At 40.5% G+C, this 57671-nt stretch carries 44 protein-coding genes (2 of these 44 running past the window's edge); 22 read left to right on the top strand and 22 right to left on the bottom strand.

Annotated features, from left to right (window positions below; translation table 11 throughout):
• On the bottom strand, positions 1–1275 hold the 5' portion of the coding sequence (gene hrpB, locus ADHAQ_RS26290) for an ATP-dependent helicase HrpB (RefSeq protein WP_034256923.1). Its footprint begins 1164 nt before the window's first position; only the first 1275 of its 2439 coding nucleotides appear in the window; the start codon lies at positions 1273–1275; its stop codon lies off the left edge, out of view.
• A 20-nt stretch (positions 1276–1295) separates the two neighbouring features.
• On the bottom strand, positions 1296–3635 hold the full coding sequence (locus tag ADHAQ_RS0118985) for a leucine-rich repeat domain-containing protein (RefSeq protein WP_026464292.1): 2340 nt from the start codon (positions 3633–3635) through the stop codon (positions 1296–1298).
• Positions 3636–4593: 958 nt separating this feature from the next.
• Between ADHAQ_RS0118985 and ADHAQ_RS0118970 the strand changes: the two genes are divergently transcribed.
• The 3 genes from ADHAQ_RS0118970 to ADHAQ_RS26285 all read left to right on the top strand — a co-directional run bounded on the left by ADHAQ_RS0118970 (position 4594) and on the right by ADHAQ_RS26285 (position 6203).
• Positions 4594–5073, top strand: coding sequence for a hypothetical protein (locus tag ADHAQ_RS0118970; protein ID WP_026464290.1), 480 nt, complete (start codon positions 4594–4596; stop codon positions 5071–5073).
• A gap of 279 nt (positions 5074–5352) precedes the next feature.
• Positions 5353–5514 carry a hypothetical protein gene (locus ADHAQ_RS28205; RefSeq protein ID WP_157433462.1) on the top strand — a complete coding sequence of 54 codons (162 nt, stop codon included), beginning with the start codon at positions 5353–5355 and terminating at the stop codon, positions 5512–5514.
• A gap of 302 nt (positions 5515–5816) precedes the next feature.
• Positions 5817–6203 carry a hypothetical protein gene (locus ADHAQ_RS26285; RefSeq protein ID WP_051360031.1) on the top strand — a complete coding sequence of 129 codons (387 nt, stop codon included), beginning with the start codon at positions 5817–5819 and terminating at the stop codon, positions 6201–6203.
• Positions 6204–6522: 319 nt separating this feature from the next.
• On the opposite strand, the gene ADHAQ_RS0118950 is transcribed toward ADHAQ_RS26285, so the two are convergent.
• Entirely contained in the window at positions 6523–8325 is a 1803-nt protein-coding gene (locus tag ADHAQ_RS0118950; protein WP_026464289.1) for a chloride channel protein, read from the bottom strand.
• A gap of 405 nt (positions 8326–8730) precedes the next feature.
• Between ADHAQ_RS0118950 and ADHAQ_RS0118945 the strand changes: the two genes are divergently transcribed.
• On the top strand, positions 8731–10134 hold the full coding sequence (locus ADHAQ_RS0118945) for a T9SS type B sorting domain-containing protein (RefSeq protein ID WP_157433461.1): 1404 nt from the start codon (positions 8731–8733) through the stop codon (positions 10132–10134).
• A gap of 516 nt (positions 10135–10650) precedes the next feature.
• Positions 10651–11013 (top strand): hypothetical protein, encoded by a 363-nt coding sequence (locus ADHAQ_RS0118940; RefSeq protein WP_026464287.1) that lies wholly within the window; start codon positions 10651–10653, stop codon positions 11011–11013.
• A 325-nt stretch (positions 11014–11338) separates the two neighbouring features.
• On the opposite strand, the gene ADHAQ_RS0118935 is transcribed toward ADHAQ_RS0118940, so the two are convergent.
• Positions 11339–12214, bottom strand: a complete 876-nt coding sequence (locus ADHAQ_RS0118935) for an alpha/beta fold hydrolase (protein ID WP_245590639.1) — start codon at positions 12212–12214, stop codon at positions 11339–11341.
• A gap of 221 nt (positions 12215–12435) precedes the next feature.
• Entirely contained in the window at positions 12436–13569 is a 1134-nt protein-coding gene (locus tag ADHAQ_RS0118930) for a sensor histidine kinase (RefSeq protein ID WP_026464285.1), read from the bottom strand.
• Between the two features lie 188 nt (positions 13570–13757).
• Between ADHAQ_RS0118930 and ADHAQ_RS0118925 the strand changes: the two genes are divergently transcribed.
• Positions 13758–14066, top strand: coding sequence for a GNAT family N-acetyltransferase (locus ADHAQ_RS0118925; RefSeq protein ID WP_026464284.1), 309 nt, complete (start codon positions 13758–13760; stop codon positions 14064–14066).
• A gap of 145 nt (positions 14067–14211) precedes the next feature.
• Here ADHAQ_RS0118925 and ADHAQ_RS26280 read toward each other — a convergent pair whose 3' ends face one another.
• Complete coding sequence (locus ADHAQ_RS26280; protein ID WP_245590638.1) at positions 14212–14466, bottom strand: hypothetical protein; 255 nt, start codon at positions 14464–14466, stop codon at positions 14212–14214.
• Positions 14467–14966: 500 nt separating this feature from the next.
• Between ADHAQ_RS26280 and ADHAQ_RS0118910 the strand changes: the two genes are divergently transcribed.
• From ADHAQ_RS0118910 to ADHAQ_RS0118885, 6 genes are all read left to right on the top strand, one after another.
• Positions 14967–16751, top strand: a complete 1785-nt coding sequence (locus tag ADHAQ_RS0118910) for an L-lactate permease (protein ID WP_026464283.1) — start codon at positions 14967–14969, stop codon at positions 16749–16751.
• A gap of 93 nt (positions 16752–16844) precedes the next feature.
• Entirely contained in the window at positions 16845–17582 is a 738-nt protein-coding gene (locus ADHAQ_RS0118905) for a (Fe-S)-binding protein (RefSeq protein WP_026464282.1), read from the top strand.
• Entirely contained in the window at positions 17579–18976 is a 1398-nt protein-coding gene (locus ADHAQ_RS0118900; protein WP_026464281.1) for a lactate utilization protein B, read from the top strand. The genes ADHAQ_RS0118905 and ADHAQ_RS0118900 overlap by 4 nt, the downstream gene beginning before the upstream one ends.
• A 127-nt stretch (positions 18977–19103) precedes the next feature.
• Positions 19104–19697, top strand: a complete 594-nt coding sequence (locus ADHAQ_RS0118895) for a LutC/YkgG family protein (protein WP_026464280.1) — start codon at positions 19104–19106, stop codon at positions 19695–19697.
• A gap of 126 nt (positions 19698–19823) precedes the next feature.
• A complete protein-coding gene (locus tag ADHAQ_RS0118890; RefSeq protein ID WP_051360030.1) occupies positions 19824–21728 on the top strand; it encodes an aldolase/citrate lyase/malate synthase family protein in 1905 nt (634 codons plus the stop codon).
• 547 nt (positions 21729–22275) lie between these two features.
• Positions 22276–23214: a DUF808 domain-containing protein gene (locus ADHAQ_RS0118885; protein ID WP_026464278.1), complete on the top strand. Its 939-nt coding sequence runs from the start codon at positions 22276–22278 to the stop codon at positions 23212–23214.
• Positions 23215–23440: 226 nt separating this feature from the next.
• Here the strand turns inward: ADHAQ_RS0118885 and ADHAQ_RS0118880 are convergent, their stop codons facing one another.
• Positions 23441–26539: a T9SS type A sorting domain-containing protein gene (locus tag ADHAQ_RS0118880; RefSeq protein WP_026464277.1), complete on the bottom strand. Its 3099-nt coding sequence runs from the start codon at positions 26537–26539 to the stop codon at positions 23441–23443.
• A gap of 658 nt (positions 26540–27197) precedes the next feature.
• On the opposite strand from ADHAQ_RS0118880, the gene hpf reads away from it, so the two are divergent.
• On the top strand, positions 27198–27503 hold the full coding sequence (gene hpf, locus ADHAQ_RS0118875) for a ribosome hibernation-promoting factor, HPF/YfiA family (protein WP_026464276.1): 306 nt from the start codon (positions 27198–27200) through the stop codon (positions 27501–27503).
• An 86-nt stretch (positions 27504–27589) separates the two neighbouring features.
• Here the strand turns inward: hpf and ADHAQ_RS0118870 are convergent, their stop codons facing one another.
• The 5 genes from ADHAQ_RS0118870 to ADHAQ_RS0118850 all read right to left on the bottom strand — a co-directional run bounded on the left by ADHAQ_RS0118870 (position 27590) and on the right by ADHAQ_RS0118850 (position 33601).
• Positions 27590–28663 (bottom strand): zinc-binding metallopeptidase family protein, encoded by a 1074-nt coding sequence (locus ADHAQ_RS0118870; RefSeq protein WP_026464275.1) that lies wholly within the window; start codon positions 28661–28663, stop codon positions 27590–27592.
• A gap of 73 nt (positions 28664–28736) precedes the next feature.
• On the bottom strand, positions 28737–29609 hold the full coding sequence (locus ADHAQ_RS26275; RefSeq protein ID WP_051360029.1) for a transglutaminase-like domain-containing protein: 873 nt from the start codon (positions 29607–29609) through the stop codon (positions 28737–28739).
• An 18-nt stretch (positions 29610–29627) separates the two neighbouring features.
• On the bottom strand, positions 29628–30581 hold the full coding sequence (locus ADHAQ_RS0118860; RefSeq protein ID WP_026464274.1) for an alpha-E domain-containing protein: 954 nt from the start codon (positions 30579–30581) through the stop codon (positions 29628–29630).
• Between the two features lie 129 nt (positions 30582–30710).
• On the bottom strand, positions 30711–32207 hold the full coding sequence (locus ADHAQ_RS0118855; RefSeq protein WP_026464273.1) for a circularly permuted type 2 ATP-grasp protein: 1497 nt from the start codon (positions 32205–32207) through the stop codon (positions 30711–30713).
• Positions 32208–32896: 689 nt separating this feature from the next.
• Complete coding sequence (locus ADHAQ_RS0118850) at positions 32897–33601, bottom strand: dienelactone hydrolase family protein (RefSeq protein ID WP_034256920.1); 705 nt, start codon at positions 33599–33601, stop codon at positions 32897–32899.
• Between the two features lie 461 nt (positions 33602–34062).
• On the opposite strand from ADHAQ_RS0118850, the gene ADHAQ_RS0118845 reads away from it, so the two are divergent.
• The 3 genes from ADHAQ_RS0118845 to ADHAQ_RS0118835 all read left to right on the top strand — a co-directional run bounded on the left by ADHAQ_RS0118845 (position 34063) and on the right by ADHAQ_RS0118835 (position 36027).
• Positions 34063–35193, top strand: coding sequence for a zinc-dependent alcohol dehydrogenase family protein (locus tag ADHAQ_RS0118845; protein WP_026464271.1), 1131 nt, complete (start codon positions 34063–34065; stop codon positions 35191–35193).
• 102 nt (positions 35194–35295) lie between these two features.
• Entirely contained in the window at positions 35296–35418 is a 123-nt protein-coding gene (locus ADHAQ_RS28905) for a hypothetical protein (RefSeq protein ID WP_281172372.1), read from the top strand.
• 207 nt (positions 35419–35625) lie between these two features.
• Positions 35626–36027, top strand: a complete 402-nt coding sequence (locus ADHAQ_RS0118835) for a DoxX family protein (RefSeq protein ID WP_026464270.1) — start codon at positions 35626–35628, stop codon at positions 36025–36027.
• 135 nt (positions 36028–36162) lie between these two features.
• Here the strand turns inward: ADHAQ_RS0118835 and ggt are convergent, their stop codons facing one another.
• Both ggt and ADHAQ_RS0118825 read right to left on the bottom strand, forming a co-directional pair.
• On the bottom strand, positions 36163–37857 hold the full coding sequence (gene ggt / locus ADHAQ_RS0118830) for a gamma-glutamyltransferase (protein ID WP_026464269.1): 1695 nt from the start codon (positions 37855–37857) through the stop codon (positions 36163–36165).
• A 324-nt stretch (positions 37858–38181) separates the two neighbouring features.
• Positions 38182–38994: a tellurite resistance TerB family protein gene (locus ADHAQ_RS0118825; RefSeq protein WP_026464268.1), complete on the bottom strand. Its 813-nt coding sequence runs from the start codon at positions 38992–38994 to the stop codon at positions 38182–38184.
• Positions 38995–39322: 328 nt separating this feature from the next.
• Here ADHAQ_RS0118825 and ADHAQ_RS0118820 point away from each other — a divergent pair, with 328 nt between their 5' ends.
• Positions 39323–39928: a DUF4142 domain-containing protein gene (locus tag ADHAQ_RS0118820; protein WP_034256919.1), complete on the top strand. Its 606-nt coding sequence runs from the start codon at positions 39323–39325 to the stop codon at positions 39926–39928.
• 179 nt (positions 39929–40107) lie between these two features.
• On the opposite strand, the gene ADHAQ_RS0118815 is transcribed toward ADHAQ_RS0118820, so the two are convergent.
• Positions 40108–40386, bottom strand: a complete 279-nt coding sequence (locus ADHAQ_RS0118815) for a hypothetical protein (protein ID WP_026464266.1) — start codon at positions 40384–40386, stop codon at positions 40108–40110.
• A gap of 411 nt (positions 40387–40797) precedes the next feature.
• On the opposite strand from ADHAQ_RS0118815, the gene ADHAQ_RS26270 reads away from it, so the two are divergent.
• From ADHAQ_RS26270 to dgoD, 3 genes are all read left to right on the top strand, one after another.
• Complete coding sequence (locus ADHAQ_RS26270; RefSeq protein WP_034256917.1) at positions 40798–42369, top strand: carboxylesterase/lipase family protein; 1572 nt, start codon at positions 40798–40800, stop codon at positions 42367–42369.
• Positions 42370–42481: 112 nt separating this feature from the next.
• A complete protein-coding gene (locus tag ADHAQ_RS26265; RefSeq protein WP_034256916.1) occupies positions 42482–43831 on the top strand; it encodes an FAD-binding protein in 1350 nt (449 codons plus the stop codon).
• A gap of 168 nt (positions 43832–43999) precedes the next feature.
• On the top strand, positions 44000–45319 hold the full coding sequence (dgoD, locus tag ADHAQ_RS0118800) for a galactonate dehydratase (RefSeq protein WP_026464265.1): 1320 nt from the start codon (positions 44000–44002) through the stop codon (positions 45317–45319).
• A gap of 72 nt (positions 45320–45391) precedes the next feature.
• On the opposite strand, the gene ADHAQ_RS0118795 is transcribed toward dgoD, so the two are convergent.
• On the bottom strand, positions 45392–45988 hold the full coding sequence (locus ADHAQ_RS0118795) for a short chain dehydrogenase (RefSeq protein WP_026464264.1): 597 nt from the start codon (positions 45986–45988) through the stop codon (positions 45392–45394).
• A gap of 212 nt (positions 45989–46200) precedes the next feature.
• On the opposite strand from ADHAQ_RS0118795, the gene ADHAQ_RS26260 reads away from it, so the two are divergent.
• Positions 46201–47310 carry an SGNH/GDSL hydrolase family protein gene (locus ADHAQ_RS26260; RefSeq protein ID WP_051360027.1) on the top strand — a complete coding sequence of 370 codons (1110 nt, stop codon included), beginning with the start codon at positions 46201–46203 and terminating at the stop codon, positions 47308–47310.
• Positions 47311–47416: 106 nt separating this feature from the next.
• Here the strand turns inward: ADHAQ_RS26260 and ADHAQ_RS0118785 are convergent, their stop codons facing one another.
• The 6 genes from ADHAQ_RS0118785 to ADHAQ_RS26250 form a co-directional block, all read right to left on the bottom strand.
• The gene (locus ADHAQ_RS0118785; RefSeq protein ID WP_026464263.1) at positions 47417–47608 is read right to left on the bottom strand and encodes a hypothetical protein; all 192 of its coding nucleotides are present in this window, start codon (positions 47606–47608) and stop codon (positions 47417–47419) included.
• Positions 47609–47696: 88 nt separating this feature from the next.
• Positions 47697–49034, bottom strand: coding sequence for a peptidoglycan DD-metalloendopeptidase family protein (locus ADHAQ_RS0118780; protein ID WP_026464262.1), 1338 nt, complete (start codon positions 49032–49034; stop codon positions 47697–47699).
• 437 nt (positions 49035–49471) lie between these two features.
• Complete coding sequence (locus tag ADHAQ_RS0118775) at positions 49472–49972, bottom strand: hypothetical protein (RefSeq protein ID WP_026464261.1); 501 nt, start codon at positions 49970–49972, stop codon at positions 49472–49474.
• A 10-nt stretch (positions 49973–49982) separates the two neighbouring features.
• Entirely contained in the window at positions 49983–51137 is a 1155-nt protein-coding gene (locus tag ADHAQ_RS0118770) for a zinc-dependent alcohol dehydrogenase (protein ID WP_026464260.1), read from the bottom strand.
• Between the two features lie 450 nt (positions 51138–51587).
• Complete coding sequence (locus ADHAQ_RS27370) at positions 51588–55187, bottom strand: PAS domain-containing hybrid sensor histidine kinase/response regulator (RefSeq protein ID WP_051360026.1); 3600 nt, start codon at positions 55185–55187, stop codon at positions 51588–51590.
• A 530-nt stretch (positions 55188–55717) separates the two neighbouring features.
• The gene (locus ADHAQ_RS26250; RefSeq protein ID WP_051360025.1) at positions 55718–56692 is read right to left on the bottom strand and encodes an SDR family oxidoreductase; all 975 of its coding nucleotides are present in this window, start codon (positions 56690–56692) and stop codon (positions 55718–55720) included.
• Positions 56693–56903: 211 nt separating this feature from the next.
• On the opposite strand from ADHAQ_RS26250, the gene ADHAQ_RS0118755 reads away from it, so the two are divergent.
• On the top strand, positions 56904–57671 hold the 5' portion of the coding sequence (locus tag ADHAQ_RS0118755; protein ID WP_084523904.1) for an erythromycin esterase family protein. The gene runs 627 nt beyond the window's last position; only the first 768 of its 1395 coding nucleotides appear in the window; the start codon lies at positions 56904–56906; the stop codon falls past the right edge of the window.

Raw genomic sequence — 57671 nt, 5'->3', positions numbered from 1 at the left:
GCGCGGGTGCGTGGGCAGGGCGTGCATTTTTTTACCGTGCTCGGTAATGCGGCCGTGCTCCAGGGCATTGAGTTGGTGCAGGGTGTCGGTAGCTTGCAGCAAAGCGGCTTTGGGCGGCGGACTGAGCCAGGTAAGCTGGTTAATATCAATAATACCCCACGAAGCCATATCCAGCACCAACGAGGCCAGATCGGCTTCCAGGATTTCGGGAGTGCGGTGCGGCGCGAGGCGGGCGTGGGTGGATTCGGTCCAGAGGCGGTAACAGGTACCGTGGCCTAACCGACCGGCCCGGCCCGCACGTTGGTCGGCGGCGTCTTTGCTGATGCGAATGGTTTCCAAACGCGACAAGCCGGAGTTGGGATCGAAGCGGGAGGTTTTGCCAAAGCCGGTATCTACCACCACCGATACGCCCTCAATGGTTAAGCTGGTTTCGGCAATGGAGGTAGCCAACACTACTTTGCGTTTGCCGTTGCGGTCGGGCATAATGGCGGCGTATTGCTTGTTGGGCGGCAGCATGCCAAACAACGGGTGGATGGCAATGTCGCGGGAAATTTGGCGGCGTAATAAGCCTTCTACTTTTTTAATATCGCCTTCGCCGGGCAAGAACACCAGCACATCGCCGGTTTGTTCGCGGAGGGCGCGCTGCACGGTGCGGGCCGTGAGGTCGGGCAGCAGCGATTCGTCCAGGTCGCCGGTGTAAATGGTTTGTACCGGGTATTGCCGCCCCTGGCTTTGCACCACCTCGGCTTGGAGCAAACCCGACAGCGTAGGCATATCCAAGGTGGCCGACATCACGAGCAAACGTAAATCGGGCCGTTTGGTGCGCTGGGCTTCGCGGCTCAGGGCCATGGCTACATCGGCATGGATGCTGCGCTCGTGAAATTCATCAAATATCACCATACCTACCCCGGTCAAACCGTTATCGGAATGCAGCATGCGGGTAAGAATACCTTCGGTTACTACCTCGATATGGGTTTGCGCCGAAGTACGGTTCTCGAAGCGGATGCGGTAACCCACCGTTTGTCCCACTTCCTCGCCGAGCAAAAAGGCCATACGTTCGGCAATGGTGCGGGCGGCTAAGCGCCGGGGCTCCAGCATAATTATCTTTTGCCCGGTTAACCAGGTTTCTTCCAGTAAAGCCAGCGGCAACAAGGTACTTTTACCGGCTCCCGGCGGCGCTTGTACAATCAGCGTGTTCCGGGCGGCGAGGTGTTCTTTAACGCTCGGGATTATTTCCCGAACAGGTAAATCTATGGTGAAGGGGTTGAAGAGCAAGGAAATATGTTTTTTTTAAACTAGCCGATCATTTCTATCCCATCTGATACGGCTTCAATTGCTTTTTTTACTGAATCGACTGTTTCTTTATCAGATATTAAATTATAAATATTAGTTAAACTGTTTGAAAATCCTTTGATAAATCCTTTTAAACCAGTTTTTTTAATTTGATTTTTATCTTCAGCCGTGAACGCAGATTCTAAAACTTCTTTTACTTCTTCTAAATCCTTGGTTGCTGCTTGTATTTCAGAATTATTTTCTTTCGAAAGTGCTTTTTGTAAAACATTTATATTCCCAATAGCATCAGCAACTAAATCTTGAAAATCATTGATACTGATTTTTAAAGAATTTGTATTACTACTTGAGCTGTTAGCAGTATTTATATTGGAATTATTACTACTATTATTTGGATTTCCAATATTCGATAATTCAAAAGTATTTTCAGGCATATTTAAATGAAAGTTTTGTCTAATTATGGTTTCTTTTGATTGAATAGACTTTTTAGATTGCTCTAAAGTTAAATGCTGATAGTTGCAAATGACTAATTTAAGGTCATCTATATGATTTTTTAAGCCATCAATCTGCAAATTATTATAACGAGCCTCCATCTTAGCTAATTCAACTTTTGCTTCAAAACTTCTTTTTTCTTCTTTTATATCAGCAATCAATAAATCGAATTCATATTGAGAAAGGTTTTTCCCATTATAATTAATAATTAAATTCTCTCTATCTTGCTCAAGAAGCGAAACATATTCAAATAATGATGCGCTAATTTGCTCAAGGTTAGCATCTTCATTAGGATGAAGTTTAAAGAGAAGCCCCTGATTGTCTTTTATGACTTCAAACTGGATTTCTACTCCTTGGGTTTTTTGGTAAAAATTTGAAAAATTATCAAAGTAGCGTTGAAATGCAGTTTGTAATGGCTGTGGGACCTCCCACCTTAAGTCAAAGGTTCCGAATCCTCTTCTTTTATTTAAAAATTCAAATAATTCATCTATACCCATATTGGCAAGCTCAGGTGAAGAGGAAAATGGATTATTTCCTTTTCTTAAGCTTGTTAATTTCCTCAGATTAGCAAATTCGTTAGGTAAGTCTATAAGTTTATTTTCACTTACATCAATTTCTTCAAGATTTTTCAAATTGCCAATTTCATTAGGCAAGGTTTCTAGAATATTAAAATTAGTTTTATCGTTTCTATAAAAATTATAATTACCTAAATTCAATTTTTTTAATTTAATAAGACCTCCAATTTCACTGGGAAGTATTTCTAAACAATTATTCATTAAATTCAAATCTGTTAAGTTTTTAAGTTCACCAATACTTTTAGGTACAGTCTTAAGGTAATTATTTTGTAGACTTAAAAATTTAATTCTATTAGTATTATGGAAAATATCTTCGTCAATAAATTCTAGTTCATTATCATTTAATTCTAGGAATAACAAATTATCAAGAGAATCAAAATTGCTAGGTAAACTTTTAATTCTATTACCTGATAAATCAAGTTTTCTTAATTTTTTTGCAGGTTTAAAATCAAAATTTATTTCTTTTATATTATTATATGAAATATCCAAGGTTTCCAAATTACCTAATATTTCAATCAATTCATTAGGGATTTCTTTAAATTTATTGTTACCTAAATCAATAGAAACTAAATTCTTTAATAATTTAAAATCATTTGGTAAAGATTTTAAATTATTATCCATTAAATAAATTGTATTTATAGCCGAAAATTTCGTAATAATAATTGGAAATTCCTTTAATCCACAACCAATTAATTCAAGTTCCTTAATATTAGAGCTTATAAATTCCGTTGATTCAAATGTTATATTTGTGTTCTCAGCAGCGAAAAGGCCAGTTAAAGATGGTAACTCTAGTACATAAGTTGGTATAATGCCAAAATCATTGTCTGATAAATTTAATCCAGTCAATTTGGATAATTTTGTTATATTTTCATCAAAATATTTAATTTGATTTCCATTAATGTTTAAACTAGTTAATTCCTTTAATGAAAAAATCTCTACAGGGAATTCTTTAATATTGCAACCTTCTAAAAAAAGTACTTCTAATTTTGTAAGTTTTTCAAGCCCGGTAAATGATGTAATATTATTGTTTGATAAATCTAAGCACTTCAAGTTTGGCAAATCTAATACTTCTTTAGGTATAGCACTAAGATTCCTTTTACTTAAATCTAAGAATTGAATGTCATGCGTTAATTCTTCTAATTCAAATCGATCATTGTTTAATAGGTTTCTACTACTTTCGTAACTATCGAAAAAATCAATTATTAAACTTTGGGTAGGTGGCTTGTTAGTTTTGATAAAATTTAAATACCTCTTTTTATAATTTTCTAGTTTTTCCATAAAACATTTTAGAACCTATATTAAACAGCTAATATAAATATTTATCTTTATGCATAAAGATTATTCTGCCATATCAAGTGTTATCACATGATTCTCTTAAAATTTTAAATACTTTTCCCTTAACATAATTAATAAATGATTAAAAACTACTTTAGAATATTTCCCTCAATTTCACGATATTCTGTTTCTGCCCTGTCAGGTGTTATTAAATGACACTTATTTTATTAGCTTCCATCACATTTTATCAGCTTCCATCACAATAATCTTTTATTCCAAGTCCAAGAAATTTAACCTTACAAATTTCACCTAACCTAACGATAATTGGGCAAGTATGTCAGGTGATAACACCTGACAGGGCAGCTCACTAAATTAACCTATATAGGCTCAAAACAATAAAGCCAAAACAAAACATGCTTTGGCTGCTATTACCTCCCTGCACAAAATACTAATCCTGCGGCACTTCTTTGTGGGTACTACGGGCAATGCGGTTCCAGGCGTTTATGGTTATTACGGCCATAATTAGCTGGGCCAGGTAGCTTTCGCCGAAAACGGCCAGCGCCTGCTGGTAGGTTTAGTCGGTTAAGCCCTGCTGCTGGATGAGGGTCACTTCTTCGGTTAGGGGCAGCAGTACTTTTTCTTCGGGGGTAAATAAACTGGTTTCTCTCCACATGCTGCAAGTTTGTAATTTGTGGTTTTTTTAGAGCCAATTTGTAACTGGCAGCAATTTGAAAACTTGCTGATAGTATTACCACAAGTTTCTGTTCCACCCAAACTTGCAGTATGAAAGGTAAAGTATTTTGTAAGTGCGGGCTAAATAAAAATCACAATTATTTGCAGTACTTCATCTATAAACTGGAAAATTTTTTAACAATTACCCCAAAATGAGGTTTACCTTTGCAAAGCTGTTTCCGGAGAATTGATTTCGTTCTCCATTAAAACCAGCTTTACTGAATAGCTTATGAATAACATACCCGACACGACAGAGCTTTTTGAAAAGGAAATGCAGGAGTTTAAAACAACTTTGCAAAACACCGGCATCCTGAGTGCCCTCGGGTACCTAAACCAACGGACGCCCCATCGGTATACCGGCATATACCGGTACGATGGTAAGAACCTGCAAAACTTGTACCTCTTCGACAAATTTAGCCCAGACGTTGTAAAGGGTGAGGATGTGCCGATAAATGAAGCCTTTTGTTCCATGTTGGTAAAAGAACATAACCTGGAATTTGCGGATGTGAACCTGGATGAAAGGGTAAGAGGAAAAGTAAATACCACCGTTATCTCGTATTGCGGCGTTTTAATTGAAGATGCGGCGGGTAATCCTTTCGGTAGCCTTTGCCATTTCGATATGAAAAGTTGTCAGGAGCGGGTAACAGATTTGCCCTTACTGCAGGCAGCCTCCAGTATTCTGTACCGGCAAATTGCGGCCACCTGCTGATCCCATATATCTGAGTGAATTACCTTACAAGAAAGCTGGTAACAGGAAATGTTCGTATGGTGTATTCTGATATTTTACCTTTACAAGGTTTGTAAGTTTAGTAGGCTTGGTGGCAAAAAGGAAACCACTATTTTACTTAATTACTTCTAAAAATAAGGGAAAGGAAAGCCGTTAGAGAAGCAAATAACGCCTAAAATGATTTTATGGCTGTATCTACTTTTATCCAGCATTGTTGCCAAAATATTAGATTTCTGTTTTTAAATCAGCTTGACTTAGTACTTGCGTACCCATAATCAGGTGCACATGGCTGCTCATGCTGCACCAGGCATATACTTACAGGCCTTTGTGGGCAAGGCCATAAATCAGGCTTGCTACTACTATATCTTTATAAACCGGCCGGATAAATACATCCGGTCCAGTTTACGGTGGCAAACGAAATAAAATAAAGCTTTTCCTGGTTCCGGATTTTATAGTTGCGGCTCCTTCCAATTAGTTTACAGCTGGTAAAGCATTATCCTACCTATTTCTGTTATACGAAACGGTGCTAAATTCTCTACTGATTCTTCTGTCACCCCCTGCAGCCGGTTGAAAATTTGCTTTTCTTACTACTAATTTAGGCTATGCGTTACCTTCTAACCTCCTCTAAAACAAAGCAGATATAGCAACAAAGCTAATCCATCCCGCAAAAGAAACCTGTTTTGTACTTTTTTGCGTAAATAGCTTAGAACTTAAAGAGTAAAACTATGAAAATGAAACTTAACTTATATACCTTGGGCTTAGGCCTGGCCCTGAGTGCCTTTACCTTTTCCTGCAGTCAGAAAACCCAAAGCCATGCCAGTGCTACCGTTAATTCAGCAGGAGCCGATGTAGCAGATACTTCTCGAAATGTCGCGAATGAAGTGGGCGAAGAATTTAACCAGTTTTCGTCTTGGGTAAAAGATAAATCGTCCAAAGCCGCAACCATTACCGAGGAAGAATGGAGCCAATTGAAAACCGAGTACAAAGAACAGGAGGCCAAATTAGAAGCCAATAGCAGCACCTGGGATAACAAAACCAAAAAGGCCTGGAAAAAGATGAAAGCCGAATGGAATGAAACAGAAAACAAAGTACAGGCGCGTTTCAAAGATTAATTTCTTTGTTGAATAATTTTAAACCTACTACAGAAAGGCTTTTAGCGCTAAGTGCGCCAAAAGCCTTTCTTTTTTTACTCAAACTTTTATCTATTACAGCAAAAGAAATTACCTGTCTATCAGGCGGCTTAGTAACCGGTAGCTATTTTTAGGCTCGGTTGTACATGCCCCCCTCCCGCAAACGCTAAGGGGTGTTTTTTAATGAGAACTGATGCCTGGATAATGATCCTGTTTCAACTAGTTGTGGCCTGTCCAAATCTATCAGTGTCCCCAACTCCCTGGCCTATCGCTCGCTTTTCCGGATAGAGGCCTAGCCAAATTATTTCTCCGACAGTTTGGTTAAGTGGCTTCTGTAAGCAGAAAAAATATTGGTTTTGGAGATAAAGCCTAAGAAGCGGTTATTTTCTACCACCGGTAAAATCCAGGCTTTGGTATCGTCGAATTTGCGCATAATAGCCGGCATTGAATCGTGGGTTTGTACCAGGGCCGGCGGGTCCTGCAGCAGTTGACCGGCCAGGAGGGTATCGTACAATTCGGGCTGAAACAAAACTTCTTTCAGATCATCTACCATGAGTACGCCTAATAACTCCTGGGAGCCGGGTTGCACCACCGGGAAAATATTGCGTTTGGTGCGGGTAATAATTTCGACTATTTCGCGCAGGGTAGCGTTTGGGGCAATAGCCTGAAAATTGGTTTCGAGCAACTGCCGCAACTGCAAGGCCTGCAAAATATGCTGATCCCGGTTATGCGTCTGAATCTCGCCTTTGCGTACCAGCTCGCGGGTATCCATGGGGAAAAGCTCTACCCGGTGCACAATAGCATAACTGGTTACCGAAACCACCATCAACGGAATAATTAAATCGTAGCCCTGGGTTATTTCGGCTATTAAAAACACGGCCGTTAAAGGCGCATACATTACCCCCGATAAAATACCGGCCATGCCTACCACCGTAAAATTATCTTCGGGTAGGCGGGTGTGCAACGTTAAATTTACCAGCCGGGAGAAAAAGAACCCTACGTAGGCGCCCACAAACAAAGAAGGCGCAAAGTTGCCCCCGTTGCCGCCGCTGGCCAACGTAACCGAAGTGGCTATAACCTTTACCAGGGCAATGGCCCCGATAAATAGCAGAATAAAAATTTCCTGGTCTTGCAGGTGCTGGTAAAGGGTATGCTGAAACAGGGCCGCCATATTGCCCCCCGATAAGTTTTTAATACTCTCGTAGCCTTCGCCAAACAAAGGCGGGAATATAAAAATAAGCGCTCCCAGCACCAGGCCACCCACAAATACTTTAACCAGCTGCCGGTTTGCTCCAAAGCGGTGAAAAAGCTTTTCTACTTTTAAGGTTACATAGGCATAATACAGGGAAACTACCCCCGACAGCAAACCCAGACCCAGGTAAAACAACAAAAAGCGGTAATTAAACGGCTGTAACGACCGGAAATTAAACAGGATTTCTTCGCTCAGGATAATCTTGGAACAAAGCGCCCCGGTTACTGAGGCCAGGATTAAAGGAATGAAGGTGGCAATCGTAACATCGGTGAGCAGCACTTCTACGGCAAACAACATACCGGCAATGGGCGCATTAAATACGGCTGCAATACCAGCTGCGGCCCCGCAAGCCAGCAATACCAGCCGCTCCTGGTAATTAAAAGCAGGCAACTTCCCGTAATTAGAACCAATGGCCGAACCCGTTACCACAATCGGCGACTCCAACCCAGCCGAGCCGCCAAACCCCACCGTAATAGCGCTGGTAATAACGTGGCTAAACATTTTGTGCTGCTCCAGCCGGGCTGATTTTTGTGAGATAGCTTTTAGCACACTGGCTACCCCCCGATCGAATTTACCTTTGAGGAAAATCCGGATGAACAAAACGGTTAGTAAAATACCTATTAGCGGAAAATTGATGTAAATCTGGTACTGGGAAAAAATAGAATAATTATTAGCCACCAGCAAACGCCGTATGCTATGCACCAAAGTTTTGAGAATAACCGCTGCCCCGCCCGCCGTTAAACCTATTAAAATACTAAACAGGTATAGTTTGCGGGTGTGGCCGCTTTGTAACCAGGTATTACTAGATCGCCTGAATTTTTGCCAGGAAGAAGGTAGCGAGTCTGCTGCCATGAATAAGCCGGATTGTTTTCTTAGGAAAGTAGTACGCAAAATTAACCATGCGAATTACAATTCGGGCAATTCTTTGGTTTTCCATTGCAGCAGACTTTGGTTCAAGCAGAATAAAGCAATGGTAACAACCTATAATTAACTGCCTAAATCTTATTTACCCGGTTTTACAGGATTATATAAAAATGATTCCTACCCGGTAACTCAAATTAAAACTGATCAGCCTGGCGTAAATAAATAAGGTTGTTAATTTACCCCAGGCTACTCCTATTTTCCTTAAAAACTGGCTTTTTGTACAGATAATACAATTTACCTTCCTACCTATTAAAAGTCATAATATTTTAATTATTTTTGGAACCAACTTCAATTTCTTTAATTTCTTACATTTTCATTTTGCAGTATTATAATTTGCCGAAGGTCTTCTTCTTTGTAATTTTTTTCTTTTGTCAGTTTTTAAGTTTTAGTCAATCAAAAAGAACAAATATCTGGGCTTTTGGCTACAATGCAGGACTGGATTTTAATCAAACTACCCCGAAACCTTTTAGAAGCGCTGCCACCGAAATAAATACTACTGCTTCCATAGCGGATGAATCAGGCAATTTATTATTTTATACTGATGGGTCTAAAGTTTGGAATGCTAACCATGAGGTAATGAAAAATGGTACCGGGTTAGATGCGCATGATGGTAATTTCAGTCAGCAAACCCTTATTGTTCCAAAGCCGGGCTCAAAAACACAATATTACATTTTTACCATTAGTGACTCTTTTTGGGCGCATAATCTTTTATACCATGAAGTAGATTTTGCAAATGACCCAAGTGGAGAAGTAATCACTAAAAATAAAAAGCTAGGTGATCAAAGCTTACTGGTTAAAATAGCGGGTGTTTTTCATGCAGATAAAAATAAGGTCTGGATTTTAGTACAGGGAGCCAATAGAAACGAAATATATACTTATATAATTGACTCCAAAGGCATAAATCCACAACCTGTAATTTCCAAAACCCTATACCGGTCTGGAAGCTTAGATTATGGGCAAGCAAAATTTAGCCCCGATGGTAAATTTGCGGCCATTGCCAATGGCCTGGAAAATCAATCTGTCTGGCTCTTTGATTTTGATAATGAAACTGGAAAATTAACTAATTTCAAGCTTATCCGATCGGAAGGAAATCCGGAAAGTTTAGAATTTTCACCGAACAGTAAAGTGTTATATGTGGCTTCCCGCTCAGGATCCTGCAAACCTGGTCTCAGTAATTTATACCAATATGATTTAAGCAAAAGCTATTCTGCCTCCTCCAGTATTCCTGGACGATATATTGCCCAGGAAGCTGATAATTTCGGCATGCTGCAATTAGCCTCAAATGGCAAAATTTACATAGGTGGCAGAACAGAAAATTGTGTAGAAAATGCTTTTTTGCATCTAATTGACAACCCCGACACGTATGGTCCTTTATGTAGTTTCATAAAAAATGCTTTAAGCCTGGGTGGCCAGCATACGTGGCAGGGGCTTCCAAACTTTATTTCTTCTTATTTCAATAAAGAAACTTATTTACCTGATTATGACCTGCAAATACCCAATATTATAACGCTTAATAATGATGGCCTGAATGACAGGTTTTATATAAAAGGATTAGAAAGTATAGATAGCAAAAAAGAGTTTACCTTGTATACCAGGGATGGGAAGATTGTTTATAAAAATCCTGATTTCCAAAATAATTGGGATAACAAAGACTTAAAGGAGGGCATCTATTTTTATAATCTTTTTATATCTGCTGGTGAAAAAAGATACAAAGGCTGGATTGAGATAATGAAGTAGCTTTCTTTTCTTTTGAAGCAGTACCTTAAACTGTGCTGCTATTAAAAAATACCTGGCATAAAACTACCATTAGACCTTTTAAGAGCGGGAGATATTACATCTTACTATTTATTTTGCCCGGGAAGCCCTTCAGAACAACTTACCATACCTGATAAAGGCGCTAATTTGCAGGCATTTCTTCTTATCTACTACTACCCGGGCGGCTGGTGCTGTACAGAATCGCTTTAGGTATATGATAATAAGCTGGTTAATCGGCCATCTGCTTTTATATATCCTTCCGATTTTTATATATAGTCAGATTCTCATTTTTTTATATAATTAATTGGCTTCTAAATACTTATAAAATTTTAAATACTTCTCTTATCCTGCTCTGCTTTTCTGGTTAATTTTTAACAATAACCAGAAAAACTAAAAATTATCCATATTTCCTGATCGGGTAAGTATTTATAACAGCACTTCGTATACATACCTGTAATAAATACTTATATATCAAGTTTTTAACAAAGTAGTATTAACATGGAACCGATAAAATTAGCACTCAACCCGTTTGAGCCAAATCATAAAAAAATTGGGGATTTGCAGATGATGGTACACGCTCCATTAACAAAAGCAACGGTTAAACAGGAAAGTTATCCGCGAATAAATGATTTGCTTGTGGATGAGGAGCATCCGGGAAGCAAAATCCGGCGGGTACTGGTATCGTTTATGACTCCGGGTACCGATGAATTTGAGTTTGACTTAGATGGAAAAGCATCGCATGAATTAACTGTTAAAAATAAACGGTACCACATTACCCTACGGGATATAGGCGAAGAAGAAATTGCCGGATTTGCAGCCCAGAAGTTTTTATACTTTATATTTTATGTAGATACTAAATAAGCTCAACAACCGGCGCAGTTTCCTTACCGGCATACTGCGCCGGTTTTACCAGTTTTTATTTTCCTGCTCATATAGCTATTTACATTAGCAGCCTATTTAAACCATAGTTACCAACTCATTAATTAAAGCCAAACAATTTTATATAAAGAAAATTAATAAATAGACCATTGGATTTAAATATTGGAACAGTATAAAATGACCCTCAAATTTCCACACAGAGACTGGTCGCTTACAAATACTATATAGCGGGTGTAAAAAGGCTGCCAATTTAAACTAATGCTATACCAGTCCTTGATAAACTTATTTTTTAGAGCAGGAAAGTTTTTTAAAGCTTATCCAGGAAAGATAGAATGGCCTGGTTTACCTGGTCTGGTTCTTCGTGGTGTAGCCAGTGCGAAGCATCTTCCAGAAAAATAAGTTCTCCATTTGAGCATTTCGCTATACTAGGCTCTGCCATTTCAGCACCCAATGCTACATCTTTTTTGCCCCAAAACATTAGCGTGGGCACCGCTACTCCTTTTTGTAAGTCGAGTTGGTTGTATTTAAAAGCCCGGTACCAGTTTATCATGCTGGTTATTGCACCGGGTTGTCGCCAGGCTTCGTGATAGGCCACCAAGTCTGCTTCCGAAAAAGTATTGGGTTTAGCCGTGCCGGTGATGGCTTGCGTCAGCAGTTTAAAATCCAAGGCTTCGGCCGCTTTTTCGGGAAGTACGGGCACCTGGAAGAAACCTGCGTACCAGCTCCGCAGCATTTGCTTCGGGTTGGTTTTAAGGTGGTGCAGCATGATAGCCGGGTGAGGTATATTCAGGATTACGAGTTTGTGCAGCACCTCCGGATGGTGCATAGCCAACGCCCAGGCTACTACTCCGCCCCAGTCGTGCCCCACCAATACTACATTTTCTGTCCCCAACTGGCCTATCAGTTCTAGCATATCGCCCATTAGTTTTTCCAGGGTATACTCTTCTACTGCTTCGGGCTTGCTGCTCAGGTTATACCCGCGCTGATCGGGTGCTACAGCGTAAAAACCGTGGTCGGCAAAAAAGCTTAGTTGCTTTTGCCAGCCGTACCAATGTTCGGGGAATCCATGCAAAAACAAGAGCGTTTGATGGTTAGCATTTCCCGCCGAGGCTACGTGCAGGGTAACATCTTTTAACCGGTAATACTGGAGCATTGGCTTTATCATGGGGAACCGTATAAGCATTTACTTTATTCTACCCACTAAGGCGGTACAGGGTTAGCAGGATTTATCGAGCTGCTGAACCTTTAAAGATCCGGTTAAAGTAAGTCCACTTCTTTGGAATGGTATATCTCCAAATCGGCTCCCACCAACTTAACCAATATAGAGGTGATTTTTCTGCTGCAGTTGCCATACCCTCTCCCCTTAATTCTATTTTAGAATCCAATTAGATTCTAGGTACAGGTTTATAGGTCGGCTTTAAAGTAAACATTAAAAGTGGTACCCTCTCCTTCTGCTGATTTTACCTCAATTTTTCCACCGGCATTATCTATTATTCTTTTTACCATGTAAAGGCCAATTCCTGATCCTTCTACATGGTCGTGAAACCGCTTAAACATGGTATATAGTTGTTGCTGATGATGCTGACTTATACCTAACCCGTTATCTATAATCTGTAAAAGAACATAAGGCTCCTGCAGGCTGGTACTAATGGTAATATTGCAATTCCGGTCCGGGGCCTGGTATTTCACCGCGTTGCTAATCAGATTATAAAGGATGCTGCGGAAATTTTTTCTGTTAAATTTTAATTGATGAACTTGAAAATCAGTTTGAAGGGAGCATATTTTCTGTTTAATCGGATCGGCCAAGTTAACAATGATATCTTCATATATTTCTTTGATATCCAGTAATTCGGGCCCCGGATCATCACAATAATTTTTCTGGACCCGACTTATATCCGTCAGGTCCGAAATAGTTTGCTTAACCCGGTCAACCGACGATATTACCCGGGTTATTATTTCTTCTGTTTCGTTATTTAAACAACCCACTTCCTCTAAATCGGCCCGGAGTAAAACCATTAAGGCTTCTATATTAGTAATGGGTGAGCGTAAATCGTGGGAGGCGCTATAAATAAAATTGTCCAGGTCGAAGTTTATTTTTTGCAGTTCAGTGTTTTTAAGCTCCAGGGCGTCTTCCTGCCGTTCAGCTAATTTATCTTGTAGGGCTTTTTGTTTACTGATATCCCCGGTAATTTTTGTAAAACCAAGATGTTTGCCTTTCTCATCAAAAATAGGCGTTAACATAATAGAAGCCCAAAACAAGCTCCCATCTTTGCGTTTGCGCCAGTCTTCCGCTTCAAAAACGCCCTGCTCCAGGGCTAGCTTCAGTTCTTGTTCCGGTAAACCAGCCTGCTGGTACTCGTCCGGAAATAAAACCGCGTAATATTGACCTATAATTTCGGTTGATTGATAACCCTTTAATTTTTCTGCTCCTTGATTCCAGGAGATAACTTTCCCCTTTGGGTCTGTCGCAAAAATGGCGTAATTTCTAATTTGATTTATAAAGGAAGAATTAATTTTTTCTTCCGGATAGTGCGCCATAAGTAAAAGTTGAACAAGTAATTTTCTAGTTTACTTTTTATTTAACTCAGGGTTTTTACTTATGTATTTTTATCAGGTTTATTTTAAATACCCAGTATTTTTAATCTAAAAATGTCATTTAAAAAAGCTTCCGGCGCAATGGAGAAACACCAATTGACCACCAGCGTTTAAAGTAAAAAATAAGGTTTATGAACGACGTAGAATTTCTTCCCAGTGATAAAGGATCGTTTGTGATTCAGGAAAATAATGAACGGCTGGCCGAAATGGTGGTAAGCCAGGTAGGCGAAGATTTAATTGTGTACCATACCGGGGTATTGGAACGCCTGCAGGGCCAGGGCCTGGGGCAACAACTAATAGAAGCCATGGTGAACTATGCCCGCGAACATCAACTCAGCGTTACTACCTATTGCCCTTTTGTTAAAGCCCGGTTTCAGGCAGACGAGGCGCAATACACCGACATCTGGAAAAAAGGGCAGCCCCAACTTAAATTTTTGTAAGCTGAAATTTAATAATAACCTGGCGTCAGATTATAGGAAAAAAAATTATGTTTTTTAATCGAATAGGTTGTACCTGAGTCTGCTTGCAATAAAAAATCCTCCTGCCATTAATAGCAGAAGGATTTAAAATAAAAGTGAATAAAACCTAATCCCGGTCCTTTTTAACTTTTATGACATCTTTATCATTCTGAACATCAGCTTTCACGGTTTTGGTTCTTTGGGTTGTATCGTATTCCACTACCGTTTCTGTTACTTCATATTCTGTAGCCACAGAATCCCGTTGTACTACTCTGGTTTTACTATCTTCTGCATCCGCTGATTCAGCTTTATTTGTTCTTTCGCAGGCAGCAGTACCCAGTAAAGCCAATACCAGGCCACTTCCAAAAAATATCTTCTTCATAGTTTTATTTTCTTCAGTTCTAATCATAAATCTTAGCTTTTCTTATAAATAAAAAAGCTATACTATTTTGGTTTACGATTATATTAATACAAAGGGTTTAGCATCTCAGATCCGGCCTCTCTTCAAAATTCTCCAATCAATTACCATTCTATTTGCTCCATCCTCTGTTTGAAGCAGCTTGGTATCAGCAAAGCAGTTCAGGCACAGGTAAACACAGCAAGCATTTATATGGAAGCCAACTTTAAACCTGGTATACAATCAGCCTAACTTGCCAATTTTTTATACTCCCTAACCTTTTTGCAATTTTTACAATTTTACATCTTTAATTTAACAACCACCTGCCAGATCGATTTCTTGATAAAATTTTTAAAATTTTACCCTTTTAAATTTTAAGTTTTATAGAAAAATTATATCTTTCAATTTATCCTAATCACCCGCATACCCAATTAACCTATTATGTAAGTACCTGTAAGCATTCGTAAACCAAATAAAAGTATGCCATGACCTGGACTCAACTTTTTGACCCGTTAAACAACCTGCCCTTATCCACCCTAATTGCTGCCATACCGGTCTTTATAATCTTCTGGGCGCTCACCATCCGGAAAATGAAAGGCTACCAGGCCAGTTTACTTGCTACGCTTGTTGCTATTATACTTGCGGTGGTTGCTTACGGCATGCCCACCAAACTGGCTCTACTTTCCACCCTGCACGGTGCCATGTACGGCTTATTCCCAATCTGCTGGATTATTATTGCGGCCGTCTTTCTTTATAACATTATTGTTCGGAGCGGCCAGTTCGAAATTGTTAAAAACTTTATGGCCTCTATTACGCCCGACCGTCGGTTACAGGCCTTGTTAATTGCTTTTTCATTTGGCGCTTTTCTGGAAGGCGCTACCGGTTTTGGTGCTCCCATTGCAATTAGCGCGGCTATGCTGGTGGGCCTGGGCTTTAACCCGTTGTATGCAGCCGGCATATGCCTTATAGCCAACACGGCTCCGGTGGCTTTTGGCGCTGTAGGCACTCCAATTATTATGGCGGCCCAGGTTTCCGATATTCCTGAAATGGCCATTTCCCAGATGGTTGGTCGCACCCTTCCTATCTTGTCGGTTATCCTGCCGTTCTACCTGGTTATTCTAATGGCAGGCGTAAAAAAAGCTATGGAAGTTTGGCCGGCTATAATTGTATCGGGCGGATCGTTTGCTTTTTTCCAATGGTTTTCGGCTAATTATTTAGGCCCAATGTTACCCGATGTATTGGCTGGCTTAGCCTCCATTATTAGTTTAATGATACTACTACGTTACTGGAAACCTAAAACTTTATGGCGCTTTGAAGAAGAACCACCCCAAACCATTGCTAATGAACTGCAATATACCCCGGGGCAGGTCCTTCGGGCCTGGACGCCTTTTATTTTTATGACGCTGATGGTAATTGCCTGGGGATTAGCTCCAGTAAAAGGTGCTCTGAATGCAATGGGCTCCTTAAAATTTGCTATTCCGGGCTTGCAGGATGCTATTTTAAAGCCCGACGGCGGCATTATGGCAATCAAACCATTTGAATTTAATTTTCTTTCCAGCCCGGGTTCTGCTGTACTACTGGCTTCTTTTATCTCATTGCCCTTAATTGGCTTAAGTTTAAAAGAAGGTTTAAAAACATATTTCGCTACCTGGAACCAGTTAAAATTTCCTATTCTGACCATTGCCGCTATTGTTGGCTTTGCCTTTATTGCTAATTATTCCGGAATGTCTAATACCATGGCTTTGGCTTTATCCAGCACAGGTGTTTTATTCCCTTTCTTTTCTCCCATACTGGGTTGGTTAGGTGTTTTCCTGACTGGGTCTGATACCTCTGCTAATGCTTTATTCTGCAAATTACAATATACGTCTGCAGAAGCCATTGGAGTAGATCCGGTTATTACCGTAAGCGCCAATGCTTCCGGTGGGGTAACGGGCAAAATGATATCACCCCAATCTATTGCTATAGGTTCGGCAGCAGTAGGTTTGGTAGGTAAAGAATCTGAGTTGTTCCGGTTTACGGTTAAGCATAGCTTTATAATGCTGGGTATGGTTTGCGTGCTAACCATGATGCAGGCTTACGTGATTCAATGGATTGTGCCTGCTTATGAACAAGTGGCCCTGGCAGCAACTGCTGCCACCGCTGACCTGACTACCGGTTATACCTATTTACTCGTGCTGGCGCTCCTGCTGTTCTTTATAGGCGGGCTGGTAGTATACCTGAACCGGAAGCGCACCAAACTAGCCATTACCACGCTGTATCCAAAAGTTTAATATCAGGCCCGGGCAAAATTTTGGCTATTCCTGACCAGGAAGTAAAGCCCAATTTATTGCTCGGGTAGAACCTTTAACACATGCTTATTTTCTATGACCGTAGGACTTTTTGTACCCTGTTATGTAAACCAATTTTACCCGAAAGCAGCCAAAGCTACCCTGCAACTACTGGAAAAGCTGGGCCTGGAGGTGGACTACCCAACCCAGCAAACTTGCTGCGGCCAGCCCATGGCTAACTCGGGCTTCGAACACTTAACGACTGATTGTAACGAAAACTTTATCCGCAATTTCGCTCAATATGATTACATCGTAGCGCCTTCGGCCAGTTGTGTGCTGCACGTAAAGGAACACCTGAGTTCGGCCCGACAACCGGAAAATGCAGCGCTCATCCGGGAGAAAGTATACGAACTCGTGGAATTTCTGACGGATGTAATTGAAGTTGAACGCCTGGATGCCGTATTTCCGCACAAGGTAGGGCTGCACCAAAGCTGCCACGGTTTACGGGGGCTGCACCTGTCGCAAATGAGCGAATTAAATGCGCCTTATTTTTCGAAACCAGAGCAATTGCTAAACCTGGTGAAGGGTTTGGAGCAGGTAACGTTGGACCGGCGGGATGAATGCTGCGGCTTTGGCGGTACGTTTTGTGTGGCCGAAGAAGCAGTTTCCGTAAAAATGGGAAAAGATCGGGTAACTGATCATAGCAAGAACGGGGCAGAATACATTACCTCGTCCGATCTGTCTTGCCTGATGCACCTGGAAGGAATTTTAAACCGCCAGAAAAGTAATGTTAAAGTAGTTCATATTGCCGAAATCTTAAATGCCTCCTTATGAAAGAAACGCAAATACAAGATCATGCCACATTAGCCGAAGCGTTTATTCAGGATGAAGAGCGCGTAAACTGGCACGACGGCGCCCTTTGGTTTATCCGGGAAAAGCGGGATTTGGCGGCCAAGAAAATACCGGAATGGGAGAACCTGCGGGAAGTAGCTTCGCAAATAAAGCATAATGTAATTTCAAACCTGCATGATTACCTGGTGCAGTTCGAAGAAAATTTAACCCGAAATGGGGTAACGGTGCATTGGGCCGCTGATGCCGCCGAACACAATGCCATCGTGTACAGCATTCTGAAGGCGAAAGAAATTACCCAGATGGTGAAAAGTAAATCCATGCTGACCGAAGAATGCCACCTGAACGAATACCTGGCCGAAAGAGGCATTAGCGTAATAAACTCCGATTTAGGAGAATATATCCAGCAGATTGACAATGAACCACCCAGCCATATTGTGTTACCCTGTATCCATAAACGGAAAGAAGAAATCGGGGCGTTGTTTCACGAGCACCTGGGTAGCGAAAAAGGTTTATCGGACCCTACCCTGCTTACCCGGGTAGCCCGCAAACATTTACGCAACGTGTTTATGACCCGACGGGCCGCCTTGACGGGCGTAAACTTTGCGGTTGCTGAAACCGGCGAATACGTAGTCTGCACCAACGAAGGCAATGCCGATATGGGCGCTCATTTATCAGAAGTACAGATTGCCTCTATGGGGTTGGAAAAAATTATTCCTCAGAAAAAGCATTTAAGTATCTTTTTAAGAGTGCTGGCCCGAAGTGCAACTGGTCAGCCCATTACTATTTATTCCAGCCACTACCGGAAGCCCCGGCCCGGCCAGGAAATGCACCTGATATTGGTAGATGCAGGCCGCACCCGCCAGCTGGCACGACCAGATTTCCGGGACTCTCTAAAATGTATAAAATGCGGAAGCTGCATGAATACTTGCCCGGTGTACCGGAAAAGTGGCGGACTAAGCTACCACAATACCATTTCGGGGCCAATAGGAGCTATTCTGGCACCTAACCTCGATATGAAGAAACACGCCGACCTACCTTATGCTTCTACCCTATGCGGCTCCTGTTCCAATGTTTGTCCGGTTAAAATAAATATCCACGACCAGCTGTATAAATGGCGCCAGGTTATTGTAAAAGAAGGTTATGCCGGTTATACCAAAGCGCTGGGTATGAAAACCATGGCCTGGACTTTATCATCGCCGGGAAATTTTACCAAAGCGGGCAAAGCCGGCCGTTGGTTTATGCAAAACCTGCCCTTTATGATAAATAACAAATTTAACCCTTGGTATAAGCAGCGGGAATTACCGGAGGGGCCAGAGGAATCTTTTGCCGAATGGTACGCCCAAAATCATGAAAAAGAAGAGCCGGTTTATAAATAGAACATCAGGTAAAAGCTGGTTAGGGTTTAACACCAGATAAGAGATACCTATAAAATGAAACTTAATTACCTGATTTATTAAATTGAATTTATCATTAAAGTAAATATTTATACTATAAAAAAACCGCATGAACAGCCGGGAAAAAATTTTACAAGCCGTATTAAAAAACCAGCCAGCTGCTTCGGTTCTGCCGGATATTAGTATGTTTGGCGGAAATAAAAGCGAGGCGGTACAGCAATACCTGGAAATTTTTAAAACCATAGGGGGCACCGCTTTAGAAGTAGCCGACTTTGCCGAAATCAAAACTTATTTGCAGGATAATTTTGAACTGACTAAACGCACTGTAACCACTTTGCCGGAATTAGGTGACATGGCCGAAATGTTATCGCAAACGGTGGATCCGCATACCTTTGAAGATGTGGAGCTCGCCGTTATACAAGGTCACTTGGCCGTAGCTGAAAACGGTGCTATCTGGTTAACTGATGAAGTAATGGGGCAACGCATTATTCCTTATATCTGTCAGCACCTGGCTGTAGTTGTATCGGCAAACCAGGTTGTGCCTACCCTGCATGAAGCTTATGCCGAAATAGGTATTGGTAATTATGGCTTTGGCGGCTTTATTGGCGGACCGTCCAAAACTGCTGACATTGAACAAGCCCTGGTATTGGGTGCCCATGGCCCTTTGTCTATGACTGTTTTCCTATTAACTGAAATGTCCTAAACCCAAACTAAACAGCTTAAGCTTCAAAGCTTACCCAGCCAGTAAAACCGCAAGTGCTCCCTGCCTAAAAACAGGATAAGTGCTGGTATGAATTAACTAAAACCTTCTGAATAAAAAACTTTAATTATGTCTTTAGCAACTCCAACTGACACAATTACAAATAATTTAAAAATTAATGGGAATCTGCTGGAAGCTTACGCCGATGTTTATACACCGGAAGCTTTACAAGCCCTTTCGGTTCTGGCTCCTTTTAACAAGGAAATAAAAGCAGCTATGGCGGCCCGTATTAAGCGTCGCTCCGACCGCCAAAAGGAGCAAAGGAAAATTACTTTCCTGGATCCGGAAAGCCTGATACCCCGCACCAATATTAAAGTACAGGATGCCCGCGACGGTAAATTTGAAGGAGCAGTTATTCCGGCCGATTTACAACGCCAATGGATACAAGGTACCGGACCGGCCGCCAAACCCAATGCTCCCTTGGAAAGCAGTATCCGAAACGTGGCGTATGCCTTACTTTCCGGGGCCGATGGCTGGATGTTTGATGCCGAGGATGCCCTGGGGCAGGTAAATACCATGTCGCTGGATAACCAGCGCAACCTCAAACTGGCTATCAGCAAAGATCCGGTATTTTTAAAAGTCGCTGAAATTATAGCCGCCGAAATAAACCGCTGGGCTCTGGACTTTTTGGGCAAAACCCTGATAACAGATTGGCAGGAACAACTAAACTTTACCACCAAAATATTCCGGGCCCGTGGGTTGCATTTAGACGACCGCCATTTGCGGGATGCAGATGGTGTAGCCATGGCTGCCTCGCTGGTAGATATGACCTTGTACGTGGTAAACAATTATGAAGCGTTGCAACTGGCTGGTTCTTCTATTGTATTATACCTGCCTAAAATCCAAACGGCTGGAGAAGCCGCTCTTTGGAACGATATGCTGGCAGCGCTGGAAAACCATTTAGATTTACCGGTGGGCACCATTAAGGTATATGTCCTGGTAGAACAACTGGAAGAAACCTACCAGTTAATGGAAATCCGGGCCGCATTGGGCAAACATTTTGTTGGTTTTAATACGGGCCGCTGGGATTATATAAATAGTGTAGCCGATGCCATGTCCTGGGATAAAAGTTTTATCAACCCGGATATAGAAGCTATTACTATGACTTACGGGTACATGCGTCACTATGAAAACCGGGTTAGGTGCGCCGTAAATACACCCGATATTAATGGTAATTTTGCGCTTTGGCAAGGTGGTATGGAACCTAATATTCCGGTTGGTTCGCCGGAAGGGGTAGCCGCCAGCATGAAAAAAGCGGTAGCCGGCGCTGAACGGGAACAAAGGGAAGGCGCCAGCGGTAAGTGGGTGGCTCACTGGAAAATGGTAAATATTGTGCGGCCGGTTTGGGAAAAAGTTGGGGAGCCGAACCAATTAGGCCGTCCGTTCCCAAGGCTTACCTATACCCAGCAGGATGCTGATAACCTGTTGTTACTGGAACCGGCACCTACTACCATTCGGGGCGCCCGTAATCTGCTAAGTGTAGCCATTCAATATGGTAATGCCTTTGGCCAGGGAATGCAGGCTGCTGCCTTGAAGCCCGCCGACTTTTTTGGTAATGATGACATCCTGTACCTGATGGAAGATATGGCTACCGGTGAAATACGGCTAAGCATACTATGGGAATGGGTACATAAAGGAGCTACACTAACCGAGGAGGATGCTACCACGGGCACAAAAGCCGGGGATACCTTTACCATGGCCTTGTTCGAAAAATTGCTGGAAGAGGAATATGCTAAACTACTGCAGGCCGATAACCGGGATGTACACGAGGATTCCAAAACCACTACGCTGCCCATTGCCCGGGAAATAGCAGTAACTTATATCCGGAGCGAAGAAAAATTACCATGGTTTGTGGATTTACTAAATATCAACCTGAATAACCATAATTTAGACGTCGCCAAAGAGCGAATCAGGATGTATGTAGAAGCCTTTCAAAAAGATGGCACCCGCATTACTGAAAACTTGGATTTTTAAATAAAGATATAACTAAAATTAAAAGCATCGGCGGTTCTACATTTATTTTTATAGAACCGCCGATGCTTTTATATTCTACCTATTGGGATTCTGTTAGTTTAACTATTCCAAATTATTATCTATATCAATTTAGACAAATACCCACTAATAATTTAACAAGCAATTACAAGTCAATACTATACAATTAGCACCTTCCTTTTTTTACCACTCCCCTCACAAAAATTAAAAACCAACCTGCCAGCTTCTTCCCTATCTCCTTTTCTATTTTTAGATTATTTTTCAGGATTTAAACTATAATTTAAGCGCCTATAACTAAATCAGGCTACTACCTAAATCTACGGAATTACGTACCTGCTGATACTTTATAATTATTTACGGATTCTAAAGATTAAATAAGTTATGTAGACCCGTAGAAAATTAAAAACCATAGATCCTAAAATATAGAAATTTTGCTATTAAGTCAGGAGCTATCTATATTGGGACCAATCAACTGTACTCAATTCGCTGGTTAATTTATTTCTTAATTTTATAACTATAATCAAAACATATGGCTTCTGGACTTCTTGCTTTATTAGATGATATATCGGCCCTGGTAAAAGTAAGCGCTGCCAGCCTGGATGATGTGCCCAGCCAGGTGGCTAAAACAACGGGCAAGGTTTCGGGTATTGTTATCGACGACACCGCCGTAACACCTAAATATGTAGTGGGCCTCGACCCCTCGCGGGAACTTTCCATTATTTATCAAATCGCTAAAAAATCACTTATAAATAAGGTTGTTATTTTAAGCCCGGCTGCTTTATTGCTTGGATTTTTTGCTCCCTGGGCTATTACACCTATATTAATGTTGGGTGGCGCCTATTTATGTTATGAAGGGTATGAAAAGGTGCATTCCATGTTCAGCAAACCCCACCACACACCTGAAGCTAAATCTGAAGCAATAAAAGTAATTACGCCGGAGGAGCTGGAGAAAGAAAGAGTAAAAGGTGCCGTCCGTACCGATATAATCCTTTCCGCCGAAATTATTGCTATTGCTTATAGTCAGGTGGCAGACAAGCCTTTGGTAACTCAAATTGCAGTATTGTTTAGCGTAGCCATTTTTATTACAGCGGCAGTTTATGGTTTTGTTGCTTTGTTGGTTAAAGCCGACGACCTTGGTTTGCACATGGCCAAGGAAAATAACAGTACCCAAATACAAAGCATTGGGCGCGGCATTGTGACCTTTATGCCTAAATTTTTTAAAATATTAGGTTATGTAGGTACCGCTGCCATGTTATGGGTTGGGTTTGAAATTATTACCCATGGAATCTCTTTTCTGCACCATCCGCTACTAGAAGTAGAACACGCCCTGGCTGGTACCCCCTTCCTGGCCTGGCTGGCAGTAGCCCTATTATGTGGAATTGGCGGCTTGATCTTAGGCTTTTTTCTGGATAAGCTAGTAATATTAGTTCGGAAACTTATTGAAAGTTTTAAAGGCAAACCAGCATAAGTACCTGTATTAGCTTTTTATATTATTATTTACTTCCTCTTGCAAAAGGCTAAAAAATAAGCTGGTATTTTACAGAAATTATTTTATTAAGGTAGTTTATAATAGATCAACAATAGAAGGCTAAGCCAGCCGTTTTAAAATTTAAAAATAAAAAAGCTAAAGGAGAAACCTTTAGCTTTTTTATTTAAGCATTCAAAATCAGCAAGTAATTGTTTAGTTAATCAGATTACTCTAATACAATTTTTCGTTGAACCGTGCCTTTAAGGGTACGTAAATGCAGCATATAAATCCCTTTGCTGAATTGGTTCAGTTTTAAGGTCTCCATTACGCGACCATTCTTAACAGGCACCTGCTGGTTAATTAACATTTTTCCAAAATCATTATATAGAACCAGCCCTATTTGCTGCTCTTCTCCTAAACCAGTTAGGTTTACCTGCACATTGCTCCGGGTAGGATTTGGGAATACCGAAATGCTATTTTCTAACGTTTTTGCAGGGAAAGCAGCCATATTGCGAGTGGTAAAATGTACTTTAAATCGCCCTTCTGCTATATGGCTATTGAGGGTAAAGGTATAATTAGGATTTTGGCGTAAATCCTGGTAAACACCCATTTGCTGATCTTCTAAAATAATATTTACCTTACCATCAAAATTTAAGAGCTGATTAATTTGTAAGGTTAAGAGTTTTCCCTGCGGACCAGCCACCCCTAATGGAATTGCTACTTCCTGTCCGGGAGACAACAAAGAAGACCCATTGATGGAAAGGTTTTCATTACCTGCCTTGGTATAAATTATTGGGTGCTCCTGATCAATTTCTGGCAATTTATGGGCATCAAAGTTACTTTCTGGTTGAGCCGTTGCTCCTTCCTGAAAATATATGACGGTTACATCCTTCTTTTTGTCCGTTGAAATTTGCAAATTCAATTGAGGACGGGTATCTGGGGTATTCTGTCCTCCCAGCTCAGTTGTTAGCTGTTGTATCGGGTCAAAAACAAAATTTACCGGACCTTTATGAACTTGAACAAAGAAAGCCTGCATGGGCTGTATGATGTAAGCTTGAGGGGCAGTGCCAATGCCATTTACAAAACTTTCATAATGGCCAGATTTCCCCAACGAGTAAAGTGCTTTATTCATGCCTACAGGAACCTGAACCAGACGCCAATCTAATGGAGCGGCATAAGGGTTACCCAATAAATGCCAACCGCTTTGAGGGTTGCTTCCCCGGCCTAAGTTATTAACCATCACTGGTCCATTCCTCAAAGAACCTGTTACAGACACTAACCCGATCTTATCAGCAGCAATACGCAAACCCGTACCCGGCAATATTTCTTGTTTTTTATTGGTAATTGATAACCAGCCTTGGCGGAAAGTTGTTATATCAGAAGTAGTTCCGGTAATTTGTGATTCGTCGAAAATAAACACCTCTCCAGCTTTTGGTACTTCTGGTGATGTTAAGGGTAAAACATCCTGGTATTGAACATTGCCAAAAGGCGAGGAAATAATATCGTACCCGGTATTCAATATTGCCTGAGGTACAGAAGGACGTTGCATGGTAATTAAACCTTCTATTTTGCCTTGGCCGGATTGGATAATGGAGCCCGCCCCTTCCTCATCTAAGATTAAATTTAAGGGCTGTCCATGAGTAATCAGATCTCCATATACGGTAAGGTGTTTTTTAATACTAACCGGCCCGGAAAGGTCAAGCCCGGCAGCCCCTACTTCCAAATTGTCCAGTATTAATGCTTTAGCACCACCTAAGGTTTGGCGTTGCTTACCGGTGAAAACGACACCGCCATTGCCGGTTTGTTGTAGAACGCCATCGTTATTTATGTTGCCTTTTACCTTCAGGCTTCCTTCCTGTACAGCCAGCGTTGCGCCATCGGCAATTTGAAGGCTACTTACGGATTGATTTTTAGAAATAACGGGTGAATAAATTGAACCCTCAGGAACAAGAACATCAGTATATTCATTTGGTGTTTCACCTTCCTGCCAATTGCTTTCATCCTCCCACGCAGTCGAAGTTGTACCAACCCAGGTACGATCATGCTCTGGCGGAGCAGGTAAGCCAACATACCGGATATCATTGGTATTACCTTCAAAAATATTACGATTTATCGTTCCCGAACTTTTGGGGGTGTTGCCACGGCCAAAGTATTGATCTTCCAGATTACTTTGGTCACCATCTGTTCCTGTTTGAGCAGCATAAGGTAAGTGGCCAGCCTGCATTTGAATAGCCACATCACTATCTGAAATAGTGTTATCCACCACCACCATATTGGTACCTTCTACTACAATACCAAATCCTTCGCTTAAGCTAGGTTGGCGGTAACCTTTTACTATATTTTCTTTTATAACAACACCATTCGGAATATCAACATTATTGTTTGTCCAGCTACGGCGGTAGACAGCAATTCCAGCCAAATCCCGAAGTTCATTAGCTGCAATTGGGGTTGTTCGTTCTACCTGATTATTTGTGAATACAATACTTCCATCTCCGGATTCCTGGCCAGTACCATTTGGCAATTTTACTTCTATACCAAAACGGCCATTATTAGTTAAAGTATTTCCGGAAATTAAATTGGCCCCGGCCCCAGCTGACAAACCTACTAAAGAAAGTCCTGAATCTTTATTATTTTCAATTCTATTGTTGGCGATAGTTACGCCTGAAGCAGTACCATCCTGTAATTCCAGACCAGATAAACTATTGTTACTAACAATAGAATTAGTGATTGTAATCCGATCTTTCCGGCCGTTCCAGATTACAATTCCCCGGGTACTGTTAAACTGAGCATCTATATAATTAAGATTAACATCTGAAATAGGTCCATTTAAATGAATACCAGCATCCGCACTGCTACCTCCCAGGTTATTATGTACTTGTACATGTTCAATAGAAATGCCATTATTAAGGCCGTTTCCATAAATACCACTACCAGCACTAAAATTCTGCAACCTTATATCCTTGATTGTAATATTAGGTACATTTGTAGCCAGCGTGATACCGTTGCCACTTAACGCAGGTGAATCACCGGAAATAATAGTATGTATGGCTGGATCTGTTCCTGCACCGGCACCTTGTAAGGTTAGGGTTTTAGAAATAGTAGCTTGTTGATTATACTTACCGGCAGCCATCTTAATTACATCGCCCGGCGCCGCCACCTGAACGGCATAACTAATCGTAGCACAAGGGCTTCCCTCCGGACACTTACCGGTATCCGTTCCGGTAACGGAAACATGGCGAATGCTTTGTGCAGAGACTGTAATAGAACCTCCCAGAAGTAAACAAAGCGATAGAAGTTTAAAACTAAATGGTAGAGTTTTTATCATATAAAATTGAGGATGTTAATTAGTAGGAGCTATTGTTAAATGGGAGTATAAAAAATAGGAAAGTTTAAATGATCAAAAACAAAATAGGTCTCTTAAAATAAGAACAAAATTGCCAATACAAATAATATTATATTTTAACTATATTTATAATTTCATTAAATATATATAATTTTTTTGGTTTCTTCCATAGTAGTCATACCCAGGCGTTATTAAAATCCTTTCATACCCAATTGCTAGAACAATTAAGCAGATATATGTTTTATTGCATCTTTAAAAGCAATTAGAACGATTATCAACTTTTGCCTTTACTCCTCAGAATGGCGGGCTTAACCTGATATTTATTGTACTAAATTAATTTTGGCTTTTTAAGTTCCCACCTAGATAATAATTAATTTTCCTGGTAATAAACTTCTGCTGAATTTACTCAATAAAGTTTTATTGATTAGAATATTTAAAATTGAAGAAATACTGAAATGTGGGATAAAATAAATTAAATTTTAGCAAGGAAGCATTGGGATTTTGATACCCTGTAAAGCTTCCGTCTTAAGCTAAACTTTACTTATTACCCAAACCTTCACTTCCCATAAGCAGTAAAGGATGCCAACCCAATATAGGACTATTTCGTTTAGGTTTTGTAAAAGATACAAACGTTAGAAATATGAACTACACAGAAAACTTTGAAGGAATAAAAATTGATGTTCAGGCAGTAGATATAAGCATTTCAGATTCAGTACAGCAAAGCGTTCGGGATACGATTACTAAATTAATGCGTCACGCTAAAAAAATTGATTCAGTAGATGTATATTTTAAAGAAGAAGCCAACCACTCTACTGATTCTAAAAGAGTGGGAATGCGGGTAGGCGTACCAGGTACTGATGTTTTTGCGGAGGACCGGGGTGAAAACTGGTATGAATTAATAAAAAATGTAGAAGAGAAACTTAAAAGACAACTTGATAAAAAGTAAAAACCTACCTATTTAAAGCCCCTGGTGTTAAAAATACTAAAACACCAGGGGCTTTTAAATAGTAATTCACCTAAAAATTTTTAAACTTAATTTTGAGTTTGATTTCTTTTAATAAGGTGGTGGATGTACGTTAGCTTTTCTACTACCGGATCAGAAAATGTTTCAGGCAAAAGATCGGGCAATCCCAGGGAGCGGTTAACTTCGTTTACTTTAAGACTAAGATCAGCATAGCGGGTGAGCATTGCTTCAAGTTGTGTTTCTTCTGAATCCAAACCTGGCATTTCCAATAGTTCAGTATTATCAGCCGTATCCAGCACCGCAACCATATCTAAATAAGTACCCCAGGTTTCGGCAAAATCTTCCCAAGAATGCATGGTGGCATAAGCACTAATGTAACTTTTATTCCAATTTGCTTTGGGTCCATTTTGGTAATAATTATTTAGAGCCTCGCTATAAGTCGGATTTTCATGATCGCCAAATATAGCCTTATATGCTTCTTCGTCTTTGCCCTGCACTAGCAGTTGCCAATAATAATGTCCTATTTCGTGCCGAAAATGCCCAATTAGGGTACGTTGGGTTTCGCCCAGCTGCACCCGCAATTTCTCCCGCTCTACCGGGTCTGCCTCCTGTATATTAATGGTAATCTTGCCGTCGGCATGACCGGTATATACTTTTTCTTCTTTACCTATACCTATCCAACCCACAATAGGAGGTTTCTTTATATCTTCCTTAAAATCAAAGGAAAGCGGTAATTCAAATTGCTCATTCCGGGCACCAAAGGGCAAACCTAAAAATTCAAGCAGATACAACAGGCGCCGCTTTGCCACCTCCAGGTGATACCATTTTTGCAGATTACCATTTACCGACAGATCCGGAATAGTATCTGTTAGTTTACAATAACTGCACAAATTCTGCCCGTTCTGCTCCTGCCCCATATTTTGTACCATCCGGTTACATACATTATAGGTAGCATAGTTATAGCATTTTTCAAGACTGGCTTTACAGGTAGTATTGGTACACGTATACCCACCACTTCCATCCGGCTCCATCGCATGCATACCTTTACAAACCGGACACCAACCTACTTCCCGATGGCAGGACAAGCAGAATGAGTTTTCAAAAAAAAGTTTGTTACCACAACTACAGTGAAAGGTTTTCATTTTATTTATTTTTTCCGGATAGTTGATTTATTGTATTTAAGAAAGAAGGTGATGGTTCTTGCCCTATAGCTCCTTACTGTTCGGTGTGGGCGCTTAAAAGAAGCGGATACACCTTAACTCCATATGTCGTTTTTTGCCTGCCATTGGTTTTAAGAACTCCTTTCAACGGACTACAATCGTTATAATCGCAGCCATGAGCCACCTTTATATAATTGAAATCAGCTAAAAGGTTATTGGTAGGATCATAACCCTGCCAGCCAAATCCCGGGATAAAGGCTTCTGCCCAAGCATGCATTACTGCAGTACCCGTTAGGTTTAGGCCCTGGTTTAAGTAACCTGATACATACCGGCAAGGAATTTTGTTACGGCGGGCCAGGGCAATAAATAAATGAGTAAAATCCTGACAAACCCCCTTACCTAATTTAAGCACTTCATTTACAGTGGTGCAAACATGGGTAGGCTCCGGGTCAAACTCCAGCATCTGGTAAACATACAGGTTCAGCCGGTTTAAATAATTATAGACAGATTCATTTTCCTGACGAATTAATACCTTATCTGTATAAACCTGATCAATGGTGGTATAGTACCCGGTACCCAGAAATAAATGATGCTCAATATAAAAATTATAATCCTGCAAGAGGCTTTGCTCTTCCTGTAAAGAATAGTAATTGCCAAAAGGAAGAAACCTGTGTTCTTTCTCCACAGTAGCAATCATTTGAAAACCTAATTCTTTAAAGGGCCTGGCATTATAAAGCTGGGCTACTTCGAAGCCAAAAGTATTTTGATATTGAAAAGCTTCTAACTGCAACGAATTAGAAAACCGCAGGCTTTTCAGCTTTTGCGTTTCATCCTGACAAGGAATAACTAAAAAGGAAAAAAGCGCTTCCCTTACATCCTCTTCGTAGGTATTATGGGTGCTATAAGTAATTTCGTAGGTTGTAGTCATAGCCTAATTAGGCAGGCATCAATGATATTTCAAATATTTAACATCCAGCAAACCCGCTATCTCATAAATAGTATTTAAAGTTTGTTTTAGAAATTCTGAGGCTTTTTCTTCTACTTCATCAATGGTGGTGTATTGGAACCGACAAGCTAGTTTTCCGGCTATAAATTCCAGTGACTCCTTTTTTTTCTCTTCGTCCGGAAAAGGAATGCTGGAAATAAACTGCTTTACACAGGAAAGGCTAAAAGCAATAGATTTAGGAAAAGCGGTATCAAAAAGTAAAAAGTCCAGCACATGGTGTTTATTAGGAGTAGTTTTTTTACACCGCATAAACATATCGTACGCTTCAATGCTCCGCAGCACGGTTGTCCACTGGAAATTATCTACCGCTTCTTCAAACTTGGAAGAATTGTTCTTTTCTATATCTTTAAGCTTTGTCTGCAAAATTAAAATTACCTGCGTAGCCCGCTCCAGGTGTATTCCCAACGAAATGAGCATCCAAACGGCATTATGTAATAAGGTATTATCAATATACCCTTTAATTACATAGCTGTTTTGCTCAATTCTCCGGGCAAAATATTCTATTTCTTCTGCCTGAAACCCGGCAGTTGAAAAGGCATTTATTTTGTGATAAAAAGAATTTATCGCTTCCCAAAGCTCAATAGATAAACTATCCCGGGCGCCCCGGGCATTTTCCCGAATCATGCTGATATAAGCCAGAACCGAAAAATTATTGGTTTCCGAAACAGCGGTATACCGGACTACGTCATCTTCGTTAAGCTGTGAATGAACATTAAAATACCCTTCCCGGTTGGTAGCCATATCCAGTATTGATTCCAATACGGCTTCTCTTTTTTGGCTTAAAGGTGCGTCCACGGAGGAGGCATACTGCACCCGGGCATGCCGGGCTATATGCTCGGCCCTTTCAATGTACCGCCCCATCCAAAACAAGCTATTCCCAATTCTTGATAACATGAATATTATTTATATTTAATCCGCAAGTGCCGTGGTTTCCGAAGAAAATTATATACTGACCCTGCTTCTTTTCTGGTTAAATTAATTTAGATAATAAGTAACAGAATACTCTTGGTGGCATAACCGGCCTTAACCCTGAAAATTATCATCGGTCATTACCCAGGTGTCTTTAGACCCACCACCCTGAGAAGAATTAACAATCAGGCTTCCTTTCCTGAGTGCTACCCGGGATAAACCACCTTTTAAAACATATTGCCGATCCTTACCCAGCAGCGTAAAGGTGCGTAAATCCACATGCCGAGGCTCAAATCTACCTTCTTCTTCTATAAAGGTAGCATGCATCGAAAGCGCCATAATAGGTTGGGCAATGTATTTGCGCCGGTTTTGGGTGATAAGGGATTTAAATTCCTGTAATTCGGCTTTTGTAGCTTTATTACCAATTAAAATGCCATATCCTCCACTTTCATCTACTGGTTTAATAACCAGCTTATCCATATTCTCCAATACATACTGAAAATCATCGTCTTTCTCGCAACGATAAGTATGGACGTTATTCAGGATAGGCTCCTGGTTTAAATAATACCGGATGATATCAGGAACATACGTATAAACAGCTTTATCATCGGCAAAACCGGTACCTGGTGCGTTCAGAATATTAACGTTGCCCTCGCGGTAGGCTGCCATAATGCCGGGTACCCCTAACATAGAATCAGGCTTAAAGGCTAATGGGTCTAAAAAAGCATCATCTAACCGACGATATACTACATCAACCCGCTGGGGTCCGCTGATGGTTTTCATGTAAACAAAATTTTTATCTACATACAAATCCCTGCCTTCCACCAAGGGTATACCCATGTTATGGGCCAGAAATACGTGTTCAAAATAAGCCGAATTATATACGCCGGGGGTTAAAACCACACAGTTCGGAACATCTACCCCTTCCGGTGCCACTGATTGCATGGTAGCCAGTAGTTCCTGCGGATACTGATGTACCAGGCTAATATTAAGTTTCCGGAACATAGGAAAGAGCAACCGCTTCATGGCTACCCGATTGGATAATACATAACTAATACCAGAAGGACATCTTAGATTATCTTCCAACACATAGTATTGCCCATCACTGTGTTTAATTAAATCGGTACCGGAAATATGAGTAAATATGCCGCCTACCGGTTTAAAGTCCAGCATGGCCTTCAGGTAATTATTAGAAGAAAAAATCAGTTCGGCCGGAACCACTTTATCTTTCAAAATATGCTTGTTGCTATATATATCCTGAATAAAAAGGTTTAGAGCTACACATCTTTGAATAATACCTTCTTCCAGCCGGGCCCATTCTGCTGCCGGAATAATACGGGGAAAGAGATCAAATGGGAAAATCCGCTCTACGCCTTTGGCTTTATCACTGTACACCGAAAAGGTGATGCCTTGATTAAAAAAGGCGGATTTGGCCTGTTCATTCAGCTCTTTAAATTCTTCTTTATTGAATTTTACAAATTGCTGATAAATATTTTCATAATGTGGGTTAACTCCCCCTGCACTGTTAAACACCTCGTCTAAGAATTGGGGAGGAACCTGATAGTTTCCAAAAACACCACTTGACATTTCCTGGCGCATTACTGCCTCCATATTGTTCCGTTTAAACTTTTAACTAAATGAGTTATAAAACAATTTTTTCCTGATATCTTTCCTATGCCTGGCTTTTTAATAAAACTATTGTTTTGAGCTAACAGGCACTGAACTCCTCCTGTTTTAAGACCAATCCTCTAACTTTAATACAAAAACCAATATTAGCCAAGGTGGTCCTTCCTGGTTAGGATTTCCGGAAGAATTTCTCAACTTATAAGATTGCTTTCAAAAACGAAATATACGTGCGAAGTAGGTTTTGGTGTTGCTTAAACAAGCACTATACGTAAGCTAAACCTATATTTACGTATATTTAACAAATGCTTTTGAATTAATACTTAAACACTTTGCGCATTTGGGTAGTAGAACTTTCTCTTTAATTTGACTTCTGAATTATACTTTACTGGGATTTTGGTTTTAACTTAATTTATTTAAATAAGTTGGAATTGCACTCTTCGTTTCTGGTTACCTTTATTTAAATTACTTTATTGGTATCTGGTTTTATTGAAACTGTTAGTCGCCAATCATCCATGTTAAAAACCTATTATATTTTAACCCGGCAGTTTGGTGAGTTATATTCAAGATAAAATTGCTTATTACAGTAAGATTTGGAAAACTAAACCTGTATAGTTTTTATCTGGTATGGCAAAAATGTTATTTGTTTTTCTGAATTCTGAACAGGTAAAAAGCTATTATTTTAATCGATTAGCAAAAAAAGCAAGGGTGGTAACCCAGGCTTCTTTTGCCGCCATCGGGTGGTAACTGCTACGTTCGTCGCAGTGGAACCCATGGCCCGCATAGGAAATAACCATATTGGTATACTCTTTACCTGCTGCTCTTACACCATCTATAATTTTATTAATTTTTTCCTGCGGTAATTGCGTATCCAGGCCGCCCCAGACAAATAAATGAGGCGCCTGCATATGTACTGCCTCCCCAGCCAAGGCATCTAAACCTCCACCGTAATAGGAAACGGCTGCGGCTAAAGGTAAAACAGTATTTGCTATAAAAGCCACTCGTCCACCGAGGCAAAAGCCAATAGCACCTATTTTTGTACTTAATATATTTTCCTGAGTTTGCAGCCAAGCATAAGTAGCTTGGAAATCGGCTGTAAGTCCCTCTTTTTTTATTGCCTGATAATGCGGCAAAGCCGACGCAAAATCATTATAATTTATTTCCAGGCGTTTAGCAGTACGGTGATATAAATCAGGGGCCATAACGGCATAGCCTTCCTGGCATAGTTGTTTTGCCACCTTGCGGATATGATTATTAACTCCAAAGGCTTCCTGGAGCAGAATAATGGCTGCACATGGCGCTGCCGTTTCCGGAAAAGCAACATAAGCCTCCATATCGCTGCCATCCGAAACAGAAAGGGTTATAAAGGAGTAATTTTTCATCTTAAATATTACAAATTGGTTTTATTTAATAAATTAAGGAAAACAATGAATCTTAAGGACCTGGTAAAAAACTTCTCTACATACTAGAGTCGTTAAAATATGTTTTTGGATGGGATTTAGATTCTAAACCCGTTGGTGGAAAAACTTATTTTGTCTACATCTGATACCAGAATTAAAATTAAAAATTTGGCTTAACTCAAATAAGACTTATTTTAGTAACCATACAGACTAAATCAAAGATTCAAAGAGGTTGTAGTTTATTCAGTATATTAGAAGATTCGCATGTTAGCGTAAAAACTTATTTAATGTACATAGCGGAGGCACAATTAAGCTTTTTTACCAGGCCAGCTTTGCACACCAAAATACCGGCTTACTTAAATTTTACTTTAATAGGAAAACTTCTTGCCCTACCCATACCGGATTTAATTTTAACAGTGTTTAATCAAAAGTTAAAAATATCTATGAAAATAAAAGCTGCCGTATTACGAGAAATGGGAAAGCCCGGCCCCTATACCGAAAGCAAACCCTTTCAGATTGAAGAAGTGGAATTAGACCCGCCGCAACAAAATGAAGTTTTAATTAAAATTCATGCTGCAGGCCTTTGCCACTCCGATTTATCAGTTATAGATGGTAATCGGCCGCGCCAGATGCCCATGGTACTCGGGCACGAAGCCGCCGGTGAGGTGGTGGAGCTGGGACCGGGTGTGAAAGATTTAGCGATTGGCGACCATGTTGTTTTTTCATTTATGCCCAGCTGTGGCCATTGCAACCCTTGCATAACCTCCAGGCCTGGTCTTTGCGAGAATGGTGTTGCCGCTAATGGTGCCGGAGTATTGTTAGAAGGAGGTATCCGGTTATCTGGTCGGGATGGTGAGCAAATTTATCATCATCTGGGGGTATCCGGGTTTGCCGAATACACCGTAGCTTCCCGCCAATCAGTCGTGCGAATAGATAAAACATTAAGCTGGGATATTGCGGCTCTTTTTGGTTGTGCTATTATAACCGGCGTAGGTGCCATTACGAATACTGCCAAACTAGCCCTGGGACAAACTATATTAATTACTGGGATGGGTGGTATTGGCTTTGCTGCTTTAATGGGTGCATTGGCGGCGGGTGCCAGTAAAGTTATAGTGGCGGATATAAACGAGGAAAAATTGAAGAAAGCATTAGAATTAGGCGCACACTCGGCTGTACATTCAGGAGAAGAAAATGCAATAGATAAAGTAAAAGCCTTGACGAATGGCGGGGTAGATATAGGTTTGGAATGTGCTGGCGTTGTACCAGCCCTGGATTTTACTTTTAAAGCAACCCGCCGGGGAGGGAAAACGGTAACAGTTGGTTTGCCAAATCCTGCTTACCGACTTGAAATTTCTCCGCTGCAATTAGTAGCAGAAGAAAGAACGCTGCAAGGTTCGTTTTTAGGTAGCTGTGTTCCTCCTCGCGATGTACCGGCTTATATTGCTCTTTACCAGTCCGGACGTTTACCGGTAGATAAACTTTTATCGCATAAACTTCGCTTGGAGGATATAAACGAAGGCTTTGAAAGGATGGTAAAAGGCGAAGCTATCCGGCAGGTAATAATATTTGATTAAAAGGTGTGGTAAACTTGGACAGAACCATATAGGTTAATTTAAAATTTAATAAAAAAAAACTTACATAATGGCCATTGAGGTAAGGCAGGTACCGGCAAACTCTTGGTGGTAATCTTTCTTGCTACTGAAGGAGTAATTACAACTGATCCGGATATGGACCGAAAAGATGTTCAGGCTGCCAATATATGTAGCGGTATGATGCTACCAGAATCAGCCGTGTTATGAATATAACTTCGCTTTCTTTGAATAACTGGTACACCTTTCCTATTATTTAATACATCACAATTTAATTTTTTTTACCACCAGAAACTTAAAGCTCAACTTAAACCTAAGATTTAACTTTCATCCATTATAACCGTAAAGATTTCTCATTTAATAGAATGTGGTTATAAACAAATTTACTTAGTACTAAAATACGCTAATTGTAAGGCTATGAATAACTTATTAGGCAGGTACAGTTCTTTTTTCTTTGCACTCTTACGCATTGTGTCGGGTTTATTATTTGCCATGCATGGTAGCCAAAAACTATTTGGATGGCCCGGCGATAAACCGGCCGTTGAGCTAGCTTCTATGATGGGAGTTGCAGGAATTGTAGAATTAGTAGGCGGACTATTGATTGCTATAGGTTTCCTGACCAGTATAGCGGCCTTTCTGGCAAGTGGACAAATGGCGGTAGCCTATTTTATGGCGCATGCTCCACAAGGAGGCAATCCATTGGTAAACCAAGGAGAATTAGCGCTTATTTATTGTTTTCTGTTTCTATACATAGCTTCTCACGGAGCAGGCATTTGGAGTATAGACGCCATGCGAAGACGAGGAGGCAATTTAACTTAATCCTAAAATAATGTTAATCTTATTAAGTTAGGGCTCTATTATAATAAAGCCCTGACTATTTATGTACTTTATGGAAATGAAATTAACAAGTTTATTGTTTTGACTTCGTAGTAACAGCTATAGGACTGGCTATAATTAAAAACCTGCTGCTGCGTCATCTCCCCTTGGTTCTGCACCTCCTTCTAACCGGCCATCCGGTAATACCAAAATACCTGCTGCCCTACCAATTCCACCAGTCTTCGGTGCAATTTTGTGCCCTTTCAGCCACATTCCTAAACCTGTAAAAGGCCCCAAAGCTCCCCATTCCGAAAGTATCCAATCCGGCTTCCACTGGTGATGAAAACGCCCGGCATTAACAGCTCCCTGCATTGGAAAATCGTGTACGACTACATTCATAATAATCTGGAAAACAGTGGTAATAATAGTAGAGCCTCCCATAGCTCCAATGACCATAAATAATTTTTCATCCTTTTCCAGAATAGTAGGCGTCATAGAACTAAGCATTCGTTTATTGGGCGCAATAGCATTGGCTTCTTCACCTACCAGTCCATAAGAATTAGGGGCACCGGGTTTAGCACTAAAATCATCCATTTCATTATTAAGCAGAAATCCGCCCCCTCCTACAAATACCTTGGAGCCAAAATTACTATTAAGCGTGGTAGTTACCGAAACGGCGTTTCCTTGAGCATCAATAATGGAATAATGGGTGGTGTGGGGATTTTCCTGAGGAGCCGGAGTTCCGGGCGATACAACATCACTATCCGTGGCTTTTTTTAAAGAAAAATCCGTCATGCGCTTCCTAATGTAGGCGGTATCTAATAATCCGGCCACCGGAACCTGGTAAAAATCCGGATCTCCTAAATGCCTGGCCCTATCGGCATATACCCTCCGTTCGGCTTCAACCAGCACATGAGCAGTTTTAACGGAATTCCAACCCCATTCTTTCAGGGGAAATTTTTGCGCTATGGTAAGTAACTGAATAAGGGCAATGCCACCGCTGGATGGTGGAGTCATGGAAATAATTTTTAAATTACCAACCTGGCCGGTTATAGGTTTCCGCCATACAGATTGATAATTAGCCAGATCAGCCTGGGTAATTATTCCCTTTCCCCGATTCATTTCAGCTTCTATTAATTCTGCTGTGCTACCTTCGTAAAAACCAGCCCTACCTTTATCCCGGATTAGGCCCAGCGTTTTAGCTAAATCCTTTAGAACCACTGTATCGCCTTCTTCCCAACGTTTTTTCAGAAAAAACGCGGGCCGGCGGGTATTGTATTTTATAAAATCTTTTTGTTCCTCGTTTAATTTAACGGCTTCTTTTTTAGTTAAAGGAAAACCATTTTCGGCCAAAAAAATAGCTGGTTGCACTAAATCGCGCCACGGCAAACTGCCATATTTCTGGTGGGCTTGTACCATGCCATCTACTGTACCGGGAACCCCGGCTGCTAAATGCCCTTTCCTGCTTAAGTTAGGGATTACTTCACCATTCTGATCCAGGTACATGTTCCGGTGAGCCGCTGCAGGAGCTTTTTCCCGATAATCCAGCGCATCCGGGGTTCCATCGTGTTTCCGAAAAACCAGAAAACCACCGCCTCCAATATTACCGGCGTCCGGATAAACAACGGCCAATGCAAATTGTACTGCAACGGCAGCATCCATGGCATTCCCCCCTCTTTTCAGGATATCGGCCCCAATTTGGGAGGCCAACGGATGAGCACTCACCACCATGGCCTTACTCGTTACAAGTCCCTTTTCTTGTACATCCTGAATTTTACAAGAAACTAAATTTATAGTAAGAACAAAGAAAACTATTCTCTTACCAACAAGCATTATTGGTTAAATTAAGATAAAACATTGGTTTTCCTTTACTTTTACCTGGATAAAGAATAAGATCGAAAAACCTTGATGGCTCTGCTTCCTTTTCTGTAAAAACAATATTAATTTGCTAATCAAAACAATGGTAATCTCCTGTATTAAAAGTATTTATTATAGGATATTGACCTCTTCCAGCAGAAGATTAAATTGAGCTTCCCTTTATTTATTTACTTAGCCTTTTCTTCAAGCATAAAAAGAATAAACCCTATACCTATTCAACCCCCTTCTAATCAATAAAGATAACGAGGGAATTGATTAAATAACTTTGGTAATGGGGCATTACCAACCGGAACGACGTTTGCCTCCTAGAATACCACCTAATAAACCGCCCAAACCACCAGAACCCATACTTCCATATCCCCGGCGACCGTTTAATCCACCTAAGATAGAAATAATAGATCCCAGGCCGCTGCCACCATGACCTCCGCGGTACATGCCACCACCCATCATGCCACCACCTAAGAGCCCTCCGAGTAATCCTCCCATACCACCTCCCATCATACCGCCACCACCATAATAACCCCGGCGGCGTCCGCCACTCATCATGCGGCTAATAACAATTGGTGCCAGAATTCCCAGCATGCCCTGCACCATACCTGGTGATATACCAGCATTTTTAAACATATCTCCAAATCCGCTTTTATTTACAAAAGATTGGGAGGAAGTGTCTTCTCCTTTTTGCTGGGCATCATTAGCTTTATTTACAAATTGGTCCAGGAGGCTAAATTGCTTTTGATTTATTTCCAGATAATTAGCTATAGACTCAATATGATTTTGTTCATCAGGCGTATACTGCCCGTCGGCTTTGGCAAAACTGATAATATCCGTTATCAATGAAAACCGTAACTGGCTTTGCTTTAGTAAATCGAGGCATTTCTGCAGGCTGATCTGCGATGGATTTTTAGCAATCTGTACCACTTCTTCCTGAATATTTTCAGGTAATTCTGCGGCTTCTCCCATCAAGCTTAGGAATTCTAACTCTTCTTCGGAGGCGTGGCCATCGGCAGAAGCAATAGTAGCTACTGCAGCTAAATAAGCACCTCGTTCTTCTAAGGAATAATCTTTTAATAAAGTAGCAGGCTCTTGTTCCATTTTTATTCTGGTTAAACTTTTAAAGTTCCTAAACGAGCCGTTTCTAAACTGGGTTAAAATTATCTGCCGGAAATTAAAAGAAAAACTGGCAAGCAAGAATTAGCTTAAACTTACTTTTTATTGATTATAAAGCTGAGGGGTGAAAAGAAATCAAGATAATGAGCTATTAACCGGCTTACCTTAAAGCTGTGGAACCTTATAATAAAATTCTATTACAGGCATTTAACCCAACATACACCAAAGGTAAAACCCATCCATTATCCTTAAAAAACACAGGAATTTTATGTACGTATAGCAAAGTATAAAAAATATAAACGCGCTTAAAACTATGAAAAAAATAACAATGAGTGTTTTAGCCACCTCGGCCTTATTATGGGGCATGGGTTGCAGTTCTACAAACACCGATACAGCTAATACTAATTCTCCTACTGAAACTGTTGCGGCTGCTGATAGTGCTACTGCTGCTTCTACTGATATGGCCACCGGTGCTACCACTACCCAACCATTAGATTCTACCAGCTTTCCAATTATGGCAGCTAGCAGCGATATGTTTGAAATTTTAAGTAGTAACGAAGCCCAGAAAAAGGCTGTGCATCCGGAAGTAAAGAAATTTGCCGAGCAAATGATTGCCGACCACACCAAAACCAGTACGGAGTTAAAAAGCATAGCCGGTAGCAAAAGTATTTTATTGCCTGCTACTCCTTTGCCAATGCACCAAAGAATGCTGGCGCCGCTAAGTACTAAATCAGGAAAGGATTTTGATGAGGCGTATATGAAGGCTCAGGAGTTAGCGCACCGACTGACTGTGGCACTTTTTGAAACTGCTGCCCGAAATGAAACTGATCCTGAATTGAAAGCTTTTGCTCAAAAGAATTTACCAGCCTTAAAAATGCACCTGGAGCATGCTAAAAAAACCGAAGAGCTTGTGGATTAATCCGGTTTAGGTCCTAAAATAAAAAAGCATTAGCGGTACTGCTAATGCTTTTTTATTTTAATTAAGTTTCTAATTTAGATCCGGCTTTTTTGAGAAAGCGCAAAATTGGTCTTTAAAAACTGGTGTTTTAAAAACTTCTTACCCAACTAAACACCTCCAGTTTTCAAATATCCTCCTCCTTATGATTCGCGATTTACAAATTTAGAGAATCTACTTTCTTTGCCATCTTTGGTTTCTTCCTGGTAAAGCATGGCTAAGTTTCGGTCTTCAAAAGTTTTAAAAAATTCTTCCCAAGAAATTTCCTCCAAATTATCCTCGGCATAACCAGGGAAATTAATCCGTAATAAGCCCCCTTCCTCGTTACCAGTTCCTTTAACCCGGGCCGGCTTTCCATCATGTTCTTCTGCCCATTTCTTTATGGTATTGTGATCGGTCGAAGTTTTTGATTGTCCTGCCATAATTCCTCAGATTTAATTTTCATAGTTTTAGTATAAAATTAGACGGGGCACCCCCAAAAAAGTTACTTTTGGCTTTGGCCAGATTAGGTATATTAGCAAGAGGTAAAATTTACATTAATTGCTCATTATTAGCTATTTGAAAATCAAACCCACGTATAGCTTTACACTTATTTCGGGAGGCCCATACGGATAGTAGAGCTTTACCGGCAAAAGGTTAATTTGTCTATTACTAAAAGAGTGGTTGCTTTAAATACTTTATTGTGTCTTTTTTATTCAATTGTAACATTTCCCCGGAGAAGATATTGAAAAATAAAAATTCTTGCTGTATGTAAAATTCAAAAATTAGGTTTTTATTCGTAATTCTTTTAAACCTGAAAGCCAGCTTTTAATACTTTGATTTTACATAAACTTATGAAACACCTGAAGCTATATTATACCTGCTTGTTTTTAACGCTGCAATTCCTGGCTTTCCATACGTTTGGCCAATCTAAAACAAATACGTCAGGTCGTACCCTTAGTAACCAAGTACAGGTTACCGGAGGAACTATTGAAGGAATAAGAACAACAGAGGGCCTTTATATATATAAAGGGATACCATTTGCAGCACCACCCGTAGGAGATTTGCGCTGGAAAGAACCGCAACCCGTAAAATCCTGGACTGGCATACGCAAAACCATTGCGTACAGCCCCAGCCCCGTACAAAGGGAGCCAGCCCCTTTTAGCATGTGGAGTATGGAATTTCAGATTTTAAAAGAACCAACCAGCGAAGATTGTCTTTACCTGAATGTTTGGTCGGGAGCTAAAAATACAAATGAAAAGCGGCCGGTAATTGTTTGGATTTACGGTGGTGGCTTTAATAGTGGTGGTACTAATGTGCCTATTTACGACGGTGAAGCCATGGCTAAAAAAGGAATTGTTTTTGTAAGTTTAAACTATCGGGTGGGTATGTTTGGGTTCTTTGCGCATCCGGAACTTACTAAAGAATCAGGGCATAATGCCTCCGGTAATTATGGTTTATTGGATCAAGTAGCCGGATTGCGATGGGTGCAGGAAAATATTACTGCCTTTGGTGGCGATCCACAAAATGTAACCATAGCCGGACAATCGGCTGGTTCTATGAGCGTAAATGCCTTGGTAGCTTCGCCTTTAGCTAAAAATTTATTTAAGAAAGCCATTGCTGAAAGCGGCGCCAGCTTTACCCGCAAAAGCCTTACGTTGCAGCAGGCCGAACAGGAAGGATTGAAAGTTGCTCAGAAATTAAAGACCTCTTCCCTGGCTGATTTACGCAAATTATCAGCAGCCGAAATACATGAAAAAGGTCAGGGCAGTCGGCCAATTATAGATGGTTATTTTTTACCCGACGATATTGCAACACTTTTTGCCACCGGAAAAGCCAATGAAGTGGCTTTATTAACCGGCTGGAACGAAAACGAAGGCTTAACTTCCGGCCCAATTAAAAAGGCTGCCGATTTCCGGAAACAGGTAGAAGAACAATATGGACCGGAGGCTAAAACTTTTTTGCAGTATTACCCGGCGAAAGACGATAAAGAAGCTGAAATATCGCAGCTAAATTTAGCTCGGGACCTAACATTTGGATTACAAAATTATACTTGGGCCAACGTACAAGCTAACCGTAGTAAATTACCGGTTTATGTGTACCGTTTTACCCGCATTGTGCCGGCTACCGGCGAATATGTAAAATACGGTGCTTTTCATACCGGAGAGGTGCCTTATGCCTACGACAATCTAAAATTTGTAGATCGTCCCTGGGAACCCATAGACTACCAGTTGGCCAAAACCATTTCAGGTTATTGGGTAAATTTTGCAGCCAAAGGAAATCCTAACGGTCCGGGTTTACCAGAATGGCCGGCTTATACGCCCAGCAGTAAAAAAATTATGATTTTGGATAAAAAACCGGAGGCAAAAACTCTCCCGGATAAAGCCACATTGGATTTTCTGTATAAAGCAACTGTAAAGAAGTAAAACCTCGTTCACTATTTTATATCGTTATTTCTGATTTGAAGCGATAATCTGCCCAAGAAATAAAGCAGTATATAAATTTATAATAGCCAGCAGCTCATTAGCTGCTAAAAATATGCCTATAAAATTGAAGAAATATTTAGCACCAACTCAACAAACCGGAGACCCGGTAACGCCATTTAAAGATGCACAGACAGGTCAACAACTGGTAAATTGGGCTGGAAATATAACCTACAGTACCAATAAGATTTTATTTCCTGAAACCACCGAAGAAGTACAGGAAGCCTTACGATCTAACCCTAAACTAAAAGTATTAGGCTCGAGGCATTGTTTTAACCGCATTGCCGATAGTGAGCATGTATTTATCTCTACCAGAGATTTAAACAAAATAGTGGAACTGGATAAAGAGGCGCATAAAGTTACGGTGGAAGCGGGTATCAAATATGGGGAGCTAGCCCCCTTCTTACACCAGAATGGTTACAGTTTACCCAATATGGCTTCCTTACCTCATATTTCGGTAGCGGGGTCCGTTATTACGGCCACTCATGGCTCCGGAGTTAAAAATGGCAATTTAGCCACTTCTGTCTCAGCAGTGGAAATGGTTCTGGCCGACGGTAGTATAAAAAGCTTTTCGAAGGAGAAAGACCAGGATTTATTTGATGGAATTGTGGTGAATTTAGGCGCTTTAGGTATTATTACCCAGTTAACGCTTGATCTACAACCTGCTTTTACTATGCAGCAGTTTGTGTACCAAAACCTGCCCCTAAACCTATTGGAGACCCACTTCACGGAAATTGTTTCGGCTGGTTATAGTGTTAGTTTGTTTACCGACTGGAGCAGCAATTTCATAAATGAAGTCTGGATTAAATGCCGGGAGCAAGAAAGCAAAAACTTTGAAAGCAAAGAAGCTTTTTTTGAAGCCACCGCGGCTACCCAACACCTGCACCCCATTGCCAATATTTCTGCTGAAAACTGTACCGAACAACTCGGCACTCCCGGCCCCTGGTACGATCGGTTACCCCATTTTAAAATGGGCTTTATGCCAAGCAGCGGCGTGGAATTACAATCAGAATATTTTGTTCCGGAAAAAGATGCCGTGCCAGCCATTAAGGCTATCGCACAATTGGGTAGTCAAATAAATCCGCACCTGCTCATTTCAGAAATCCGCACTATTGCCGAAGATGATTTGTGGTTAAGCCCTTGCTATAAGCGGAATTGCGTTGCCATTCACTTTACCTGGAAACAGGATTGGCCGGCAGTAAGCAAATTATTACCGGTAATAGAAGCTACTTTAGCCCCCTTTAATGCCCGACCTCACTGGGGTAAATTATTTACCATGGCACCCGAAGCACTGGCCACTCAATACGAAAAACTACCTGACTTTAAAGCGTTAATTGCTAAATTCGATCCGGAAGGCATATTTAAAAATGAATTTTTAGCCAGGAATATTCTGGGTAAAATTTAATAAATAATTACCTACAGTGTATTAACCGTTAATTTAGGTTTGTCTTTAGCTTATTGTGAGGGTATCAATTAATATTCCTGCACAATAAGTTAAAGCCAATTGAACCTTACTGGAACTGGTAACCTGCTTTTAAACTACACCTGAATATCTACCACCTAAACTATACAAATGAAACAAAACTTTAATCGGCGGAAATGGCTTAAACGCATGACCGCTGGTATGGCTAGCCTATTGGTAGCCGAAAATATGGGGTTTGCCTCGGGGCGAAACCAGGAAAATCCGTTACTTAATATCAATAAGGCCGCCGTAGATCCGAAGGCCGATATTAAAATTACCAAGCTGGAAATTATTCCGGTTAATACACTACGGACCATCTTTGTTAAGATGCATACCAACGTAGGCATAATTGGCATTGGAGAAGGCACGGTTGAAGGGCGTATTACCACTACTATGGCGGCCATAAAAGAGCTGGAGAAATACCTGATAGGAAAAGATCCGAGGCAGCCGGCCCACCATTGGCAAGCGATGTACCGCCATGCTTTTTACCGGGGTAGTGTAGTGCTCACGAGCGCTATCTCCGCCGTAGACATTGCCATGTGGGATATCAAAGGAAAGGCTTTAGGGGTTCCGGTATACGAATTATTGGGAGGTCCTACCCGTGACCGGATCAGGATATATGGTCAGGCAGCCACCCCAGAGGAAGCTAAGAAAGTTTTAGCCGAAGGGTATAAATCTATGAAGATAGGTATTACCTCCAGCAAAGGCCGCCTTTCCAGGTATGTAGAAACGCCGGATTACGTCAATGGCATAGTAGAAAACATCCGAGCTATCCGTAAAACCGTTGGCGATAAAGTAGACTTGGGCATTGAGTTTCACGGCGACCATCAGCCCCAAACCGCTATGTTCCTAGTAAAAGCGCTGGAAGAGTTTCAGCCCTGGTTTTATGAAGAAGTTATTCAGTTTCAGAACCTGCCTTTAATGGCAGAAATGGCCAAAAAGACACATATCCCTTTTGCTACCGGAGAACGCATGGTTACCAAATGGCAATTCCGGGAATTATTATCGGTGGGTGCGGCCTCCCTCCTGCAACCTGATATCACCCATTGTGGCGGCGTTACCGAGTTAAAGGCCATATCTACCTTAGCGGAAGCTTATTATGCTGGTATGCTGCCTCATGCGAAAGAGGGAATTGTGGGGGCGGTAGCCTCTATGCACGTTATGGCCTCTATCCCAAACTTTGTGGCCCACGAAGTACCCAGTTTACAGGCTGCTCCTAAAGATAAAGTGCAACGGAGCTCCTTGGGCAAAAGTTATATAAAAAAGCCCCTGGTTATGCAAAACGGATCTATTGTAATAAAGGATAACTTTAGTGGCCCGGGCTTAGGCTTAGAACTAGATGAAAACCTGATTGACAATGAGAGAGGCGTGGAAGAATGGGAATTCCCGGAAATGTATGACCAGGAAGATGGTTCTGTATTAGATCATTAACGAGGTTAACCCTAGTAACTTAATTTTTAGAAAGCGAAGGCAGTCTTCTAACGGACTTCGCTTTCTAAAATATCAAAAAGCTTTTATTACTTGCCCATTTACTACTCCCAAAACACTTTTCCGGTAAGCATTTACCACTACCGGCATAGAAACTGGCATATGTCCTGGAAATGCTCCAAATAATTCCGGCGAATCCTCTACTACACCCGGACTTACCACATTTATCCGCACATCGTTTTCTAATTCCAGCGCCGCTGCCATAGCAAAACTATTTAAGGCAGCATTAACAGCCGCTAAATTAGCAGAACCAAATACCGGATCTTCGGAAAGTATACCCGAAGTAAGCGTGAAAGAGCCTTTCGGGTTTATGTAATGTTGTCCAATAAGCACCAGGTTTACCTGCCCCAGCAGCTTACTCTGTAATCCCACCTGAAAATCAGCAGCCGTCATGGTTTTCAAAGGGCCAAAGTGGCCGGTTCCCGAAATACTAACCAAGGCATCAAAGCTACCAATAGTTTTAAACATAACTTCTATTGATTCCGGTTGCGTAATATCTGCCTGAATATCGCCGCTGGTTCTTCCTACTTTAATTACTTCATGGTCTTTTTCCAGATCTGCTGTTACTTTATTACCAATAGTACCGGCTCCTCCTACAATAATTATCTTCATAGTTCTATATTTTTGATGCCTTACATTTAATTAAACAGGATAAGCAAATTACAAAATCTTACAACCCGGTAAAACATTATTTATGTAATTGATTAACAATAGTAAAAATAATTCACCCAAAGTTCCAGCATGTTTATTTAAAACCGATAAGTGGAAAAAAGAGATAATGTTATTAATCTTGCAATACAATATAGTTGCAGAAAAAAACCTACATGAAATTAACCTTAAAATACCTTACCATTGCTTTTACAGCATTTAGTTTAAGCTGCTCATCTTCCCGAAATAACCCGCTCGACCAGCAAACTTTACCTGCTGCTGCCCTACAACCTTATGGGCGTTATATTTTAAACCAGGAGCAAAACCTGGATCTGGTAAGCTCCGCTGTACATTTCGGTTTTACTTTCGAAGGTAAAGAATGTCAGCTGTATGCTACTTTACCTAATACGAATGGCCACAATTACCTGCAGTACGAGCTGGATGGTGTTTACCAGAAAAGGATAAAAATTACCGGCAACTCGCAGGAACCTATTGTTATTGCAGCACCAACTGCTGGCAAGCATACCATCTGGATTTATAAGGCTACCGAAGCCCATACGGGTCCTATAACGATTCAAAAAATTACGGGCAATCGCATTAAGGCTATTCGTAAACCCGAAGCACCTTACATAGAATTTATTGGCAACAGCATTACCTGCGGAGCGGCTGCCGATCCTTCGGAAGTTGCCTGTGGTACCGGTCAATACCACGACCAGCACAATGCTTATATGGCCTATGGCCCCAGGGTTGCCAGAACTTTAGGAACAAACTTTGTTTTAAGCAGTGTAAGTGGTATAGGTGTATACCGGAACTGGAACAGCTTAAGCCCAACCATGCCCCAGGTTTACGAAAAAGTAGATTTCCAGGAGACTTCTTCCAAGATTTGGAATTTTAGCACCTATACTCCCAAGGTAGTTAGTATTGCTTTAGGTACTAATGATTTCAGCAACGGGGATGGGAAAAAATCTAGGTTACCTTTTGATAGTGCTACTTATGTAAGCACGTATATTAATTTTGTTAAAATGGTAAAGTCTAAATATCCAAAAGCTCAAATAGCCTTATTGAGCAGCCCAATGATAAATGGTAAGAACCGGACTACCTTTCAAAATTGTTTAACAGCCGTAAAAAGTGGAGTAGATTCAGTATTCCCGTCAGAAAAACCAATAGCATTATATTTTTTCAAACCTATGCAGGCCAGAGGTTGTACCGGCCATCCTAATGTAGAAGATCATGGAATAATGGCTAAAGAACTGGAGCCTTTCTACAAAAACTTGCTTCAGCAATAAAACTCAATTAATAAAAGAAGAGGCACCTATTTTAATAAAGGTGCCTCTTTTCATTTATAAATAGAAATTCAGTAACTACTTCACTAGTATTATTACCGCCGCCTGATTAAATCTCTTTTGATTTAGCTTTAGTAATAGCTCCATAAATAACCGGACTAAAAAAGGCTAAATTCTCCAAAACGCAGGCCATACTGTAAAACTTTTCCATGTTTACCTCTTCGTGTTCAGCCATGGCTAAAATCAAAGTATCAACCGTTTCCTGGAACTTCTCTCCAAATTCTTCTTGTGTGATATCCATTGTAAAAGGTTTTTCCTCCTGTTAATAACCAAGTTTGGTACAATAAAATTTCAAAGGCCGACCCTTTAAAATTTAACTGTTATACCAATTAATTTTTATCGTTAGAACCTACCTTACCAGAGGCTAGTATTTCTGGTTGGACAGGCTTAATTTCAATGGCTTCTATCTGTTTTACAATTGTATGCTTGGTAGCCAAAAAAGCAGCTTTATATTTTTTCTTAATTGGGTCAGCTAAAGGCAATTTTACTTTCAGAGCATCTACCTGTTGGCCGTTCTTCCATAACCGGTAACATAAATGCGGACCTGAGGCTAAACCGGTGCTACCTACATAGCCAATTGTTTGGCCTTGTGATACATGTTGTCCTTTGCGTATGCCTTTAGCAAATTTAGACATATGCAGGTATTGGGTAGTAAAGGTTTTATTGTGCTTAATCTTGACAAAGTTCCCGTTTCCACTGTTATAAGCAGCATCTACTACCACGCCTTCTCCTACACTCCGGATGGGTGTACCTCTGGGTGCGGCAAAATCGGTACCTAAATGCGCCTTATAGCGCTTTTGTACCGGGTGAAACCGATTGAGATTGAACCGGGAACTGATTCTGGTAAACTCAAGTGGTTCTTTCAGAAAGGCTTTCTTTAAGCTTTTACCATCCTGGTCGAAATAGCCGGAGCCGTTTCCCTGATCAAAGCTAATGGCATAAAGCGGTTGCCCCTCATGCTCAAAAAAGGCAGCTTTCAAGTTTCCGTAACCAATAGTATTCCCGTTAACCTGCTTTTCTTCAAAAATAATCTTAAACTTATCACCAGGCTGTACGCGGTTAAGGTTTAAACGCCAGGCGTAAATATCAGCTAAAGTATTTACAAGCTGAGCGGTTCCGCCCGCTGCTAATACAGATTCGTATAAAGAGCCATTTATTTCGCCAGCCAACTCCCGCTCTACTACTTTTACCTCCCGTTTGTGGTGTGTTACCTGAAGGTCCCCACGCAGATCATAAATTATATATTCTACCTCATTAGGTTCGTAAATAAAATACTGCGCCGTCTGGGCCGAGTCCTGGGCATGCAATAAAAAGTAGTTTTTCCCGGATTGGATATTTCGGACATTAAATACTTCCTTAGCTTTTTGGGCAAGATTAAAAACTATGGTGGGAGTTATGTTATAAGCTTCCAGAATGGTGGAAATTGATTCACCCCGCTCTACTTTGCCTTCCACTATTTCTAACGAATCCGTAGAAATACCATAAATTACTGGCTTTGCAGGTTTACTAATTCGACCCGCTGCCGGATTTTTTTCTGAAGCAGTTTCTGTAAGGTTAATATTTTTTATTATTTGAGAAAGGTCGAAATTTAAAGTTTGTCCGGCAGAAAAGAGGATAACAAATGCCAGAATAACAATGGTTAGAAAGCCTTTTTTACGTTTAATCATTAAAATTTTTTCTTCGGTTAAAAAGCTATTGAGGCCGCAAAACTACCTTTTAACCAATAGAAATAAAAATTAAACGCATACAATATTCTGGTTTCAAAATAGTTGCCCTTTTTTTAAAAAATTTTCAATGGAGTATAATGGGTATTAATTTTAAATGAAAAGCAACCAAAAAGCTTAACCTGGATTGGTGAAATAAACAGAAGTAATTAACTATTATATAGCTATTAATGAGTGATTTATAGCCATATATCTATATGTATTATTGCGCAGCGTTACCTTCAAATTAAAATAAGATTACAAGCACTATTTAATACAAGGTTTTAAAATAAAAGCCTTTCTAATAAAGTAAAAATAAAACCCGATTATTAATAACCGGGTTTTATAAAATAGGGCTACACCCTCTAAAACTAATTAAGAAATCTTACCAAATCTTATTTTTAGTCGGTATCTGTATTACTGTTTTTAGAAGTTAATAACAAAGCCACGGCGGTACCAATTGCAACACCAACTACTACCTTCTGAATTAACCCGGTCCGGTTTACTTTCAAATCTGCTTTATATCCTTTTTCTGCAAAAATGTTAGGAATATGACCTTGCATTAAATCTTCTATGATGCCCTCCACTACATTTACGCGGTCGGCAACCAGCAAAGGCAACCAATGGCCATAACTAGACTCACTGTATTTAAAAGCAAAGCGCCGAATCATGCCGCTTAAGCCAGAAGGAGGCACAGCGGTTCCAAAAACGGCACTTACATTTGGCCTTTCAATAGAATGTAAAACTTCTATGTCTATAGGTTGCTGCGTAGGGCGCTCCCAGCTGTACCCGGTTTGCTCGGCATTAGTTCGGTTCTTCATCGGGTAGGTAGGATCGTTTTTCGGATCAGCATCGATGCCCCACCCCTTTATGTGCGAATAATCTTTAGCTATATTTTCCATAATATTTTGTTTACGATCTGGCTGATGGTGGAATGAGAACAGGTTTAATGCAGTTGTCTAACTTCTCTGAGAAGATATGGTATCCCTCGGCAACTTCCTCTAATGGTATCCGGTGAGTTATCAAAGCTTTCGGGTCGAGTACGCCGTTTTGTACGTGTTCTATTAACCGGGGCAGCAAACGGGGAACAGAAGCTTGGTTGGCCCGAATGGTAATTCCTTTATTAACCACATTGCCAATAGGAACCAGGTTATCGGTTGGCCCATATACCCCAACTATTGAAACAATGCCGCCTTTTTTAACGGAATTGATTGCCCAGTGCAGAGCTGTTGCCGATCCTGCCTGAAGTAAAAGTTTTCGGCCGGTTATAGTTTGCATAGCGCTACCGGTAGCTTCTGCACCAACTGCATCAATTACCACATCGGCACCTTGCCAGTCGGTAGTTTTCTTTATAAAAACTACCGGATCATCTAACTCTTCGTAATTATAGACCTCACATTGGGCATAGTTTTTTACGAATTCCAGGCGGTATTCAATCCGATCAATAACAATTACCCGACCGGCACCAAATAACCAGGAACATCTGGCAGCCATAATGCCCACCGGACCTGCGCCATATACTACCACGGTATCGCCTGGTTGAATTCCGCCCATCTCGGCCGCCTGATAACCAGTAGGTACTACGTCTGTTAGCATAACGGCATCATCCAGGTCCATGCCCTCTGGGATGACGGTTGGACCAACGTTCGCATAAGGAACCCTTACATATTCGGCCTGCCCACCTTCATGTCCGCCAGCCGTATGCGAATAACCAAAAATACCTCCTACAGCAGAAGCTTGTGAGTTTGATTCATGGCAGTTGCCAAATAATCCTTGTTTACAATAATGGCACCGGCCACAGGCAATATTAAATGGCACCAGCACGTGATCACCAACTTTTAGTTTGTGCACCTCTGAACCTATTTCTATTACTTCTCCAATAAATTCATGCCCAAAGGTCATCCCTACCCGGGTATCCGGCACATTACCGTTGTATAAATGCAGGTCGGAACCGCAAATACAGGAGCGCGTAACCCGGACAATGGCATCTTCCGGATGCTTAATTTGTGGCATAGGTTTCTGACTGACACGGACCCTTTGCGGTCCCCGATAATTCATGGCTAGCATATGTATCGTCCTTTTGAGTTAAAGTGAGACATCTATTTAAAATTTAAACCTTAACAAGTAAATATTAAATTATCCTGATTACAGTATAACCTTCCTGAATACTTATTCTTTGTAATAAAGGTTTAATACCCCAGGCCGACGTATTATTAAATAAGCATATAAACTAGGCTGTTGATTTTGCTTACTAAATTTATTTCCGTTTAAAAGGCGCAGGTTTATAATGAATCCTTGCCTAACAAGTTTGGGAGGGAAATTCCAGAAATAGGATTACACTAACCTGGAAGGAATAATGCCCGTCCGAAAGGTTTAGCTATAAGGTGAGGAAGAGGTAGTTTAAGCAAGCTCAGGCGCTTCCGGTAAACTTACACTACAATAGAAACAATAAAGCTCCTTTTCCCCATAACCCGGTAAATACCGGCTGTGGAAAAGGAGCTAAAAAAAAATTAAAATCTAATTTGCCAGCTTTTGCCGTTCCGCTTTTACTTGTTCGATTACCTGGTGTATTACTTCAGCAACTAATTCAATTGATTGGCCTACTTCACTTAAATTTTCTTCTGTTTTACCGTTCCTTTCTATTAGCCGGATTATTTTTTGCAGCTTTTCAATCTGCATCAGGTCTATAACCGATTTTAATTTATGAGCAGCTTCGCTTACTTTTTTCCATTCTTTTAAAAAGAAGCTTTGTTGCATTTCAGCCACGGTTGTTGGGGTGGTTTCTATAAATAACGAAATAGTTCGGTTAATAAAATTAACATCCCCTTCCAGCATGTTATACAGATACTCCAGGTTGTACAAAGCCTCTTCCTGTGACGATTCTTTATTAGCCTGAACAATTTCTGTTTTCTTTTTCTCCGTAAAATAACCTTCGGGTCTTCTTTTTACATACCCCGCAATGGTCAAAAACAACTTTTCCTCCTCAAACGGCTTAGATATGTAATCATTCATGCCACAACTTAAGTACTTTTCGGCATCGCCTTTAATAGCATTAGCCGTTAGGGCAATAATGGGCACATTAGCTTTTCCCTGGTCCTGTAACATTCTGATTTGGCCTGTAGCTTCCAATCCATTTAATTCAGGCATCTGAATATCCATCAGGATTACATCGTAAGTATGTTTGCCGGCCAATTCTACGGCTTCCTTACCGTTACGGGCAATATCTATACTGGCGCCCCAACTTTTTAAAATAGACTCAGCTAAATAAATGTTAATCTCGTTGTCTTCTGCCAATAGAACATGTATGTAATCCAGGCGGGTAAAATCGATTTCCAAGGCCGGTTTGGTATCCAGCTTTAGATTACTTTTCTGGTAGGTAATTATAAACCTAAATATACTACCTAATCCTTCCTGGCTTTCTACCCATATTTTACCTTCCTGCAGTTCTACCAGGCTTTTACAAATATTCAGACCTAAGCCGGTGCCGCCGTATTTTCGGGTAGTGCTGGTATAGGCTTGCGTAAATCCTTCAAATACCGTATCGTGCATACTTTCCGGAATACCAATACCTGTATCCCGAACCGAAAACTCAACAGTAAGATTAGCCGGGGTTTCACCTACCACCTTCACCGATAAACTAACCATGCCTTCATCGGTAAATTTTATGGCATTGTTCAGGAGGTTAAGCAACACCTGCTGTAACCGGTAAGGGTCGCCAGATAAAATTACCTCATCAAAAGGCAATGATTTTAAAATGTAGGCAATCTCTTTTTCTTCTGCTTTGTATTTCAGATTATTGAAGGCCGCCGTTATGGTTTCGTTTATATCAAACGGTATTTGTTCAAAATCAATTTTTCCGGCTTCTATTTTAGCCGTATCCAGAATGTCGTTGATGACCACCAGCAAATTATCCGAAGAACTCTTAATTACTTTTAAATAATTTTGTTGTTTCTCGTCTAAAGTGGTTTTCCTTAATAAGCCTACCATGCCCAAAATTCCGTTTAAGGGAGTTCTGATTTCGTGGCTCATGTTAGCCAGGAAGTTTTCTTTCGTCCGGGCCGATTCTTCTGCTGCTTCTTTAGCTTTTTTAAGTTCTTCTTCTATCCGCAAACGTTCCGTCAGGTCGTGGCCAATAGCAATTACATAAGGTTCTTCTCCTGGTTCTACTACTTTGTAGCAATGGAAATGCAGAAAACGCTGTTGGTGGTTTTGGTCGAGCACATAAATAACCCCATCATAAGAACTATTGTTTTGCAAATGCTGCAGGTAATCGTCTAATACCAGTTTTTGTTCATCCGGTAAAAAAGTTTTTACTGGTTTACCAACAACTTTTCCTTCCCGGTGCCCCAGGGTATTAACGGTATAAGGGTTTATAGATAAAATTTCACCTTTTAAATCGTGGCTGATGATGTAGGCCGGGCTATATTTTATAAGGTTCTTATACTTCTTTTCGGTAGTTAGCAGAGCTTCATTGTTTCTTTTCCGTTCGGAAATATCCCGGGAAGAAGACTGAAGTTTTATAATTTTACCGGTAGTTTCTTCTATAATAGGCCGGATATTGGTTTCTACCCAAATATAGGTTCCATCTTTTTTGCGTTTGCGGTGCTGGATAACGAAATTTTCATTACTGGCAAAAGCTTTTCTTTTCTCATCCTTTAGTGAATAATCCAGATCATCAGGATGCGTTAAGGCATAGGGAGAAGTTCCTATTAATTCTTCTTTGGTATAACCCAATAAATCTTTTACCGAACTGGAAATATAGATATAAGTACCATCTACCTCATGAAGGCAAATCATATCTTTGGAATTTTCTGAAAGCAACCGATATAGCTCTTCTCTTTTTTCCAGTTTTTCTTTTGCTTCTTTCTCGGCTGTTATATTAGTAGAAATTCCTAAAATCTGGATTTCGCCACAATCTAAAACAAAAGGTTTTTTAGTAGTAATTAACCAGATTACCTCGCCCGTGCTTTTGGTAAATTTTTCATAAAAGGTTTGTTCTTTCATGGTTCGGAAAACCAGGTCATCCATCTTTTGAAAATAGTCAACCTCATCATTAAAAGGATGTATATCTACATCTCTTTTATTGATAATCCATTCGGGGCTATAACCAAAATATTCCGCAAAGGCCTTATTAACATACGTATACACCCCGGCAGAATTCTTAACAAAAATCAGGTTTGGACTGGCATCCATAACTTGCCTGATTAGTTCATCTTTTTCCCTTAAGAGTACCTCTTTGCCTTTTTGTTCAGTTAAATCGCGGATTATTATTAATACTTTATCAGCTTCGTACCGAACAATACGACCTTCCCGGTACCTTAATCCGGAGGGCACATTTATAGAATAATTTATAATAACGGGGCCACCTGAATCTAATGCCTGCTGAATTTTAAGCATGTACTCTTCGGCCAGGGCGGGTGGTAATACATGAGCAATGGTATTGCCAGGTACGTCTTTTTCAGGAACTACCGTTTCCATTTGGCTCCGGTTATTTATTTCTATAAACTTTCCTTCCCGGTTAACGATTAAAATCAGATCCGGAATGGCACCCAGAATTGCGCTGTTTTTGGCTTCGCTGGCAATTACTTTTTGTTGAGCTTTTTTAAGGTCTGTAATATCTACTCCATTAGATATTACAAACTCCACCTCCCCGTCTTCCCCAATAAATGGTTGTATTTTGCGCAGGTAATATAAAATACCTCCCTCTTTATTAGTAAGGGTTTCTTCAAACTCAACTAATTGCTTTTCGTCGCGGGCTTTCAGTAAACAATGGGCTCTCCTGGTTATTACCTCCGCCGACAACTTCCGGAATGCACCATAGTCGGCCTCTGTTTTACCAATAACCCAATCCCGGGCCATTTTATCTTTAAAGGCCTTGGGGTTTACATACTGAAACCGTAGCTCTTTATCAAAAACAACTATATCAGAAGGAACATTATTAAGAATAGCTTCATAATATTCTTTTTGATGGTCTAGCTCTTGCTGATGAAGTTGAGAAGTATTTAAGGGTAGATTTTTATCAATATCTTCTTTTATTAATTTTTCCGTTTTTAATCGTTGAGCTATTTCCAACTCAAGTTGTTGACGAAGCAATTCTAATTCTTTTATCACTTCCATTAGTACAATTTCAAGTGATACAAATTTATAACTTTTATTTTGATATTTATTTATGCCACATTAAAATATTTAAAAAAACATAACTTCTCTAAAACATAATTTATTTAAATAATTCTTTATTTAAAGGCTTTTAAAAACATATTTATCTAATAATTTTATTCAATAAACTCTTATTTACATTTAACCATTTCCAATTAATTATTATAATTATCCAATTAATTAAAGTTTTAAAAACCCTACTTAATTAATATATTTAAATTATCAGATTCTTGATAAATTAAAATTAAAAATTTGATACAATAAATTGTCATTAGCCTTAAGCAGCTAATATTATTTTAAAGCGGGTTATAACCTTTAGAGGAGCAAAACGGAAAGAAATAAAGTATAAAACTTCACTAGATACTATACCAGGTATAACCCTTCAGGAAACAGTAAATCAGACTTGATTTGGAATGGCAATTTTCTAAACCTGGTACACATTAGCATTACTAAAAGGAGGATAAAAATATATATCCCCCTTTTAGTAATGTTTACCTGTCACTTTGTACAAAAGCCTTACCCACCACAAATCCTACTAAGGCTAAGGAAGCAAAAGTGGTAATAATACTTAAAGCATTGGAAGTATCTTTACCCGCATCTTCTGCCCGCCAACCACCATTTACTTTATTCCAGTTGGTCATTGGTCCATATAAGTTGCCCTGGAATGGCCCTGACTCTTCATTTTTAAAGTGTTTATTCTTGATCATTTTTTGCATGTACTTATCAAACATGCGCAAAGGCATTATTAAACGCTGCGCCCGCATCATCCGGGCCATACTTCCCACCATTATTTCTTCCTGAGGATGCTTGGTAAGCTTGTAAATAGCCTTGGCCACCTTTTCAGCCGGAATTACCGGTGCCGGTGCATTTATGCGTTTGCCCATGTAATTAGCGGCATGCTGAAAAATAGGCGTATCAATGACAGCAGGCAAAACGCAGCAAACATGAATATCTTTCTCATCAGCCAGCTCCTGCGAAAGGCTAAGACTCATTCCTCTTATACCAGCTTTACTAATAGTATAAGGTACACAATAAGGCTGACCATTTACGGCGGCCATAGACGAAATATTAATTAAGGTGCCATAGCCCTGCTGCCGAAACTGCCGAACGGCTGCGCGGGCTCCGTACATATAGCCAAACAAATTTATTTCTATTAGCTGGCGAATATCATAGGTAGGTATTTCTTCAAAATGGCCAAATAACGAAACGGCCGCATTATTTATCCAAACATCTATTTGGCCAAAGGTTTCGATGGCTCGATCTGCTACACGATTAACATCTTCTTCCAGGCTTACGTCAGTTGGTACGGCTACTGCCTTAGCCCCTAATTCTTCACATTCCTGTACTACCTGGTCTAAACCAGCTCCGAAACGAGCCGCCAAAACAACATTATGTCCTTTACTCGCAAATTTTAAGGCTGTTGCCCGGCCAATACCACTGGAGGCACCCGTAATTACTGCTATCATACAATTTATTTAAAAAGTAAATAATTTATTATTAAAAACTTACGGCAGCCCCAGGTCATGGTTACTAAATAGTATGCTATTAGCATAAAGGTGTATAAGTAAAGCGGCAGAGTTACGTATTTAACTGGCTTACCTTTATAAAATTCCGTATTTACCCCTGCAACTAACCTGCTTTTGAGTGAGTAAACCGAAAAGCTTAAAAATTGGGTTTATGAAAAAGAAGGCAGAACGAGGTGGGCGAATCTATTTACTCCTGTTACTATGGTTTATTCCGTTTGCGTGTAAGCAAGTTCCCCAGGCGCAAAATCAAACTAAAGAACCTAAAACAGTTACCTTAAGCATTCCTAATTACCCGCTCCGAAATACCCAGGATTTGGACGTTCTTATGCAGGAAATTGGAGATGCCCGCGTAGTTTTATTAGGTGAAGCCTCTCATGGTACGGCCGAGTACTATACCTGGCGGGCGGCTATCTCTAAAAGATTAATACAAGAGAAAGGATTTGATTTTATTGCTGTGGAAGGAGAATGGGCAGACTCTTACCGGGTAAATCAATTTATAAAAGGAGGTCCTAAAGATAGCTCTGCCACTGTTTCTCTATTAAAAAACTATGACCGGTGGCCTACCTGGATGTGGGGGAATTATGAAGTTGCCTCTCTGGTTACCTGGCTGAATACCTATAACCAAAAAGTTCCCGCCAATGCTAAAGTTGGCTTTTTTGGTTTAGATGTTTACTGCCTGTGGGAATCCATGACCGAACTCATGCCTTACATTAAAAATAACCCCGATTTAACCAAAGCCGCCCGGGAGGTACACCAATGCTTCCAGCCTTATAGTGCCGACCCCATAGATTATGCCCGGGCGGTAGTAAATGCTTCGGCCAATTGCCGGGCCGAGACCAACAGGCTTTGGAAAGGAATAGAAAACCAGGAGAAAACTACAGGCGGCAGCAAAAGTGAAGCTCAGTTTGTGGCCGAACAA

It is taken from the genome of Adhaeribacter aquaticus DSM 16391, from assembly GCF_000473365.1.
Classification (GTDB): Bacteria; Bacteroidota; Bacteroidia; order Cytophagales; family Hymenobacteraceae; genus Adhaeribacter; species Adhaeribacter aquaticus.
Note: the sequence above shows the minus strand (reverse complement) of the source record. Positions and strands in the feature narration are given on the sequence as shown.

What these genes read in the sequence shown, in the direction of transcription:
- ADHAQ_RS0118860 (WP_026464274.1), bottom strand. Translation starts at nt 30,581, where the DNA reads ATGTTATCAAGAATTGGGAATAGCTTGTTTTGGATGGGGCGGTACATT.
- ADHAQ_RS0118815 (WP_026464266.1), bottom strand. Translation starts at nt 40,386, where the DNA reads ATGGCAGGACAATCAAAAACTTCGACCGATCACAATACCATAAAGAAA.
- ADHAQ_RS0118845 (WP_026464271.1), top strand. Translation starts at nt 34,063, where the DNA reads ATGAAAATAAAAGCTGCCGTATTACGAGAAATGGGAAAGCCCGGCCCC.
- ADHAQ_RS0118795 (WP_026464264.1), bottom strand. Translation starts at nt 45,988, where the DNA reads ATGAAGATAATTATTGTAGGAGGAGCCGGTACTATTGGTAATAAAGTA.
- ADHAQ_RS0118985 (WP_026464292.1), bottom strand. Translation starts at nt 3,635, where the DNA reads ATGGAAAAACTAGAAAATTATAAAAAGAGGTATTTAAATTTTATCAAA.
- ADHAQ_RS0118890 (WP_051360030.1), top strand. Translation starts at nt 19,824, where the DNA reads ATGTCTTTAGCAACTCCAACTGACACAATTACAAATAATTTAAAAATT.
- ADHAQ_RS0118895 (WP_026464280.1), top strand. Translation starts at nt 19,104, where the DNA reads ATGAACAGCCGGGAAAAAATTTTACAAGCCGTATTAAAAAACCAGCCA.
- ADHAQ_RS0118900 (WP_026464281.1), top strand. Translation starts at nt 17,579, where the DNA reads ATGAAAGAAACGCAAATACAAGATCATGCCACATTAGCCGAAGCGTTT.
- ggt (WP_026464269.1), bottom strand. Translation starts at nt 37,857, where the DNA reads ATGCTTGTTGGTAAGAGAATAGTTTTCTTTGTTCTTACTATAAATTTA.
- ADHAQ_RS26280 (WP_245590638.1), bottom strand. Translation starts at nt 14,466, where the DNA reads ATGAAGAAGATATTTTTTGGAAGTGGCCTGGTATTGGCTTTACTGGGT.
- ADHAQ_RS0118970 (WP_026464290.1), top strand. Translation starts at nt 4,594, where the DNA reads ATGAATAACATACCCGACACGACAGAGCTTTTTGAAAAGGAAATGCAG.
- ADHAQ_RS0118930 (WP_026464285.1), bottom strand. Translation starts at nt 13,569, where the DNA reads ATGGCGCACTATCCGGAAGAAAAAATTAATTCTTCCTTTATAAATCAA.
- ADHAQ_RS0118780 (WP_026464262.1), bottom strand. Translation starts at nt 49,034, where the DNA reads ATGATTAAACGTAAAAAAGGCTTTCTAACCATTGTTATTCTGGCATTT.
- ADHAQ_RS0118880 (WP_026464277.1), bottom strand. Translation starts at nt 26,539, where the DNA reads ATGATAAAAACTCTACCATTTAGTTTTAAACTTCTATCGCTTTGTTTA.
- ADHAQ_RS0118910 (WP_026464283.1), top strand. Translation starts at nt 14,967, where the DNA reads ATGACCTGGACTCAACTTTTTGACCCGTTAAACAACCTGCCCTTATCC.
- ADHAQ_RS0118870 (WP_026464275.1), bottom strand. Translation starts at nt 28,663, where the DNA reads ATGAAAACCTTTCACTGTAGTTGTGGTAACAAACTTTTTTTTGAAAAC.
- ADHAQ_RS0118940 (WP_026464287.1), top strand. Translation starts at nt 10,651, where the DNA reads ATGGAACCGATAAAATTAGCACTCAACCCGTTTGAGCCAAATCATAAA.
- ADHAQ_RS0118770 (WP_026464260.1), bottom strand. Translation starts at nt 51,137, where the DNA reads ATGCTAGCCATGAATTATCGGGGACCGCAAAGGGTCCGTGTCAGTCAG.
- hpf (WP_026464276.1), top strand. Translation starts at nt 27,198, where the DNA reads ATGAACTACACAGAAAACTTTGAAGGAATAAAAATTGATGTTCAGGCA.
- ADHAQ_RS26250 (WP_051360025.1), bottom strand. Translation starts at nt 56,692, where the DNA reads ATGATAGCAGTAATTACGGGTGCCTCCAGTGGTATTGGCCGGGCAACA.
- ADHAQ_RS27370 (WP_051360026.1), bottom strand. Translation starts at nt 55,187, where the DNA reads ATGGAAGTGATAAAAGAATTAGAATTGCTTCGTCAACAACTTGAGTTG.
- ADHAQ_RS0118905 (WP_026464282.1), top strand. Translation starts at nt 16,845, where the DNA reads ATGACCGTAGGACTTTTTGTACCCTGTTATGTAAACCAATTTTACCCG.
- dgoD (WP_026464265.1), top strand. Translation starts at nt 44,000, where the DNA reads ATGAAACAAAACTTTAATCGGCGGAAATGGCTTAAACGCATGACCGCT.
- ADHAQ_RS26275 (WP_051360029.1), bottom strand. Translation starts at nt 29,609, where the DNA reads ATGACTACAACCTACGAAATTACTTATAGCACCCATAATACCTACGAA.
- ADHAQ_RS26265 (WP_034256916.1), top strand. Translation starts at nt 42,482, where the DNA reads ATGCCTATAAAATTGAAGAAATATTTAGCACCAACTCAACAAACCGGA.
- ADHAQ_RS0118785 (WP_026464263.1), bottom strand. Translation starts at nt 47,608, where the DNA reads ATGGATATCACACAAGAAGAATTTGGAGAGAAGTTCCAGGAAACGGTT.
- ADHAQ_RS0118950 (WP_026464289.1), bottom strand. Translation starts at nt 8,325, where the DNA reads ATGGCAGCAGACTCGCTACCTTCTTCCTGGCAAAAATTCAGGCGATCT.
- ADHAQ_RS26270 (WP_034256917.1), top strand. Translation starts at nt 40,798, where the DNA reads ATGAAACACCTGAAGCTATATTATACCTGCTTGTTTTTAACGCTGCAA.
- ADHAQ_RS0118935 (WP_245590639.1), bottom strand. Translation starts at nt 12,214, where the DNA reads ATGCTTATACGGTTCCCCATGATAAAGCCAATGCTCCAGTATTACCGG.
- ADHAQ_RS0118925 (WP_026464284.1), top strand. Translation starts at nt 13,758, where the DNA reads ATGAACGACGTAGAATTTCTTCCCAGTGATAAAGGATCGTTTGTGATT.
- ADHAQ_RS0118820 (WP_034256919.1), top strand. Translation starts at nt 39,323, where the DNA reads ATGAAAAAAATAACAATGAGTGTTTTAGCCACCTCGGCCTTATTATGG.
- ADHAQ_RS26285 (WP_051360031.1), top strand. Translation starts at nt 5,817, where the DNA reads ATGAAAATGAAACTTAACTTATATACCTTGGGCTTAGGCCTGGCCCTG.
- ADHAQ_RS0118775 (WP_026464261.1), bottom strand. Translation starts at nt 49,972, where the DNA reads ATGGAAAATATAGCTAAAGATTATTCGCACATAAAGGGGTGGGGCATC.
- ADHAQ_RS26260 (WP_051360027.1), top strand. Translation starts at nt 46,201, where the DNA reads ATGAAATTAACCTTAAAATACCTTACCATTGCTTTTACAGCATTTAGT.
- ADHAQ_RS0118885 (WP_026464278.1), top strand. Translation starts at nt 22,276, where the DNA reads ATGGCTTCTGGACTTCTTGCTTTATTAGATGATATATCGGCCCTGGTA.
- ADHAQ_RS0118850 (WP_034256920.1), bottom strand. Translation starts at nt 33,601, where the DNA reads ATGAAAAATTACTCCTTTATAACCCTTTCTGTTTCGGATGGCAGCGAT.
- ADHAQ_RS0118855 (WP_026464273.1), bottom strand. Translation starts at nt 32,207, where the DNA reads ATGGAGGCAGTAATGCGCCAGGAAATGTCAAGTGGTGTTTTTGGAAAC.
- ADHAQ_RS0118835 (WP_026464270.1), top strand. Translation starts at nt 35,626, where the DNA reads ATGAATAACTTATTAGGCAGGTACAGTTCTTTTTTCTTTGCACTCTTA.
- ADHAQ_RS0118825 (WP_026464268.1), bottom strand. Translation starts at nt 38,994, where the DNA reads ATGGAACAAGAGCCTGCTACTTTATTAAAAGATTATTCCTTAGAAGAA.